The sequence below is a fragment of the Nocardiopsis sp. TSRI0078 genome, assembly GCF_001905145.1.
Taxonomy (GTDB): Bacteria; Actinomycetota; Actinomycetes; order Streptosporangiales; family Streptosporangiaceae; genus Nocardiopsis.
Window position 1 is genome coordinate 517361 of the sequence record NZ_LWLB01000012.1, and the last position, 57242, is coordinate 574602.

General features: G+C 71.2%; 51 protein-coding genes, 2 tRNA genes and 1 pseudogene (2 of these 54 running past the window's edge). 17 read left to right on the forward strand and 37 right to left on the reverse strand.

All coding sequences use genetic code 11. The features are described from left to right. The 11 genes from A6A08_RS12470 to A6A08_RS12520 all read right to left on the reverse strand — a co-directional run. On the reverse strand, positions 1 to 474 hold the 5' portion of the coding sequence (locus A6A08_RS12470; RefSeq protein ID WP_073702710.1) for an ATP/GTP-binding protein. Its footprint begins 84 nt before the window's first position; only the first 474 of its 558 coding nucleotides appear in the window; it begins with the start codon at positions 472 to 474; its stop codon lies beyond the left edge, outside the window. A gap of 22 nt (positions 475 to 496) precedes the next feature. Then, the gene (locus tag A6A08_RS12475) at positions 497 to 856 is read right to left on the reverse strand and encodes a DUF742 domain-containing protein (RefSeq protein WP_013151545.1); all 360 of its coding nucleotides are present in this window, start codon (positions 854 to 856) and stop codon (positions 497 to 499) included. A gap of 45 nt (positions 857 to 901) precedes the next feature. Further along, positions 902 to 1327 (reverse strand): roadblock/LC7 domain-containing protein, encoded by a 426-nt coding sequence (locus A6A08_RS12480; protein ID WP_073702711.1) that lies wholly within the window; start codon positions 1325 to 1327, stop codon positions 902 to 904. Positions 1328 to 1427: 100 nt separating this feature from the next. Beyond that, the gene (locus tag A6A08_RS29130; protein ID WP_274534034.1) at positions 1428 to 3977 is read right to left on the reverse strand and encodes a sensor histidine kinase KdpD; all 2550 of its coding nucleotides are present in this window, start codon (positions 3975 to 3977) and stop codon (positions 1428 to 1430) included. A gap of 617 nt (positions 3978 to 4594) precedes the next feature. After that, positions 4595 to 5839: a crotonyl-CoA carboxylase/reductase gene (ccrA, locus tag A6A08_RS12490; protein ID WP_073702713.1), complete on the reverse strand. Its 1245-nt coding sequence runs from the start codon at positions 5837 to 5839 to the stop codon at positions 4595 to 4597. A 390-nt stretch (positions 5840 to 6229) separates the two neighbouring features. Beyond that, the gene (locus A6A08_RS12495) at positions 6230 to 8035 is read right to left on the reverse strand and encodes an ABC transporter substrate-binding protein (RefSeq protein ID WP_073702714.1); all 1806 of its coding nucleotides are present in this window, start codon (positions 8033 to 8035) and stop codon (positions 6230 to 6232) included. Beyond that, on the reverse strand, positions 8032 to 8220 hold the full coding sequence (locus A6A08_RS12500; protein ID WP_073702715.1) for a hypothetical protein: 189 nt from the start codon (positions 8218 to 8220) through the stop codon (positions 8032 to 8034). Before A6A08_RS12500 ends, A6A08_RS12495 begins: the two co-directional genes overlap by 4 nt. Positions 8221 to 8223: 3 nt before the next feature. Then, positions 8224 to 9270: an ABC transporter ATP-binding protein gene (locus A6A08_RS12505; RefSeq protein WP_083609083.1), complete on the reverse strand. Its 1047-nt coding sequence runs from the start codon at positions 9268 to 9270 to the stop codon at positions 8224 to 8226. After that, positions 9263 to 10321 (reverse strand): ABC transporter ATP-binding protein, encoded by a 1059-nt coding sequence (locus tag A6A08_RS12510; RefSeq protein ID WP_073702717.1) that lies wholly within the window; start codon positions 10319 to 10321, stop codon positions 9263 to 9265. Before A6A08_RS12510 ends, A6A08_RS12505 begins: the two co-directional genes overlap by 8 nt. Positions 10322 to 10326: 5 nt before the next feature. Then, positions 10327 to 11205, reverse strand: coding sequence for an ABC transporter permease (locus A6A08_RS12515; protein ID WP_073702718.1), 879 nt, complete (start codon positions 11203 to 11205; stop codon positions 10327 to 10329). A 67-nt stretch (positions 11206 to 11272) separates the two neighbouring features. Further along, positions 11273 to 12364, reverse strand: a complete 1092-nt coding sequence (locus A6A08_RS12520) for an ABC transporter permease (RefSeq protein WP_073702719.1) — start codon at positions 12362 to 12364, stop codon at positions 11273 to 11275. Positions 12365 to 12689: 325 nt separating this feature from the next. Here A6A08_RS12520 and A6A08_RS12525 point away from each other — a divergent pair, with 325 nt between their 5' ends. Continuing rightward, entirely contained in the window at positions 12690 to 14294 is a 1605-nt protein-coding gene (locus A6A08_RS12525; protein ID WP_073702720.1) for an alpha/beta fold hydrolase, read from the forward strand. A 70-nt stretch (positions 14295 to 14364) separates the two neighbouring features. Here the strand turns inward: A6A08_RS12525 and A6A08_RS12530 are convergent, their stop codons facing one another. The 5 genes from A6A08_RS12530 to A6A08_RS12550 all read right to left on the reverse strand — a co-directional run bounded on the left by A6A08_RS12530 (position 14365) and on the right by A6A08_RS12550 (position 18330). Then, on the reverse strand, positions 14365 to 14958 hold the full coding sequence (locus tag A6A08_RS12530) for a septum formation family protein (RefSeq protein ID WP_073702721.1): 594 nt from the start codon (positions 14956 to 14958) through the stop codon (positions 14365 to 14367). A gap of 469 nt (positions 14959 to 15427) precedes the next feature. After that, positions 15428 to 15501: transfer RNA gene (locus A6A08_RS12535), tRNA-Lys, on the reverse strand. A gap of 204 nt (positions 15502 to 15705) precedes the next feature. Further along, a tRNA-Lys gene (locus A6A08_RS12540) sits at positions 15706 to 15779 on the reverse strand. Between the two features lie 158 nt (positions 15780 to 15937). Beyond that, positions 15938 to 16123: a hypothetical protein gene (locus tag A6A08_RS12545; protein WP_073702722.1), complete on the reverse strand. Its 186-nt coding sequence runs from the start codon at positions 16121 to 16123 to the stop codon at positions 15938 to 15940. A gap of 260 nt (positions 16124 to 16383) precedes the next feature. Continuing rightward, positions 16384 to 18330 (reverse strand): AfsR/SARP family transcriptional regulator, encoded by a 1947-nt coding sequence (locus A6A08_RS12550; protein ID WP_073702723.1) that lies wholly within the window; start codon positions 18328 to 18330, stop codon positions 16384 to 16386. A gap of 201 nt (positions 18331 to 18531) precedes the next feature. Here A6A08_RS12550 and A6A08_RS12555 point away from each other — a divergent pair, with 201 nt between their 5' ends. After that, positions 18532 to 19518: a MurR/RpiR family transcriptional regulator gene (locus A6A08_RS12555; protein ID WP_073702724.1), complete on the forward strand. Its 987-nt coding sequence runs from the start codon at positions 18532 to 18534 to the stop codon at positions 19516 to 19518. A gap of 86 nt (positions 19519 to 19604) precedes the next feature. Continuing rightward, the gene (locus tag A6A08_RS12560; RefSeq protein WP_073702725.1) at positions 19605 to 20630 is read left to right on the forward strand and encodes an N-acetylmuramic acid 6-phosphate etherase; all 1026 of its coding nucleotides are present in this window, start codon (positions 19605 to 19607) and stop codon (positions 20628 to 20630) included. 297 nt (positions 20631 to 20927) lie between these two features. Here the strand turns inward: A6A08_RS12560 and A6A08_RS12565 are convergent, their stop codons facing one another. Then, on the reverse strand, positions 20928 to 22496 hold the full coding sequence (locus A6A08_RS12565) for a DUF885 family protein (protein WP_073702726.1): 1569 nt from the start codon (positions 22494 to 22496) through the stop codon (positions 20928 to 20930). A 151-nt stretch (positions 22497 to 22647) separates the two neighbouring features. On the opposite strand from A6A08_RS12565, the gene A6A08_RS12570 reads away from it, so the two are divergent. Further along, entirely contained in the window at positions 22648 to 23385 is a 738-nt protein-coding gene (locus tag A6A08_RS12570) for a vancomycin high temperature exclusion protein (RefSeq protein WP_073702727.1), read from the forward strand. 325 nt (positions 23386 to 23710) lie between these two features. On the opposite strand, the gene A6A08_RS12575 is transcribed toward A6A08_RS12570, so the two are convergent. Then, positions 23711 to 25141, reverse strand: a complete 1431-nt coding sequence (locus A6A08_RS12575; protein ID WP_073702728.1) for a hypothetical protein — start codon at positions 25139 to 25141, stop codon at positions 23711 to 23713. Between the two features lie 46 nt (positions 25142 to 25187). Beyond that, positions 25188 to 25953 (reverse strand): annotated as a pseudogene (locus tag A6A08_RS27060) (IS5 family transposase). A gap of 256 nt (positions 25954 to 26209) precedes the next feature. On the opposite strand from A6A08_RS27060, the gene A6A08_RS12590 reads away from it, so the two are divergent. Beyond that, complete coding sequence (locus A6A08_RS12590; protein WP_073702730.1) at positions 26210 to 26860, forward strand: restriction endonuclease; 651 nt, start codon at positions 26210 to 26212, stop codon at positions 26858 to 26860. A 395-nt stretch (positions 26861 to 27255) separates the two neighbouring features. Here A6A08_RS12590 and A6A08_RS27065 read toward each other — a convergent pair. The 3 genes from A6A08_RS27065 to A6A08_RS12610 all read right to left on the reverse strand — a co-directional run bounded on the left by A6A08_RS27065 (position 27256) and on the right by A6A08_RS12610 (position 29616). Further along, positions 27256 to 28079 (reverse strand): IS5 family transposase gene (locus tag A6A08_RS27065; RefSeq protein ID WP_378698084.1). Its coding sequence is split into 2 segments (ribosomal slippage): positions 27256 to 27762 and positions 27765 to 28079, totalling 822 coding nucleotides; the frame shifts between segments, so codons are not numbered across the junction. A 111-nt stretch (positions 28080 to 28190) separates the two neighbouring features. Next, positions 28191 to 28796, reverse strand: coding sequence for a vancomycin high temperature exclusion protein (locus A6A08_RS12605; protein ID WP_073702732.1), 606 nt, complete (start codon positions 28794 to 28796; stop codon positions 28191 to 28193). 202 nt (positions 28797 to 28998) lie between these two features. Beyond that, positions 28999 to 29616, reverse strand: coding sequence for a DUF1707 domain-containing protein (locus A6A08_RS12610; RefSeq protein WP_073702823.1), 618 nt, complete (start codon positions 29614 to 29616; stop codon positions 28999 to 29001). Between the two features lie 831 nt (positions 29617 to 30447). On the opposite strand from A6A08_RS12610, the gene A6A08_RS12615 reads away from it, so the two are divergent. Next, complete coding sequence (locus tag A6A08_RS12615) at positions 30448 to 32274, forward strand: UvrD-helicase domain-containing protein (protein WP_073702733.1); 1827 nt, start codon at positions 30448 to 30450, stop codon at positions 32272 to 32274. A 74-nt stretch (positions 32275 to 32348) separates the two neighbouring features. Here A6A08_RS12615 and A6A08_RS12620 read toward each other — a convergent pair whose 3' ends face one another. Next, positions 32349 to 33887 carry a DUF6114 domain-containing protein gene (locus tag A6A08_RS12620; protein ID WP_073702734.1) on the reverse strand — a complete coding sequence of 513 codons (1539 nt, stop codon included), beginning with the start codon at positions 33885 to 33887 and terminating at the stop codon, positions 32349 to 32351. A 4-nt stretch (positions 33888 to 33891) separates the two neighbouring features. Further along, a complete protein-coding gene (locus A6A08_RS12625) occupies positions 33892 to 34539 on the reverse strand; it encodes a DUF6230 family protein (protein ID WP_073702735.1) in 648 nt (215 codons plus the stop codon). Between the two features lie 211 nt (positions 34540 to 34750). On the opposite strand from A6A08_RS12625, the gene A6A08_RS12630 reads away from it, so the two are divergent. Beyond that, positions 34751 to 36646, forward strand: coding sequence for a GMC oxidoreductase (locus A6A08_RS12630; protein WP_073702736.1), 1896 nt, complete (start codon positions 34751 to 34753; stop codon positions 36644 to 36646). 228 nt (positions 36647 to 36874) lie between these two features. Here the strand turns inward: A6A08_RS12630 and A6A08_RS12635 are convergent, their stop codons facing one another. Further along, positions 36875 to 37675, reverse strand: coding sequence for a MerR family transcriptional regulator (locus A6A08_RS12635; protein ID WP_073702737.1), 801 nt, complete (start codon positions 37673 to 37675; stop codon positions 36875 to 36877). 116 nt (positions 37676 to 37791) lie between these two features. Between A6A08_RS12635 and A6A08_RS12640 the strand changes: the two genes are divergently transcribed. The 5 genes from A6A08_RS12640 to A6A08_RS12660 all read left to right on the forward strand — a co-directional run bounded on the left by A6A08_RS12640 (position 37792) and on the right by A6A08_RS12660 (position 42739). Further along, positions 37792 to 38646: an SDR family oxidoreductase gene (locus A6A08_RS12640; protein ID WP_073702738.1), complete on the forward strand. Its 855-nt coding sequence runs from the start codon at positions 37792 to 37794 to the stop codon at positions 38644 to 38646. Positions 38647 to 38662: 16 nt separating this feature from the next. Continuing rightward, the gene (locus A6A08_RS12645) at positions 38663 to 39574 is read left to right on the forward strand and encodes a diiron oxygenase (RefSeq protein WP_073702739.1); all 912 of its coding nucleotides are present in this window, start codon (positions 38663 to 38665) and stop codon (positions 39572 to 39574) included. A 282-nt stretch (positions 39575 to 39856) separates the two neighbouring features. Then, a complete protein-coding gene (locus A6A08_RS12650) occupies positions 39857 to 41404 on the forward strand; it encodes an NAD(P)/FAD-dependent oxidoreductase (RefSeq protein WP_073702740.1) in 1548 nt (515 codons plus the stop codon). Further along, a complete protein-coding gene (locus A6A08_RS12655) occupies positions 41401 to 41751 on the forward strand; it encodes a DUF4873 domain-containing protein (RefSeq protein ID WP_073702741.1) in 351 nt (116 codons plus the stop codon). Before A6A08_RS12650 ends, A6A08_RS12655 begins: the two co-directional genes overlap by 4 nt. 88 nt (positions 41752 to 41839) lie before the next feature. Then, entirely contained in the window at positions 41840 to 42739 is a 900-nt protein-coding gene (locus A6A08_RS12660) for an alpha/beta fold hydrolase (RefSeq protein ID WP_073702742.1), read from the forward strand. A gap of 59 nt (positions 42740 to 42798) precedes the next feature. Here A6A08_RS12660 and A6A08_RS12665 read toward each other — a convergent pair whose 3' ends face one another. Beyond that, positions 42799 to 43230 carry a PPOX class F420-dependent oxidoreductase gene (locus A6A08_RS12665; RefSeq protein WP_073702743.1) on the reverse strand — a complete coding sequence of 144 codons (432 nt, stop codon included), beginning with the start codon at positions 43228 to 43230 and terminating at the stop codon, positions 42799 to 42801. An 86-nt stretch (positions 43231 to 43316) separates the two neighbouring features. Further along, a complete protein-coding gene (locus A6A08_RS12670; RefSeq protein WP_242422459.1) occupies positions 43317 to 44252 on the reverse strand; it encodes an NAD(P)-dependent oxidoreductase in 936 nt (311 codons plus the stop codon). Positions 44253 to 44302: 50 nt separating this feature from the next. Between A6A08_RS12670 and A6A08_RS12675 the strand changes: the two genes are divergently transcribed. Next, positions 44303 to 44716, forward strand: coding sequence for a MerR family transcriptional regulator (locus A6A08_RS12675; RefSeq protein WP_073702745.1), 414 nt, complete (start codon positions 44303 to 44305; stop codon positions 44714 to 44716). A 73-nt stretch (positions 44717 to 44789) separates the two neighbouring features. Here the strand turns inward: A6A08_RS12675 and A6A08_RS12680 are convergent, their stop codons facing one another. From A6A08_RS12680 to A6A08_RS12705, 7 genes are all read right to left on the reverse strand, one after another. Then, positions 44790 to 45077: a hypothetical protein gene (locus A6A08_RS12680; protein WP_073702746.1), complete on the reverse strand. Its 288-nt coding sequence runs from the start codon at positions 45075 to 45077 to the stop codon at positions 44790 to 44792. 416 nt (positions 45078 to 45493) lie between these two features. Further along, a complete protein-coding gene (locus A6A08_RS12685; RefSeq protein WP_083609084.1) occupies positions 45494 to 45865 on the reverse strand; it encodes a hypothetical protein in 372 nt (123 codons plus the stop codon). Between the two features lie 180 nt (positions 45866 to 46045). Beyond that, positions 46046 to 48073: an RHS repeat protein gene (locus A6A08_RS12690; RefSeq protein ID WP_073702747.1), complete on the reverse strand. Its 2028-nt coding sequence runs from the start codon at positions 48071 to 48073 to the stop codon at positions 46046 to 46048. Between the two features lie 57 nt (positions 48074 to 48130). Continuing rightward, positions 48131 to 48490, reverse strand: a complete 360-nt coding sequence (locus tag A6A08_RS28780; protein WP_073702748.1) for a DUF6531 domain-containing protein — start codon at positions 48488 to 48490, stop codon at positions 48131 to 48133. A 28-nt stretch (positions 48491 to 48518) separates the two neighbouring features. Next, complete coding sequence (locus tag A6A08_RS28785) at positions 48519 to 48725, reverse strand: hypothetical protein (protein ID WP_242422461.1); 207 nt, start codon at positions 48723 to 48725, stop codon at positions 48519 to 48521. Between the two features lie 657 nt (positions 48726 to 49382). Then, on the reverse strand, positions 49383 to 50765 hold the full coding sequence (locus A6A08_RS12700; protein WP_083609085.1) for an amidohydrolase family protein: 1383 nt from the start codon (positions 50763 to 50765) through the stop codon (positions 49383 to 49385). A gap of 51 nt (positions 50766 to 50816) precedes the next feature. Beyond that, positions 50817 to 51536: an Atu4866 domain-containing protein gene (locus tag A6A08_RS12705; protein ID WP_073702750.1), complete on the reverse strand. Its 720-nt coding sequence runs from the start codon at positions 51534 to 51536 to the stop codon at positions 50817 to 50819. A 136-nt stretch (positions 51537 to 51672) separates the two neighbouring features. On the opposite strand from A6A08_RS12705, the gene A6A08_RS12710 reads away from it, so the two are divergent. Further along, the gene (locus tag A6A08_RS12710; protein WP_073702751.1) at positions 51673 to 52515 is read left to right on the forward strand and encodes a helix-turn-helix domain-containing protein; all 843 of its coding nucleotides are present in this window, start codon (positions 51673 to 51675) and stop codon (positions 52513 to 52515) included. A gap of 379 nt (positions 52516 to 52894) precedes the next feature. Here A6A08_RS12710 and A6A08_RS12715 read toward each other — a convergent pair whose 3' ends face one another. Both A6A08_RS12715 and A6A08_RS12720 read right to left on the reverse strand, forming a co-directional pair. Continuing rightward, positions 52895 to 53242: a hypothetical protein gene (locus tag A6A08_RS12715; protein WP_073702752.1), complete on the reverse strand. Its 348-nt coding sequence runs from the start codon at positions 53240 to 53242 to the stop codon at positions 52895 to 52897. Positions 53243 to 53351: 109 nt separating this feature from the next. Continuing rightward, the gene (locus A6A08_RS12720; protein WP_073702753.1) at positions 53352 to 53924 is read right to left on the reverse strand and encodes an ATP-binding protein; all 573 of its coding nucleotides are present in this window, start codon (positions 53922 to 53924) and stop codon (positions 53352 to 53354) included. Between the two features lie 227 nt (positions 53925 to 54151). Between A6A08_RS12720 and A6A08_RS12725 the strand changes: the two genes are divergently transcribed. The 3 genes from A6A08_RS12725 (at position 54152) to A6A08_RS12735 (ending at position 55913) form a co-directional block, all read left to right on the forward strand. After that, entirely contained in the window at positions 54152 to 55003 is an 852-nt protein-coding gene (locus A6A08_RS12725; RefSeq protein WP_073702754.1) for a helix-turn-helix transcriptional regulator, read from the forward strand. Between the two features lies 1 nt (position 55004). Next, positions 55005 to 55253 carry a DUF397 domain-containing protein gene (locus tag A6A08_RS12730; protein WP_073702755.1) on the forward strand — a complete coding sequence of 83 codons (249 nt, stop codon included), beginning with the start codon at positions 55005 to 55007 and terminating at the stop codon, positions 55251 to 55253. A 390-nt stretch (positions 55254 to 55643) separates the two neighbouring features. Further along, entirely contained in the window at positions 55644 to 55913 is a 270-nt protein-coding gene (locus A6A08_RS12735; RefSeq protein WP_073702825.1) for an AbrB/MazE/SpoVT family DNA-binding domain-containing protein, read from the forward strand. A 438-nt stretch (positions 55914 to 56351) separates the two neighbouring features. Here A6A08_RS12735 and A6A08_RS12745 read toward each other — a convergent pair whose 3' ends face one another. After that, positions 56352 to 57242, reverse strand: partial view of a four-carbon acid sugar kinase family protein gene (locus tag A6A08_RS12745; protein WP_073702757.1) — the 3' portion only. 471 nt of this gene lie beyond the right edge of the window; the window shows 891 of its 1362 coding nt (coding positions 472-1362); its start codon lies off the right edge, out of view; the stop codon is at positions 56352 to 56354.

Sequence of the window (57242 nt, forward strand, 5' to 3'; positions counted from 1 at the left end):
CCGTGCGTCGAAGTCGATGATCGGTACCTCCGGGCTGACCTCCAGTGCCTCGCGGACCTGCTCGGAGGTGTAGTCGAGGTGGCCCTCGAACTTGTTGAGCGCCACGATGTAGGGGATGCGCTTGTTCGTCTCGAAGTAGTCGACGGCGTCGAAGGAGTCCGCGAGCCTTCGGCAGTCGACCACCACGACGGCGCCCACGGCGCCGCGGACCAGATCGTCCCACATGAACCAGAAGCGCGCCTGGCCCGGTGTGCCGAACATGTACATGACCAGCTCGTCGTCGATGGTGATGCGACCGAAGTCCATCGCGACGGTGGTGGTCGTCTTGTCGGGTGTGATCGAGGTGTCGTCATGGCCGATGCTGGCCTCGGTCATGATCGCCTCGGTCGTGACAGGGGGAATCTCCGACACCGAGCTCACCAAGGTCGTCTTGCCGGCACCGAAGCCGCCGGCGATGACGATCTTGCTCGACATCTTCTTGCGATTCGACCGCTTGTCACTGGAAAAGTCGTTCGAGACCACGAAGAGCCCTCTCCAGAACCTGGTTTTCCGATGGACTGCTGCCGGTGATGGTCGGGTGGATGTACACCAGGTCCTGTTCAGCCAGGTCACTGACCAGGACCTGGGTGACGCCCAGGGGGATGTTCAACTCGGCCGAGACCTCGGCCAGCGACCGGGTCTCCCGGCACAGCTTGTAGATACTGATCGACTCCGGCATGAGGGTGCCAGGAGGCTCCTGCCCGGGCTCGGACGTCGAGACCAGGGTCTGCACCATCAGCGGATGCCGTGACCGTGTCCGCCCACCCGTGAAGGTGAACGGGCGGACACGGTTACTCCTTCGCCTGCGGAAGCTCATAGCCGAGGCAACCTCATTCCTCCCGAACGGTTACGTTCACCGTCGTCAGTTCTGGATGACCTCGCGCAGCTGCGAGCGCAGCTGCGGCGTGAGCACGTGGGCGACGTTCTCGACGAGCTTGGTCATCTGGAAGCCGACGATCTTGAGCTCGGTGCCGGGGGCCGTGAGGACCGCCATGCAGGAGCCGTCGCTGATCGCCATGATGAACAGGTGCCCGTGGTTGAAGCGGACGAGGAGCTGCTCGCACTCGCCCCGCTGGAAGAGGCTGGCGCCGCCGACGGCCAGGCTGTGCAGGCCGCTGGCGATGGCCGCGAGCTGTTCGGCGTGCTCCTCGGGGAAGTCGCTGGAGTGGGTCAGGACCAGACCGTCGGAGGAGACCACGACGGCGTGCTCGACACCGCGCACGTCCCGGACGAACCGGTCGATGAGCCAGGAGAAGTTCTCAACACTGTCGTTCACGGATTCAGTCATCGCTGTGCCTTACCTGCCTGGGCCGGGTGTGGTGTTCGCTGAGATGGGGGATGCGGGCACGCACCGGGAGGGGCGCCCGCGAACGGGGTCGGAAGAACCGTCACTTCTGGTCGTCCTCCGGCTTCTCGGCGCCCTCGCGCGCCTCGCGCTCGCCGTCGAAGAAGTCGCCGAGCTCGTCGCGGATCTGCTCGGCTCTGGCCTCGCCGCTCAACTTGGGCGGGGTGTTGTCGCGGGCCTTGGGCTGGTCGTCCGGCATCGGTCCCGGACGCGGCATCATCCGCAGGGGGGAGCCGTGCGGAGTGGCGCTGCGCCGGGGCAGACCGGCGGAGGTGACCGCCGAGTTGCCGCCCGCGGGCGGCTTGGCCGCGCCGTTGACGGAGTTGGCCGAACCGTTGACGGAGGGCCGGGCGGGCGCGGGGACGGCCGGGGCGGCCGGAGTGCTCGTCGGAACGGTCGACGTGCGGGCCTGTCCGGGGGTTCGCGGAGTGGCCACGCGCAGCAGCTCCTTGGGGATGATCGTGTAGGCGCTCACCCCTCGGAACGAGCGGGACTCGAGCCTGGTCCTCAGCCCGTGCTTGCGGGCGATCCGGCTGGCGACGTAGAGGCCCATGTGGCGGGGCACGTCGTCGTCCAGGACGGGATCGCCGCCCAAGCGCTCGTTGAGCTCGGCGAGCTGGGCCTCGGGGATGCCCACGCCCTCGTCCTCGACGACGATCATCAGGCGCCCGTCGTCCATCTCCTGGGCGCTGATCACGACCTGGGAGTGCTCGGGCGAGTTGGCGGTGGCGTTGTCCAGGAGCTCGGCGAGCAGGTGGCTGATGTCGTCGGCCGCCATACCCGTGATGGAGGCCTGGGGGATCTTGCCCATCCGGACCCTGGGATAGTCCTTGATCTCGGAGGTGGCGGCACGGGCCACGTCGAGCAGGGGGACGATCTCGTCGTGGGCGTCGGACTCGCCGCCGTCATGTCCTGTGAGCACCAGGAAGTTTTCCCCGTTGCGCCGCATACGGGTCGCGAAGTTGTCGATCTGGAAGAGCTTGTCGAGCAGGTCGGGGTCCTGGGCGTCGGTCTCCAGGTCCTCGACCATCTCCAGCAGTGCGTCCACGAGCGACAGGTCGCGCATGGCCAGGCCCGCGAGGGCCTCGTTGAGGAGGGTGTGGTCTCCACCGGAGACAGCCTCCTGGAGACCGCCCTTGGCCTCGGCGAGCGCGTCCGCCTGCTTCTCGGCGGCGGGCCCGGACCCGGCCTTGTCCGCGGCGGACTCGGCCTCGGCGGGCTCCTCCTCGGGCTCGGGCCGGGGGTCGGCGGCCTTCTCGAGTTCCCGCTTCCCGTCGGTGTCGGCCTCGTCCGGCTCGGCCCGGGTCAGGGCCCGGTCCCCGTGCGCGTCCTCCGAGCCGGCCGACTCGGCGTGCTCGGCGAACAGCGTGCTGGCCGACTCGGCGCTGATCACCTTCGGCTGCTGTCCCGCGGTGAGCACGATGACGTGCTGGACGGGCTGGCCGTAGGGGTTGTACTGGCCCGGGTAGAAGACCGGCTGGCCCTGGAAGACGTAGCCGGGGGGCTGGAAGGGCGCGGGATAGGCGCTCTGGTAGGTGACCAGGGGCTGGGGCGGGTACGGCGCCGGGTAGGGGCCGGGCTGGGCCTGCGGGTAGGGGGCGGGCTGCTGGTGGGGGTAGGGAGCGGGCTGGCCCTGCGGGTAGTGGGCGTAGCCGCCGTACTGCGGCGGCGCGGGCGGGTACCCCTCCGGCCGGGGCGCCTGCGCGTGGGGAGCCGGGTGGGGGTGGTGCTGGTCCTGCCAGCGCTGCTCGTGGGGGTTGCCGTACTGCGCGCCCGGGGCCTGCTGGTAGGGGCCGCCGTACGCCGCGTAGGGGTCGGGGCCCGCATGGCCGGCGCCCTGCTGCGGTGCGGCGTACCCGTGCTGCCCCTGGACCGGCGGGGGCGCGGGAGCGGCGGGCCGCTCCCCAGGCGCCTGGTGGGGCTGGGGAGCGTACTCGTACCCGCCCCACGCGGCCGCCTGCGGAGGCTGCTGGGGCGCCTCCCCCTCCTGGGGCGCTCCTCCCGGTGCCTGGTGGGCACCGGGAGGCTGGGCGGCGGGCGCCTCGGAACCCTGGGGCTGCTGGGCTTGGGGCTGCTGCCCTTGGCCCTGGGGCGGCTGGGGCTGCCCCTGAGGCTGGTGGGCCTGCTCCTGGGCCTGCTGGGCCTGGGGCTGCTGGCCCCGGGCCTGCGGGGGCTCCGGGGCGGGAGCCGCCGCGAACGGTTGCGTGTGCGCCGCGGGGGCCTCGTGCCGCTCCGCGCGCTCCGGCTGGGAAGGAGTGTCAGTCATGGCGTCCGTGGTGGCGGGAATGTGCGGGGGGCGTGGTTCGGGCTCGTCGAGGCCAACACCGCGCCACTGGCCGACCGGGGTGGCCCCGGTGTCGACGTCGTCGACGTTCACCCGCCGGGTGGTGTAGGGGTTGGGAACGCTCACCCTCGTGGAGGGGCGGTACCCGTTCTCGGCGGAGCCGGAGAAGGGCCCGGTGGCAGGCGGGACGGGATCTGTACCGCGTTCGGCGGCACTGGACTCGGGAGCGTCCCCGGCCGTGTGCTGGCCGCCTTCCCGGTCCGAGTCACGGCCGGGGTCCTGAGAGTGCGGATGCACGGGATGATGCACGGGATTTCCTTGCTCGGTCTCCGGGGAGAGGTGTTCCTGGGCCCTGATCATGCGGGAGATGGCCCGGCGGAACCTGCCCTCTCGTCTGGCTCCTTGCCCGTCCTCCGCCGGTGGTCTCGGCCCGTCCCCGCGAGGGCGGGGAGCGGAGCTGTCTCGCGGCGACGGCGCCTCTGCCACAATCTCGTCTCCTCGTGTGCGGGTGGGGCGGATCGGCGGTGGTCCCGCACCACCGCCCTGACCTGGGAGATGGCCGTCTCGGGGACCGCGGCGGGGCCCGTGGCAGCCGGGAGCCCCGTACGCCGGGGGAACGCCTCTGCGGGGACTGCGCGCCCCCGCTCGGGCGGGGACCAGAGGGACATGACACCCCATCCGGCGACAAGCATCCTTGTCCCGCACAATTCCTGTACTTCCACCGAGAACCGTCGTTCGGTTCGTCAGACTAACAAAGGACGGCGGACTTGGCAGACGAATCGGGGAAGCAGCGGAAAAGCACCCGGGCAGACCCTCCTGACGTGCGCGAACACCCTGGAGGGAGTGCCCTGACACCGGTTGCTTTTGTGAGATTTATGGAGTCATGTCTGTTTACGGTCTGGTGTCAGCAACCTGCGCCGCCAGCCCTACGGACCGAACCCGGTCTGCCCGGCACGTGCGTTGACCAGCGCGGACATGTTTCCCGGGGGTTGTGCGTTGTCCCGAATCATCTGGTGTGCCTCTCCGATCTCATCGAATTCCACGATTCTTGTCACACACGGGTCGAGCAGGCCGCCCCCGACGAGGTCGATCACCCTCCGGCACTGCGCCGGGGAGGCGAAGTGCGATCCCTGCAGGCGCTTGAGGCGCATCCACAGGAACCGCAGGTCCACGTCGGCCTGGAAGCCCGAGGTCGCCCCGCAGATGACCACCATCCCCGCGCTGTCGCACAGGTAGAGCGAGGTGGGCAGGGTGTCGGCTCCGGTGTGCTCGAAGACGATCCGGGGCGCGCGCCGCTCCCCCAACTCCTCCCAGAAGCGCTTGCCGAAGGCCCGGACGCCGCGCGTCCAGGCCGCGTAGGCCTGCGTGTCCTGCTCGTCGGGGACACGGCCCCAGTGGTCGAAGTCGGTGCGCAGGATCGTGCCGACCGCGCCCAGCTCGCGGCACGTCCGCGCCTTGGCCTCGGTGGAGACCACCGCGACCGGTCTGCCGCCCACCTGGCGCGCCAACTGGATGGCCGAGGTGCCCAGGCCGCCGGCCCCGCCCCAGACCAGCACGGGGTCGCCCGGGCGGACCACGTTGGGCTCCCAGCCGAAGAGCTGGCGGTAGGAGGTGGCCGCGCTGACCAGGAAGCCGCCCGCCACGTCCCAGGGCAGGTTCTCGGGTTTGGGGTGGCACTGGAAGTCCCGTACGAGGGCGAACTGGCCGAAGGAGCCGAAGTTGCTCTCGTAGCCCCACACCCGCATGCTCCGCGAGGCGATGGGATCGCGGCCCAGCCGGATGTCCTCGTCGCTCTCGTCCCACTGGCCGGGGGAGATGATGACGTGGTCGCCGACCTCGACGCCGCGCACCCCCTCCCCCACCGCCCAGACCACGCCGGAGCCGTCGGACCCGCCGATGTGGTAGTCCTCGGCGGCCCCGGCCTTCTCGCGCATGGCGATGACGTCGACCGGGTGGCCCATGGCCGCCCAGACGTTGTTGTAGTTGATGCCCGCGGCCATCGTGTAGACGAGGACGTGTCCGGGCCGGAGCCCGGGCACCGGGACGACCTCGTGGGCGAAGGCGTCGCGGGGTTCGCCGTAGCGCTCCCGCCGGAGGGTGAAGGCGTGCATGCGGGCGGGCACGTGGCCCCGAGGGGGTGTCTCTCCGAGGTCGTACAGGTCCTTGTGCATGAGGGGCGGTTCCTCTCGGCTGCCGGGCGGGGAAGGGAACTGGGGGCGCCGCGGGGAGAAGTCCTTTGGTCGCCAGCTCTGAGCTGGGAATTCGGCGCATTCTCCGGACTTTTCCCTTGGGCACAGACATCCGGCCGCACCACCGGGGCGGCGCTGACCAGCAGTTTCGGCACCACCGGGGCGGAGTCGGGAGTCCCGGGGAATCGATTCCGGCGATGACGGGCAGCGCTCCACCGCCACCCGTCACGCGGCAGAAAGTACCTTCCCACCCTCCGCTCTGACATAAACGACCATTTCCCGACAAAAAGAAAATTCGCGCACGAAGAAGGGGCGGAACCGTCCGGTCCCGCCCCCGTGTCCCGGCGGCCCGGGAGCCGGGCCGCCTCCGTCCTACTGCCCGGCCGGCTTCAGCTCGCCCTGGACCAGTGCCAGCATGATGTGGTTGTCCATGTAGATCTGGTTCTCGTCGGCGGGGTGCTCCTCGGGGAAGGACTCCACCCGGACGCCCTCCAGAGCCGGTGCCAGGTACTTGTACGTCCAGATCGGGATACGCGGCAGCAGCTCGTTGAAGACGATCGCCATCGTCTTCAGGGCCTTGGTCTGCTCCTCCTCGCTCTCCGCCGTCTTGGCGGTCTCGACGAGCTCGGCCAGGTCCACCTCGCCCTGGCTGGGGCTCTCCACCCGCAGGTCGAAGGACTGGCCCGGGGAGTCGCCGGTGCCCGCGTTCTCCACGAGGTAGTTCATCTGGAAGGCGCCCCAGTAGCTGGGGATCTCCGGGTTGCCCCAGTGGCGTACGGCCACCTCGAAGTCACCGGCCGCCCAGATGCCCCACGGGTTGTCCGCGGGCACGTTGCGGGCGGTGGTCTTGATGCCGAAGCCGTTCCAGGCCTCCTCGACCTGGGTGGCGGTCAGCTCGAAGTCGCCCCAGCCCGCGACGCCGATGATCTCGTAACCGGCCTCCTCCCCCTCCGGGGTGTGCCAGATCCCGTCCTCCTTGGTCCAGCCCGCCTCCTCCAGCAGCTCGGCGGCCCGGTCCAGGTCCTGGTCGTAGGTCTCGAACCCCGCGAGCTCGTCGGCGGTGAAGATCTGCTCGGCCTGGAGGTCGACCAGCCCGGCGTAGTAGTCGACCCGGCTGTAGGCCTCGCCGCGCGCCACCTGGCCGATCTGGTCGCTGTCGAGGATGTGCTTGAGCGCCTTGCGCACCCGCACGTCCTTCAGCTCGGGCTTGGCCGCGTAGTTGAACATCAGCCCGCAGCCGTCGTAGCCCGGGTGCTCGATCCAGCGGAACCCCTCCACGCCCCGGAAGGCCTGCTGGTCGGCGGCGGAGGTGGCCAGGGTCGAGTAGTCGACCTCGCCCTGCTGGACCAGCAGGGAGGCCTGGCGGTTGTCGCCCTTGTGGATGACCACCTCGTCGAAGCCGACCTGGGCGCCCTGGTAGCCGGTCTCGTCGCGCACCAGCGTGATCCGGGCGTCGGACATCTGGGCCCGGTCGAACTTGTAGGGGCCGCTGGTGATGATCTCCTCGGGCTTGAACTCGATGAACTCGGCGTTGAACTCGGTGTGCTCGTCGTCGCCCTGGCGGACCCCGTCGGCCACCATGGCGATCGCGCGCTCCCCGAAGTCCCCGTAGGTGGACTTGGAGAAGATGCGGTGCTTGACGACCTGGATCTCGATACCCGGGAACGGGTTGTCGAAGCGCGCGCGGACACTGAGGTCGTCCAGCTGCTCCAGCTCGGTGACCTGGGGGAAGCCCACCGACCACGCGGGCGCCTCCAGGACCCGGATGGCGTAGTTCTGGTGCAGGTCCTCCGCCGTCAGGTCGGTGCCGTCGCTCCACTTCAGGCCCGGGCGCAGGGTCACGATGAGGTCGTCGCCCTCCCAGACGCTGTTCTCCAGGAGCAGGTAGTCCCACTCGTGGGTCTCCCAGTTGTAGAACGCGCCGGAGGGCAGGAAGAGGTCGGCGTAGACGGAGTTCATCAGCAGCGCCCCGTCCTCCACGGCCACGTTGCGCGTCTGGGCGTCCAGGTCGAAGTCGAAGACGCCGGTGAACCGGCGGGTGTCGTCGGAGCCCGTGTCGCCGCCCGCGCAGGACGACAGCAGGCCGGCCCCGGCCGCGCCCGCCGCGCCGAAGCCGACCGCTCGGAGCAGGCGCCGGCGGCTCAGGTCGCTGGTCAGGGGGTTGGGGGTGGAGGTCATTGACGCTTCCTTTCCAGTAGGACGGCGAGCAGACCGAGGGAGAGCACGACCAGGCCGATCACGACGGTGAGGGCGCTGATGACGGACTCGGCTGTGCCGGGGGGCGTGAGGAATGCGGTGAGGGCACTGGTCAGGGTGAGGAAGGCTCCGGCGATGAGCCCGAAGCGGCCGACGACGAGGAGCACCCCTCACCCCCCGCCGACGACGTGGCAGGCGAGCAGCCGGCCGTGGCCGGGCTCCAGCGGGGGCCGGACGGTGTCGCAGTCACCCTGTTCGTAGAGCGGGCAGCGCGGGTGGAAGTCGCACCCGGGCGGCAGGTCGGTCAGGTCGGGGATGTCGGCGCCGCGCAGCCGGAAGCGGTCCCGGTTCCGGGCGAGGTCGGGGTCGGGTTCGCACACCGCGGAGACGAGCGCGCGGGTGTAGGGGTGCCGGGGGTCGTTGACCACGCGCGGGGTGGGCCCCTGCTCGACGACCCTGCCCAGGTACATGACGGCGATCTCGCCGTCCCAGGCGAAGTACTTGGCCACGGCCAGGTCGTGGGTGATGAACAGGAAGCCGACGCCGAGTTCGTCGCGCAGCCCGCCGAGGGTGTTGAGCAGGCTGACCCGGATGGACACGTCCAGCATCGAGGTGGACTCGTCGGCGATGATCACCTCGGGCCGCATCGCCAGGGCCCGGGCGACGGCGACGCGCTGGCGCTGCCCGCCGGACATCTGGTGCGGGTACCTGTCGAGGTAGTCCCCGGCCGGGGTGAGGTCGACCCGCTCCAGCAGTTCGGCGGTGGCGCGCCGGGCCTCGCTGCGGTCCCCGACCAGCCTGTGGCGGCGCAGCCCGGCCGAGACGGTCGAGTAGACGGTGCGCACGGGGTTGAGGGAGGCGTAGGGGTCCTGGTGGATGTACTGGACCGAGCGGCGGAAGCGTGCGCGCTCGCTCCTGTCCATCGCGGCGACGTCCCTGCCCCGGAAGGACACCGAGCCGCGGGTGGGGGCGGCCAGCCCCGCGGCCACGCGGGCGCTGGTGGTCTTGCCGCAGCCGGACTCCCCCACCAGGCACAGCACCCGGCCGGGGCGCACGTCCAGGTCGATCCCGGCGACGGCGGGCACGTCGCCGCGCGGGGTGGGGAACACCTGGTGCACGCCCCGGAGGCTGAGCACGGCGTCCCCGGCGTCCTGGCCGGGTGCGTGGGGGGTTTGGGGAGCGGTCCGGGGGTCGGCTGGGACGGTCCGGTCAATCACGGGTGACCCCCTCGGCGAAGAGTTCGTGGGAACGCAGGCATGCGGCGGCGTGGCTCATGCCCCCGGTGCGGGTCCTGAGCACGTCGAGCGTCGGCCGGGTGGAGGCGCACCGCTCGGCGGCGTGCGCGCAGCGCGGCGCGAAGGAGCATCCGGGGGGCAGGGCGTCGATGCCGGGCGGGCCTCCGGGCAGGGACTCGGGGATCCTCAGGTCGCCCGTGACCGGGGGCACCGAGTTGATCAGCGCCGAGGTGTAGGGGTGCCGGGCGCGGTGGAAGATGTCGCGGGTGGTGCCGGTCTCGACCATCCGGCCCGCGTACATGGTGCCGACCCGGTCGGCGAGTTCGGCGGCCAGTCCCAGGTCGTGGGTGATGAAGACCATCGCGAAGCGCAGTTCCTCGCGCAGTTCGGCCAGGCGCTCGACGATGGAGCGCTGGGTGAGGATGTCCAGCGCGGTGGTGGGCTCGTCCAGGATGAGCAGCTGCGGCTCCAGGGCCAGGGCGAGCGCGATGAGGGTGCGCTGGCGCATGCCGCCGGAGAGTTCGTGCGGGAAGCTGTCCAGTACACGGGCGGGGTCGAGCCGGACCGCCCGGAGCAGCTCGGCGGAGTGTTCGAGGATCCGCGCGCGCGGGCGGCGGCGGCCGTCGTGGGCGCGGAAGGTGTCCAGGAAGTGGTCGCGCACCCTGAGCACGGGGTTGAAGGCGTTCATGGCGCCCTGGAAGACCATGGCGGCCTCGTTCCAGCGGAAGCGGCGCAGGTCCTCGCGGGCGAGGGCGCGCACGTCGGCGAGGCGGCCGTCCTTGCGGCGGAAGAGGATCTCCCCGGCGGAGACGACGCCGTTGCGCGGCAGCAGCCGGAGCAGGCCGAGGCCCAGGGTCGTCTTGCCGCAGCCGGACTCCCCCACCAGGGCCATGGACTGTCCGGGGTAGAGGTCGAAGGAGACGTCGCGGACCGCGGTGACCTGGCTCCTGCGGCCGGTGCGGTAGCCGACGTCGACGCCGCGCACGGAGAGCAGGGCCCCCTCGGCGGGCGGTGCGGCGGGCTGGTCGGTCACGTGGCTCACCTGTCCCGGAGTCGTGGGTTGAGGGCCTGCTCCAGGGACCGGGTCATGGTGACCAGGCCGATCTGGAAGAGCATGATCATCACCATCGGGGCGACGAGGAAGGGCGCGGCCCGGGGCAGCAGGAAGGCGTTGTTGTCCCAGGCCTGCTGGATCATCAGGCCCCAGTTGTCGGCGGTGCTGGGCAGCAGGCCGAGCAGGTACATGCCGACCACCGCGTAGATCGCGTTGGTGACGGCGATGATGAAGTTGACGAAGATGTAGCCCGCCATGTTGGGCAGCACCTCGACGAAGAGGATGCGCGCGGTACCCAGGTCCTGGAGGCGGGCGGCCTCGACGAACTCGCGTTCCTTGAGGGTGAGCACCTGGGCGCGGATGGAGCGCATGAGGTAGGGCCAGGTGACCAGGCCGATGATGAGCGAGACCGTCAGCGGCGAGGCGGTGCGGTAGAACGACGCGATGACCAGCATCAGCACGATGAAGGGGATGGTCATCGTGATGTCGGTGAGCTGGAGCAGGAAGTGGTCGACGCGCCCGCGGACGTACCCGGCGACGCCGCCGAGGACGACGGCGATGGCCACGGTGATCAGGGCCGCGACGAAGCCGACCCAGATGGGCTCGCGTCCGCCCAGCACGAGCTGGACGAAGGTGTCCTTGCCCTCGTGGTTGGTGCCGAGCCAGTGGTCGGCGCTGACCGGTCCCCAGATGCTGGTGACGTCCGTGGGGTTGTGGGTGTCGACGAACAGCGGCCCGACGAAGGAGAAGGCCAGGACTCCGAGGACGAGGCACAGGCCGACGAACCCGCTCGTGCTGCGGGTGACGCCCTGCCAGATGGCTCCCCAGACCCCGGCTGCGGGGGCGGTGGTGGTGGCTGTCATGTGAGGGGCTCCTCGGGGTGCGTTCCGCGGGCGCCGCCCGGCGGGGCCGGTGTCCGCGGAACGGGGCCTAGTTCCGGATGCGCGGGTCGAGGCGGCTGTAGAGCAGGTCGGCGGCGAGGTTGGCGATCACCACGCAGGAGGTGATGATCACGAGCAGTCCCTGCAGGAGCGGGTAGTCGCGGTAGTTGACCGCGTCCAGGAGCAGTCCGCCGACACCCTTGTAGACCAGGACCTGTTCGACGAAGATCGCGCCGCCGACGAGGGTGCCGAAGGAGATCGCGATCTGGGCGACCAGGGGCAGGACCGCGTTGCGCCCGACGTAGGAGAGGGCGATGCGGCGGTCGTACAGGCCCCGGGCGTGCGCGACGGTGACGTAGTCCTCGCTGAGCACCTCGGTGGTGGAGGCCTTCATGATGAGCATCCACGTGCCGATGATGGCGAGCACGTAGGTGAGGATCGGCAGGGCCGCGTGGTAGAGGGCGTCGCCGACGAACTCCGCCGTGAGGCCGGGGGCGACGCCCGGGCTGATCGTGCCGCGCAGGCCGATGGGGTCGAACCACTCCAGGTACATGCCGCCGCCCACGACCAGGACCATCGCGATGAGGTAGTTGGGGACGGCGCCCAGGACCGAGGCGAGGACGCTGAGCACGTGGTCCAGGAGGCGGTTGCGCCGGTAGGCCATCACCATGCCCAGTGCCAGGCCGAGGACGATGGCGATGACGGTGCCGACGCCGATGCTGAACAGCGTCCAGGGCAGGTAGGCGCCGATGGCCTCCATGACGCTCTGACCCGGCCGGTTGATGGTCATGCCCATGTCGAGGGTGACCAGGCCGACGAGGAAGTCCCACCACTGCTGGTACAGGGGGGCGTCGGGGTCGTAGGCCAGCGAGCCCGCCGCGATGGCGCGGGCCTCCTCGATCGTCATGCCGCCCTGCGTGAGGCGTCCGGCCATCACGTCGATCGGGTCGCCCGGCATGGCCCGGCCGAGGAAGAAGGTCACGTTGGCGACGACGAACACCACGACGACGGCCTTGCGGACCTTGACGAGTGCGTGGTGGCGCCAGATCCGCCGAGGGAGGGGGTCGCGGGCGTCGGCGCGGGCCGACGGGGCGTTCCCGGCTTCCTGCGGCGGTGGGGAGGCCGCGATTTCTGTGGCCACGGGGCTCCTTCGGGAGGTACGTCTGGGGGAACCACGTTTCTATTAGGAAAGTTTCCTAATAGAAGAGCACGGTAGCCCGTCCCGTGTGGCCCACGCCACCTCCGTGACCAAACGGCGTCCTGCGCGCGACAGGATCGGCATCACAAAAAGAACAAAAATCGATAAACCGTCACATAAAGATGTCCGACGGTTGGCCGCATCCGGCCACTCACGCACACATATGACTTTTGTTGGTGTTGCGCACGTACGGGTGGTTCGTACGTTTGCTTCCCCGATGCACACGACCCCGTTCCCCCGAACGGGCCGAGATCGCGGAGGCACCCCCGTGCGCGGAACACGCGCGAACACCATGACCGCAGGCGTCCTCGTGACCGTCCTGGCCGCGTCCCTCGCGGCGGCCGCCCCGGCCGCCGCCGACCCCCTGGACTCCCCCGCCGACGACTCCGCGCTCGCCGAGTTCCACGACCAGGAACTCGCGTGGGCGCCCTGTACCGAGGAGGTGCTCCAGGGACTGGAGTGCACCGACGTCGAGGTCCCGCTCGACTACTCCGACCCCGATGGTGAACGCATCACCGTGGCCGTCAGCCGTGCCCGCGCGAGCGACCCCGACCGGCGGCGCGGCATCCTGCTCACCAACCCCGGAGGGCCGGGCGGACCCGGCCGCGTCCTCGGCGGCTACTACGAGGGCACCCGGGTGGGCGGGGTGTACGACGTCATCGGCATGGACCCGCGCGGCACCGGCGCCTCCTCCCCCCGGATGGACTGCGGGAACGACCCCGTGCCGGTCTACCCGCGCCCGACCGACGCCGAGATCTCCGAGGCGACGCGGGAGGCGATCCGCTACCAGCGCGAGTGCCAGCGGGCCCAGGGCGGCCTTCGCCCGCACATGACCACGGCCAACACCGCCCGGGACATGGACGTCATCCGGGCCGCTCTGGGCGAGGAGAAGACCAACTACCTGGGCTACTCCTACGGCACCTATCTGGGCGCGGTGTACGGGAGCCTGTTCCCCGAGCGCCTGGACCGCAGCGTCCTGGACTCGCCGGTGCACCCCGACGGCGTCTGGCGGGAGATGTTCCTCATGCAGGCCCCGGCCTACAGCGCGAACATGGACCGGTACACCGCGTGGGCCGCGCGGCACGACGACGTCCTCGGGTTCGGCTCGACGCAGGAGGAGGTCCACGCGACCTTCGACGCGACCTCCGCGCGGCTGCGGGAGGAACCGCGCGACGACCTCCCCGGCCCGGCCTACGACAGCCACGCCTTCGACTTCGAGGTCGGTCAGATCTCCCGGTACCAGCAGTTCTGGGACCTGAACTCGGACTATCTCGGCTACCTCGTCCGCGGCGAGCCCTTCCCCACGGCGCTCGTGTCCGAGCTGGAGGCCCTCGCCGAGGAGGAAGAGGAGGACGTCACCCTCACGAACCTGGACCTGCAGACGGCCGTCCTGTGTGAGGCCGAGTGGCCGGGACGGGTCAGCAGGTACCACGCGGACGCGCGCGAGTACCGGGAGGAGCACCCGTACGGGGTCGGCGCCTACTGGTCCGTTCCCCATCCGTGCACCTTCAACACCCTCGACCGCCCCGAGCCCCCGGTGGAGCTGGAACGCGACGGCTACCCCGAGCCGCTGCTCATCGCCGGCGAGTTCGACGCCAACACCCCCTACGAGGCCGGGGTGGCCATGGCCAAGAGGCTGGAGGGCCCGCTGGTCACCGTCGCGGGCGACGGCGGACACGGGTTCTACCTGCCGGGGGGACTGGAGTGCGTGGCCGACCCGGTGGAGGCCTACCTGGTCGACGGCGTGGTCCCCGAGGACCTCACCTGCCAGGGTCTGCCCCCGGCGGAGATGGGCACGGAGCCGGCGGCGGAGCCGGACGCCGAGCAGCTGGCGCCGCTGAGGGAGGAGCCCGTCCTCGGCCCGGTCGCCTGACCCCGTGAACACAGGCGGCCCGCACCACCGGAGAACCGGTCGGTGCGGGCCGCCCCCGTGGGCGAGGGGTCTAGAGACCGGAGCCCGCCAGCGTGCCGGTGGTCTGGCCCGCCGGGTCGTAGACCAGGCAGAGGACCTCGCGGTCGCCCTGCACGTTCCAGCCCTCCTCGGTCGGGAACCAGGGGGTGGACCGGAGGTCGGAGGTCTCGGGGGCGGTACCGACGAAGCCCTCGAACGCGGCGTGGCACACGTCACCGGCCATCGAGGAGACCAGGTCGAAGCCCGGGTAGGCGCCGCTCTCCTGGAGGTCCTCCGAGTGGTAGATCTCGTAGTCGTGCGGCTCCGAGCAGTCGATCTTGGGAGCCTCCGAGAACGCGCCCTCGTCCGTGACCTCGTTGGTGCAGTCGCCGACGAAGAGCGAGAAGACGTCGGTGTCCTCGGGGCCGGACGGCTCGGTGGTCTCGGTCTCCACGGGCTCGGTGGTCTCAGTGGTCTCGGTCGGCGACGCGGTGTCCACGGGTTCCGGCGAGAGCGTCTCCCCGTCGTCGGTGAAGGCGGGGGGCAGCAGGGGCAGGCCGCAGGCCGTGGCCGCCAGGGTGGCTCCGGCGGCCAGGGTCCCGAGCATGACGCGGCCGAGCAGTGGACGGCGCGTTTCGGACAACATGGAGACTCCACTGGGTCGTTGAGGTACTCGCGCCGCCTCGGGGGACAAGGCCGGCGACACCTGTTCCAGATGCACGGGACGCGGGGAAGGTTCCATCCCGGGCCCGGACGGATCAGGTCTTCCTGTGCGCTCCGGGCGCGACGCGTCGCGCGTCACCGCAGGTGTCGGGCACGGGGGACAGGGAGACGAAGGCGGGTCAGGGCCTGTCGTCGGGCCGGAGGTACCGGGGTCAGCGGTTGGTGCCCTCGAGGGTTGCCGGTGACCGGCTCGCCGCTCCCGCCGGGCTCGACGGTACTGACGTGGCGGAGGATCTCGCGGTCGTTCGTCTCGGCCCGGGTCTGCGGGTCGGAAGAAGCCGGGCGCCAGGGCTGGGAACGGGGCGGGACAAAGGCCCCCAGGGGTCTTCGGAAGGATCCGTCCGGACGGCGCGAGGGCCCCGGTCGGAATCGACCGGGGCCCTCGCCTCGTGTGCGTCATCAGGGACTCGAACCCCGGACCCGCTGATTAAGAGTCAGCTGCTCTGACCAACTGAGCTAATGACGCCTGTTGTTCACCGCCCGGCTGCTCGCCCGCGGCAACGGTGTTCACTCTACCCGAACCGCGGAGTCCCCGATGCCGGAAAGCACCCGGTGTGGGGCCGATGTGGGGCACGCCACCTGGACGTCTCCCCACGACGGGAGGGGGCGGTGGAGCGGACACGAAGAAGGCCCCGGGGAGAACGGTGTCCTCACCCGGGGCCCTGTGCTGTGCGCCATCAGGGACTCGAACCCCGGACCCGCTGATTAAGAGTCAGCTGCTCTGACCAACTGAGCTAATGGCGCCTGCCGCTCACCGGCGCCGGCCCCGTGGGCCGCGCCTTGGCGACGTCGTTAACTCTAGCAGGACCACGAGGTGGTCGCGAACCGTTTCGGGACCGGACGAGGAACCGGTCCCGTGCCGCACGTCCTCTCCCCGGGGAGAAGGACTCCCGGGAGGAGGGTCAGGCGAAGGCCAGGACCAGCGCGATGATCACGGCGATGACCAGGACCACGCCGACGGCGGCGAGCAGGATCGGCAGGATCGGGCGGCGCGCGGGCTCCTCGGGCTCCGGGTTCTCGTCGACGAAACGACGGAAGTGCTGGGTGTTCCCCGCGGGGTCCATGTTGGGATCGTTGTTCTGTGTCATGGGGTTGACACTAGCGACTCGTGTGGGTGATGAGCACCCCCGTAGGCAGATCCGACCGATTTCATGACCTTGGGGTGATGATGCGCGGGCGCCCGTACCTGTGAGGATCCGCATGCTCCGTACGCGGAGGTGTTCGCAAGCCCGCACGAGAGCCCCTGGAATCCTCCCCCACCGGCACCGCGCGAAGCGGCGGCTTGGAGGGCACGTGCGACGGACGGGACGGAGCCCCGGCTGCCCGTCCACGGACATGCCACCACTCCTCACCCAGGTGAAAGCCGAACGTAAGACCCCTGTCCGACACTCGTCTCGGGAGGGTGGGATCCGGCCGGTACTTCCCCGCGGCCGTGTCGGCCCTCCTCGGGCCCGGCACGCAGCACGGCGGCCATCCGGGCCGTGGGAGTGACCCCGCGTGCCGGGTCCACCCCCTCCAGGAGACGCACCAGCTCGGCCGCGGACCGGTGCGGGTGGGTGTCGAGCCAGACCGCCGCCATCCGCAGCGGCAGTGGCAGGAACCCCGCCTGTCGGGCGAGGCGGCGCAGCACCGGCTCCGTGCAACGGCCCGGGCCCGCGTGCGCGCGCAGCAGCTCCACCGCGGCGTCCGGGGTCAGCGGCCCCACCGGCACGGCCCGCAGGCCGTCGCGCACCAGCAGCTCGGTCAGCCAGTACCGGCTGGTGACCACCGCCGCGCAGCCGGTCCCACCGGGCAGCAGGGGGCGCACCTGGCGGGAGGAGGAGGCGTTGTCCAGGACGAGCAGGACGCGCCGGTGCGCCAGAAGTGTGCGCGTCCGCGCCGCCGCCTCCTCGACGTCCATGGTGGGGGCGTCGCGTGCGCCGGAGGCCAGGGAGCGCACCAGGCGGCGCAGCACCTCGGCGGGGGCGCGCGGTGTGCCGTCGCCGCCGCGCAGGTCGACGTAGAGCTGCCCGTCGGGAAAGTGCGGAGCGGCGGCGTGCGCCCAGCTCAGGGCGAGGGCGCTGGCGCCCGCGCCGGCGGGTCCGCGCACCAGGACGCCTCCGGGTGCGGCGCCGCGCGGATCGACCAGCCGGTCCAGCTCGGCCACGGCCTCCTCGCGCCCCACCAGGGCGGCGGGCGCGGCGGGCAGTTCGGCCGGGGAGAGCGCGGCGGGTGTCCGCACGGGTGCGTGGACCCGTCCGGAAGCCCTGGGGGCCGGGAGGGGCGCGTCGGCCTCGCCGCTTCGCCGCTGTCCGCCCTCCTCCGTACCCGTGCCCGGGGCCGGGGTGTCCGGGGTGGAGGTGCCCGGGACTGGGGTGGCCTCGCGGCCCTCCCCGGCGAAGGCGTCCGGAACGAAGGCGCTCGCACCGGCTCCCCACACGGAGGCGTTCGCACCGCGTACCTCCGCCGGGGTCCGCTGGCGCGGGACGCGGGCGCGGTCGGGGTCGAGGTCTCCGCGCAGGATGCCGTGGAAGGTCTCCTGGAGCTCGCGCCCCGGGTCCGCTCCGAGGCGTTCGGCCAGGATGTCGCGGGTGCGGGCGTACACGCGCAGCGCGTCGCTGGAGCGGCCGCTGCGGTAGAGGGCGACCATCTGGACGCGGATGAGGGGTTCGCGCTCGGGGTGGGCGGTGGCGATGGGGCCGATCCGGTCGGCCACCCGCTCGTGCTCGCCGTGGGCCAGGGCCGCGCCGAATCCCTCCTCGGCGGCCCGGAGGAGTTCCTCGTTCAGCGGCGCGACGTCGCGCTCGTGCAGGACGGGGCTGACGACGTCGGCCAGGACCGGTCCCCGCCACAGCTCCAAGGCGCGGACGAACAGCTCGGCGCGGGCACCCGTGTCCCCCCGGGAGGCGGCGTCGGCGGCTCGGCGGACCAGGGAGCGAAACCGCAGCAGGTCGGACTGCTCCTCGGTGAGGTCGACCCTGTAGCCGCCGTCCCCGCCCGTGATCAGGGGGGTGCCGCAGTGGTGGTCCAGGAGGGCGCGGACGCGGGCCACATGGACCTGCAGGGCGCTGCGCGCGGCCGGGGAGGGCGGGGTCCCCCAGACGCGTTCGATGAGGTGGGCGGTGGTGACGGTGCGCCCGGAGTTGAGCAGCAGGGAGGCGAGCATCGCGCGGCGCTTGTCCCCGCGCAGGCGCAGCGGGACGCCGTCCACCTCGGCACCGAACTGTCCGAGCAACCGGACGCGGAGCCCGCGGGCGGTGTGTCCGGCCCCGGCGGTCGCGTCGCGCCGCCGCTTTGCCGGGTCGCTCAGCGGCACGGCACCATCCCCCCTGCGAGGCGGACGCGTGTGATGCGGGTGAACCACGGCGCCTCCTGGGTCCAGAGTGCCCCCTGAGCAGGGATATCGCAATCGGGCTCAGGTACTTGCCGCTGCGGCCTTCCCTTGGAATCCTGGATTCTCCCGATTTCTCCCCCTGCCTCGTTGACTCTGCACCACGACCGAAAGAAACTTTCCTCCATGGCGGAAATCCCGAAGGACTCGGACGGCCGACCGGAGACCCGGGACGTCTCCGCGCCACCCGTTCCCACGACCGTCCTACGCATACGGTCGCTCCTGCCCTCCCTCGCGCCCGCCGAACGGCGGGTCGCCCAGCACGTCGTCGACGATCCCGAACGGGCCGCCGCCTCCTCCATCACCCAGCTCGCCAAGGACTGCGCCACCTCCGAGGCCACGGTGATCCGGTTCTGCCGCACCATCGACTTCGGCGGCTACCGGGAGCTGCGCCTGGCGTTGGCCACCGAGGCCGGCCAGGCACGCGGCGCCCGTGCCGTTTCGCCGGAGCTGTCCAGCGACATCAACCCCGACGACACCCTCGTCACGGTGGTCCAGAAGATCGCCTACACCGACGCGCGCGCGGTGGAGGAGACCGGCGCCTCCCTGGACGTGGAGGTGCTGCGCACGGTCATCGACACGATGGCGGGCGCCCGGCGCATCGACGTGTACGGGGTGGGCGCGAGCGCGTTCGTCGGCGCCGACCTCCAGCAGAAGCTGCACCGGATCGGGTTGACCTCGTTCGCGTGGTCGGACGCGCACGTGATGCTCACCAGCGCGGCGCTGCTGGACGAGCGCGACGTGGCCATCGGCATCTCCCACAGCGGCACCACCATAGACACCGTGCAGGCGCTGACCGAGGCAGGGCGGCGCGGCGCGCGGACCGTGGCCATCACGAACTTCCCCCGCTCGGCGATCGGGTTCGCCGACCACGTGCTGACCACCGCGGCGCGCGAGACCACGTTCCGGTCGGGGGCCACGGCGAGCAGGCTGGCACAGCTGACCGTGGTGGACTGCCTGTTCGTGGGTCTGGCGCAGAGCCGCTACACCGACAGCCGCACCGCGCTGGAGACCACCTTCGAGGCGGTGCGGGGGCTGCGGATCAACGACGACCGCAGACGCCGCAGGGGCGAGGGCCCCGGCGGCAGGAGCACGGACGGAAACGACGGCTGACCCGGTACGCGTCGGCCCCGTCGCCCGGATCCGCCCGACCGCGGGTCCGGACGCGTCCGACGGATGGGCGGAAAGGAACGGCACGGGTGCGGATCGAACAGGAGAGCGCTGTGCACGACAGCCGGAGGGACACCCCGCCGGACGGCGGCGACGCCCCGGAGGAGGACCGCGCTCCGGGGGAGGTCGCCGCCCCGGAGGAGGACGGCGGGGCCGTGATCGTGCGCGCGCCCACCGAGGCCCGCAACTCCGGTACCCACGACATCGACCTGCTTCCGGCGCTGGACGTGCTGCGCCAGATCAACGCCGAGGACGTGACGGTCCCCGCGGCGGTGGGAGCGGCCCTGCCGGAGCTGGCGCGGGCCGTGGAGCTGGGGGTGGCCGCCCTGGAGGCGGGGGCGGCCATCCACTACTTCGGCGCGGGCACGTCGGGGCGGATCGCCGCCCAGGACGCCGCCGAACTGCCGCCGACCTACGGTGTTCCCGCCGACTGGGTGGTGGCCCACCACGCGGGCGGCGGTGAGGCGCTGGCGCGGGCCGTGGAGGGGATCGAGGACGACTGGGAGGCGGGGCGCGCCGACGCGGCCGGGATCGCTCCGGGCTCACTGGCGGTGGGGCTGGCCGCCAGTGGCCGGACCCCGTACGTGGGCGGTGCCCTGGAGGCCGCCCGGGAGCGCTCGGCGTCGACGGTGCTGATCAGCGCGAACCCGCGGGCGCCGCTGGCGGGGGGCGTGGACGTCCACGTGGGCATGTCCACGGGTGCCGAGGTGATCGCCGGATCCACCCGGATGAAGGCGGGCACCGCGCAGAAGCTGGCGCTGAACGCGTTCTCCACCGCGGTGATGGTGCGGATGGGGCGCACGTACTCGAACCTGATGGTGGGGGTGGACGCCACCAACCGCAAGCTGCGCGGCCGCGTGGTGACCATCCTGACGCAGGCCACGGGCATGGACGAGCGGCTGTGCGCGGAGGCGCTGAACGCGGCCGGGGGCGACACCCGGGCGGCGCTGGTGTCGCTGCTGGCCGGGGTGGACGCGACCACGGCCTCGCGTGCGCTGGGTACGGCGCGGGGCCGGGTACGCGCCGCGCTCGCCGAGCTGGGCGTGGCGGAATAGGGGGTCCGGCCGCGCCGGAGTGAAGTCCGGGCCGGCCCGGAGCGGGGCCGGGGCGTCCTGGAGCCGCGCCGGGGCAGGGACCCGGCACCCTGGAACAGGCGAAGGCGGGTCCTCCACAGGCGCGAAGAGCACCTGGCACGGTGTGTGGAGTGCGGCGTAGGCTCGGCCCGGGGGCGCCGCACGCCGCCGTTGGCGGAGCTCGGCACCCCCGTATTCGAGTCTCCCGTGCCGCCCGCCCGCGCCGCCACCGCCGGCGCATGGCTGTGGACGGCCCCGGGCGGCCCCGGCCCGCCCGGATCAGCCGTTGTCGAGCACGGCGTCGATGAGTCCCAGCGGCGGGGAGCCCAGGTCGAGCAGCGCCCGGTGGAATCGGGCGAGGGTGAAACCGTCCCCCCAGCGCTCACGCGCCTGTTCCCTCAGCCGCAGGATCTCCAGCTTTCCCCAGGTGTAACGGCCGTAGGTGGGGTCGAAGGTGGCGCGGCGCGCCTCCGACAGGGCCGCGGGCCCCTGCAGCGGTGTGTCCTCGGCGAAGCGGGCGGCCGCCTCCTCCACGGTCATGGTGCCGCTGTGCACCCCGATGGCCACGGACAGGCGGGTGACCCGGATGAGCGCCTCCACCCACACGCCGATCTCGTAGTGGTCGGCGGTCCACGCGGCGTCGCCCAGGCGTTCGGCGGCGTAGGCTCCGAAGCCCTCCTCCGCGCACATCTCCTCCACGTAGTGCGCCCAGCCCTCGGCGAAGGTCATGGAGTGCAGCGCACGGCGCACCGGCCCGGGCGCCCGGCGCAGGGCGCGGCCGTGGGAGAAGTGGCCCGGGGCGACCTCGTGCACGCTCACGGCGGGCAGGGTTGTGTGGCTGAACATCTCCAGCCACTCGTCGGCCTCCTCCTTGGTCCAGGAGGCGTCGGGCGGGGTGATGAAGTAGAACGAGGGCGTGTCGGCCTCCCACGGGCCGGACCACGCCATCATCGCGGTGGCCCAGCGCTGGGAGGGCGGGGAGACGTCCACGCGGCACTCGCCGTCGCCGTGGGGCACCAGGTCGCGTTCGGCGGTGAACTCCAGCGCCAGTTCCGTCCAGCGGCGGGCGGCGTCCAGGACGCCGTCGGTGTCGGGGTGCCGGCGGGTGAGCTCGCGGACGAACTCCATGGGGCCGCGGCCGGGGGCGAGGCGTCCGGCGGCCTCGGCGAGGCGGGTCCGCAGGCGGTCGCGTTCGGCGTCGGCGCGCGCGGCCAGGTCGGCGAGGTCCACCTCGACGGCCTCGCCGCTGCCCATCAGGCGGCCGAGCGCCTCGGCGCCGAGCCCGGCGCTCCCGGGTCCCTCCTGCGCGGCCCGCTCCATGTGGGAGACCAGCCGGGCGTGCGCGGCGAGGGCGGCCTCGCGGACGTCGGCGGGCAGGTCGTCGGGAAGTCCGTCGGCGACTCCCCGGACGGCGCCGAGGAGGGCCTCGGCGACGGGCGCGGGCACGCGGTCCAGCGCCTCGATCGCGTTGTCGACCACGCGCGGCCACTCGGCCAGGTGGGCGATGCGTGCGGCGTCGCGATCGGCCTGCGGGGCGTACTCGCGGTCGTAGCCGGAGAGGTCGAGTTCGTTCAGGTGGTAGAGGGGGTTGGCGCGGTGGAGCCGGAGCTCGCCCAGCTCGTAGCGGAGCGCGTTCTCGAAGGCGGCCAGGTGGGCCTCGTCGTGAGGGTCGTCGAGGGGGTCGCCGCCGAGGCGGGACAGCGCGTCCCGGACCCCGTCCGGCGACATGTCGGCGACCTTCCCGTCGTACTCGTGCATACCGGAGCCCTCGCGCATGTTCCCCGGCATGAGGTCGGCGAGGGCTCTGAGCCGTGCGGGCAGGTCGTCGTGCTGTGACTGGAAAGGCATGCGGCGACTCTAACCGCGCCGCGCGCCGGGAGGACAGCCGGTTTCGCGGACACGGGATTCCACGGTGGGCGAAGGGCTCCGGGGGACGGTGGTTCTCCCCCTCCCGGTGCCGTGCCGGAACTCCGGAGCGGGCCCGGACGTCTTCCCGGGCGTGACGACCTCAGACTCCGGCGCTTCCCGGGCCCCCGTTCCCGACGACGGTTCCGGCGGTTTCGGCGGCTCCCGCAGGCGACGGCTGCGGCTGCGGCACCTCGCCCTGTTGGCCGTGTTCGCGATGGTGGCGGGGTGCGCGCCGTTCCTGTGGGTGCTCTCCTCCACCTCCGACCACCGCCACACCGCGCAGACCGTGCCGGAGCGCCCGGTCGCGCTGGTGCTGGGCGCGGGGGTGCGCCCCGACGGCCAGCCGAGCCTGCTGCTGGCACGGCGTCTGGACACCGCCGCCGGACTGTACTTCGACGGGAGGGTGGACGCCGTCCTGGTGACCGGGGACAACAGCGTCGAGCACTACAACGAGACCGACACGATGAGCGAGTACCTGGTGGAGGCCGGGGTTCCGCGGGAGCGGATCGTGGGCGACTACGCCGGGTTCTCCACCTGGGACTCGTGCGCGCGGGCCCATGAGGTGTTCGGGGTGGAGGAGGCCACGGTGGTCACCCAGGACTTCCACCTGCCCCGGGCGGTGCGGCTGTGCCGGGCGGCGGGGATCGACGCGGTGGGCGTGGCCGACTCCAGCCTGCGGGAGCGTACCTTCGCCACCGTGTACGGGTGGCTCCGGGAGGTCCCGGCGGCGGTGGCGGCGCTGGGCACGGTGGTGCTGCGGCCGGATCCGACGTTCCTGGGCGACTACGAGACGGGGGTGGACGACGCCCTGGCCCTGGAGCGCGAGTGAGCTCGCGGGGAGTGTGAGGGCAGCACGAGGCCGACGGCTCCTGGGGCCCCCGTATCCAGGAAACCGCAGCCCGGAGGTCGGCGGTAGGGGCCGTGGACGGTTGTGGACGACCGGCCCGTCGGAACGCCCCGCCGGAGTGCCCGTCACGGCGTCCGCGCCCCGATCCGGTGCTCCGGTCCCGACGACGCGGTCACGGTGGCACGGGCGCCCTCGGCGGACCGCCGCCGCTCGGCGGTCCGCCACCGCGACGGGCGCCCCGCGGCTCCGGAAGCCCCGGGGCCTGCCGGAGCCCGTGCGCCCCGAGGGTCGGCGTGCGCCCCGGAGGCTAGCGGCCGCCACCGAAGAGGCGTCCGAGCAGCCCGCCGGGCTGGGGCGCGGAGGGCGCCTGCGGCCGCGGGTCCGGCGCCTGCTGCGGCTCGGGGTCGGGTTCCACGCCCACCAGCTCGCAGAACTCCTCGGCGTTGTCCGGCAGCGCCCACGCGGCCAGGGTCCGGGTGAACTCCTCGTCCTCCCACGCCGGTGCGGGCAGCTCGGCGATCGCCCACAGGACCTTGAGGGTCTCCTCGTCGTAGTCGGCGTTGGCGTGCTCCTCGGCGGTGTGGCCCTTGCTGCGGGGACCGAGCACCATCTCCAGCCCCGCACCGGTCACCAGGGCGCGTGATTCGTCCTCGCCCTTGATCAGGCCGGGGAGGATGTCCAGGCGCAGGCGTCGGGCGCGGTCACCGGCGCGGCCCAGCGCCAGGAAGCCCAGGACCTGCGGGGAGCGGCCGCCGCAGTGCGGCCAGGACTCGTTGAACAGCCCCTCGTAGCCGATGGAGGTGCCGCCGCCGCGGCCGATGCGGCGCAGCGCCTCGCGCGGGGTGTTCTCGCCGTGGATGAGCACCATCGCCACCGAGGCGGCGAAGGAGTTGTACAGGTTCCCGCCCGCCATCTGGTGGGTGAGGCCGACGGAGGTGTCGACGTCCGAGGGGTCGGCCAGCCGGCCCAGGGCGAACAGCTCGGCGGGCAGCGGCTCGCCGCTGTCCATCCCGTTCATCACGTCGCGCAGGTTCGTGGGCGTCTGCGGGGTCGGGCGCAGGTCCTTGGCGAGCAGGATCTGGGAGGCGCCGGTGATCTCGGCCGCGATCCGCTCGGCGTCGGCGGTCAGGAAGCCCAGCAGGTAGCTCACCCACTCCCCCGCGCGGTCCATGCCGCCCCGGTTGGCGCCGCCCCTGAGCAGCGTGACCAGGTCGGGAATGCGGGCGCGGACGGCCTCATAGGTGTCCAGCTCGGCCCGCAGGAGCTCGGCGCCGCCGGGCTGCTCCATGACGGCGAGCCGGTTGCGCATGCGGTGGTGGTGCTGCTCGTCCGGGGCCTCCTCGGCCCAGGACCGGTACTGCTCGCGGACCTTCTCCGCGTCGTTGGAGGTCGCCCAGGCGACCTCGTCCTGCCACTGGTCGAGGCCGAGGGGCTCGGGGAAGCGGTCCTCGGCGTGCCCGGCCACCAGTTCCAGCAGCAGGCTCAGGGGGCGCCAGCGGTCGGGGGCCGGGGTGGACTCGGCGCAGGCGATGTCGACCAGGAAGTCGACCGCCTTGGGCGCGGCGAGGTGGCCTGGGGCGGGGAAGTGGATGATGTCGTGGAGGTCGGAGAGTGCGCCGTCGCTTCCGGCCAGCTGTGCGAGCAGTTCGGGGATGCGCGCACCGCCTTCGGGGGCCAGGGCCGCCCAGTCCACGTTCTCCGCGCCGCCGTGTGGGTCGTTTTCCGTGGTCGCGTTCATGGTGCCGATTATCCCGGTCCGGGGACCGCGGCCGTACCGCCCGGGCCTAGGCACTGTTTTGTGAACGGATGAGGTCACGGAGCCAGATCCGGATCGAAGCCACCAACACAGTCCCGTCGAAGATCACGGCCCGCTTGTCATAGCGGGTCGCGACCGCCCGGTTCTGCTTGAGCAGGTTGATACACCGCTCCACGGTGTTTCGACGGCGGTGCTCACACTGGTCCTTGGGTTGGGTGATAGTCGCCTTGATCTTGCGGCGGCGCAGGTGGCCCCGGTTGGCCCGGCTGGAGTAGGCCTTGTCGCCCAGCACCCGTTCCGGACGGGCCCGGGGCCGGCCCACACGGCGGGGCAGCCGCAACGCGGCGATCAACGGCTCGAACATCAGACTGTCCCCGTGCTGGCCCGGGCTGGAGAGCATGACCAGGGGCCGTTGGCGGGAGTCGGCGAGCAGGTGGAGCTTGGTGGTCGGCCCGCCCGGAAGCGGCCCAGGGCCTCGTCCCCGTCCGGTTCCTCCCACTCTATTTCCCCTTTTTCGCCGCTCCGGCGGCGTGCTGATGGGACCGCACGGTAGTGGAGTCGATCCCTACGATCAGCTCCTCGCCGGTAGCGGCGTCGATGCGAAGCCGGTCGGCGATCCGCTGCCAGGTGCCGTCGATGCACCAGCGTCGGTGACGGCCCGCGACGGCCTCCCAGGGGCCGCAGCACTCAGGCAGGTCCCGCCAGGGAATGTCGGCGGGGGCACGGAACAGGATGCCGTTGACGATGCGGCGGTGGTCGGCCCACTTCCTGCCCTTGCGCGGGTTCGGGGGCATGAGCAGGGCGAGCAAGGGTCGGTCGCCCTATGTCGAGCCCGGCAGTGGCCGCGTCCGGGCGCGGTCAAGATATGTCCTATATGCTCAATTTTTCCTTATTTGATCTCTTCTTGGTTTGCTGCAAAGAGTCGGCATCCTCGGAAGCAGAGGACACAGAGTGACTCCAGAACCATCCCCCTCACCCTCATCCCCCGCGTCGTCTTCGGATGGCGAGGCGAACTCGCCCGCGATCCGGACCGGGCCAGAACGATCCACGGTGGTCTTCGTCCTGGTCTCGGTGGCGTTCTCCGCCGCCCTGTTCGTGGAATACCGCTCCGAGGAGCCCGCTCTCATCGACGCTCTCGGGCCGTCGGCCGTGGGCGGCCTGCTGTTGTACTGGGCGCTCGCCGCTCTGCGCAGGCGCAGGCGGGCGAAAAAGGGCCAGGACACGGCGGCGGCCAGGCCCAAGGGCTGGCTGGCGCGTGTGATGGACGAGGAGGCCGCAGCCGAGCGGAAGAGGAAGCAGGAGGCGCGGGAGCGCGCACGGACGCGGATCCACACGCCCACGGAGGCCGAGACATTCGTGGCGAAGTGGCTGCGGAGCCAGGGTTTCCGGGGTGCCCGGGCCACGCCTCCGTCGGGTGACGCGGGGATCGATGTTACCGCCTCGGGTATCTCCGTGCAGGTCAAACGTTACGACTCCAAAGGCGTTGGGCGCCCTGAGGTGCAGCAGCTGGTCGGCGCGGCCCGGGTCGGTGACGTGGCCGTGTTCTTCACCTCCTCGCGTTACACGGACGCCGCCGTCGAGTACGCCGACCAACGCGGTGTCGCCCTGTTCGCGTTCGACTTCACGGGGGGTTACCCGGTGCGCGTGGTGAACAGAACCGCGGAGCAGCTGCTCCGCGACCGCGGTCGCGGGCACGAGTAGGACCGGTCCGGTCGTCCCGGTCGGCCCCGGTCCTACCCGCTGACCCGGGTGAATGGACTCCCGTGTAGCGCTTCAGCGCCGCGACGGCGTGATCGCGCGCGGCCGCACTTCGGCCTCTGGGGCCCGGGGGCGTCGTGGTCACGGGAGTGGTCCAGCGCCCCGCTCCACGCGGTGGCGAGGCGTCCCCGCCACCCGACCCGTCCTCGGCAAGGACGGCAAGACGGCGGTGGTCACCCTGGTGGACCGCCAGACCCGGTTCTACGCGATCCTGGCGCAGCACCAGCCGTATCCGACCGCGATCGCGGAGAAGCCAAACAACCGGCAGCGGGCGTGCCTGGGGTTTTTCACACCGCGGGAGAAGAGCGGCAGTCGCTGTTGGACGCTCAGGGCCACGACTAGGCGCTGTTTTTTGAACGGGTGAGGTCTCGAAGCCAGATCCGGATCGAGGCGACCTGCACGGTCCCGTCGAAGATCGCGGCCCGCTTGTCATAGCGGGTCGCGACCGCCCTGTTCTGCTTGAGCAGGTTGATCGCCCGCTCCACGGTGTTGCGGTCGCGGTAGGCCACCTGGTCGAAGACCGGGGGCCTACCGCCCGCCGACCCCTTGCGCCGGTGGTGTTCGCGCTGGTCGCGGGGTTGGGCGATGGTCGCTTTGATCCCGCGGCGGCGCAGGTGGGCCCGGTTGGCGCGGCTGGAGTAGGCCTTGTCGCCCAGCACCCGGTCCGGGCGGGTGCGCGGCCGGCCCGTACTGCGCGGCAGCCGGAGATCGCCCATCAAGGGCTCGAACATGGGGCTGTCCCCGCGCTGGCCCGGGGTGGTGGCCAGCACCAACGGGCGCCGATGCTGGTCTGCGAGCAGGTGGATCTTGGTGGTCAGCCCGCCCCGGGAGCGCCCCAGTGCTTCGGCCCTGTCCGGTTCGTCCCGGACCCGGTCCCCTTTTTCGCTGCCCCGGCAGCGTGCTGATGGGCCCGCACCGTGGTCGAGTCCACGCCCGCGATGAGCTCTTCGCCGCTGGCCGCGTCGATCCGCAGCCGGTCGGCGATCCTTTGCCAGGTGCCGTCGATGCACCAGCGGCGGTGGCGTCCGGCGGCGGTCTCCCAGGGTCCGTAGCGTTCGGGCAGGTCTCGCCAGGGGATGCCGGTGCGGGTGCGGAACAGGATCGCGTTGATGACCTTGCGGTGGTCGGCCCACTTCTTGCCCTTGTGAGGGTCGGTGGGCATGAGCGGGGCGAGCAGGGCCCGCTCGGCATCGGTGAGTTCATGGCGTCCGGGCACGTTCACCCACCCTGCCAGAGCAGACCCTGCTCCGCTCTCACTTCCAAAAAACAGTGCCTAGAGCCCGGCGTGGGCGGGTGCGGGGCGCAGGAGTGCGTCGCGCAGGGCCTTGACGGCGGCGCCGACCTCGCGGGCGTAGCCGATCACCGTGGAGCGGCGCCGTGCGCCCATGCTGGAGTCCCCCACCCCGACGGCGTCGATCCCGGCGGCCCGCGCGAGGGCGACCGTGCGGGGGAGGTGGAAGGACTGGGTGACCATGGTGGCCGCGCGCACGTCGAACAGGCCGCGCACCCGCACGCAGGTGTCCCAGGTGCGGTAGCCGTAGCGGTCGGCGTCGATCCTGTCGGCGGGCACGCCCTGCCTGACCAGGTACTCGGTCATGGTGTCGGTCTCGCGGCGGGACACCTCGCGGTTGTCGCCGGAGACGATGATCCGCTCGATCCTGCCGTTCTCGAACAGGCGCACGGCCAGGTCCAGGCGGCGGGCGAGCAGCGGCGAGGGCCCCTCGTCCCACGCGGCGGCCCCCAGGACGACGGCCACGGGCCGGTGGGGGACGGTGTCGACTCCCCTGCGGCGTCCGGCGCTGGCCGCGTAGGTCCAGGCGTAGGGGGCCAGTGCCAGGGCGCACGCGCCCGCTCCGACCGCCGCGATCCACAAGCCCACTCTGCCGCCTCTCCTGCTGTCCGGTGCGGACGCGTGGCCGCCGTGCCGGTCGCGCGGGGCCGCGTGTCGCACCCCATCATGGCGCACCTGTGGAAGTGGTGGTATCCGGACGAAGGAGCGCAGACCGCCGCGCGTGTACGGGGGGCGGGCGCCCGGGCGGCGGCGCACGGCTGCTCCGGCCCCGCCGTGCGGGATGCCGGGCTCAGCCGCCGATGGCCCTCAGGCCGGCCCAGGAGAAGGAGCGCTTGTGCCGGACCTGGAGGGAACCGCCCTGGCAGGTGCCGGTGATGACGAAGTGCGGGTGGGACGGCCCGCGGAGCGAGTCCACCCTGGAGCGCAGGACGCCGAACCAGGAGGAGTCCACGTCCACCTCGGCGGTGGAGCCCTCGGGCAGGATCAGGTCCGCCATGCCCCAGGAGGCGTCGACGTGGACCTCGGTGACGGGGGAGGTGAGGGAGGCCTCGCGAAAGTCCAGGCGGGTGACACCGTGCTTGTTGTGCGCCTCGACGCGGTGCGGCACCCGCCACCGGCCCTTGCGGACGGTGACGCTGCCCTGGGAGTGGATGACGAGGGCGTCGCCGCCGTCGCCGTGCTCCGGGGAGCGGCCGCCCGCCGCCGCGGGGGTCCGGCCGACGGGCGCCCCGGCGCCCGTGGGCAGGTCCGCGACGACCGGTTCGAAGTCGGCGTAGGTCTTGGCCGCGTAGGCCGCGCCGAGCCGCTCGTCGAGCTCGTCGAGGGTGATCCGCCCCTCCGCGGCCGCCTCCCGCAGGACCTCGGCCACCTGGTCCCTCTCCGCGTCGGAGACACGCATCCGGCTCATGTCGTTGGAGACCACTGTGCTCGCCCCGGTCCTCTCCGCCTTTTGTCACACCCACGGTAGAACATGGCATGGAAGGAATACAGAGCCGGCGGGACCGGCCACCGCTCCGGCGCTCCCAAGGTCGGTGCCCCCGCGCGCTTTGGAGAGGTCGGGGACTGGGTACCGCTTCTCTAGGGTGGTTGAGGACTCTGCCGGGGTAGGACGGACCCCGGCAGAGTCCTGAACCACACACGGTTCCCCTCCCCGGGGTCCCCTGGAGTACACGATCCCGCACCGGGACGCGTTCTGCACAGAGCGTGTCCGGAACCGGCCACCGGGTGAACCCGGATCCGTCGAGCGACTCGCGCTCCGGGATGTCGTGTGCCTCCCTTCGACCCGTGCTTTTCGGTCCCTCTTGTCGCCGTGCGCGTGGCCCGCTCCCACACCCCCCACGAACACCACCCGGAACAGGCAGTCCCTCCGTCGGCGACCCCTGGGGAATCTGTTTTCGGACAAGCCATAACAAGGCTTACGGACATCGAAGCTCGACGAAGAACCCCAGGTCGCCGCCCCCCTTCGGCACGCCCCCGAAAAACCTCCGCGGAACACTCGAACGCACTTGCGCAAAGACCCTCCTGACCTGCGTGAACACAAGCCCCTCAGAACACCCGGAGCCTGACGGGAATCGCCCCCGGAGCGGCGTTTGCCCAAATTCGGCGGCGAGCATCCTCTCAATAGGCGCGGAGCCGCTCCGATCGGCTCCGCGGCACCATCCGCTCAGCGACACCCATCCGCTCCGACCGCCCCGAGCACACAGACACCACCTGGTCGAAGACCGGAGGAAACCACGACGTGTCCGCCCTCGCGATCGCCCCGACGTTTCTCAGCGACTTCACCCGCCTCACGCCCGACGTCCAGCTCAACACCCTGGCCGTGATGCGCGCCTACCAGGCGGGCGAACGGCCCGACCTGGAGTCCGTCGCGGACGCCGCCGACCCGCGCGTCCGGGTCCTCGACATCGCCCCCGACTGGTCCGGCGTCGTCGTCCCCGCCCCCGACACGGGCGAGGACGAGCGCCCCGGGGACGAACGTCCCGACGGCCACCCGAACGGCACGCGCTACCGCCTGCTCACCGTGCGCCCGCGCGACGAGGCCCTGCGCTTCGCACGCGGCCTGCGCCCCGACACCCCGGTCGGGGCCGCCCCCGGCGGAGCCGACCCCACGCCCACCGGGCCGCCCGAGCTCGCCGGCGCGCTCCAGGCGCCCTTCGACCAGTGGCAGCTCACGCTCCACCCCGACCAGCACCGGATCACCGAGACCCACTACAACGGTTCCGTGCAGGTCACCGGCGGGCCGGGGACCGGCAAGACCGTGATCGCGCTGCACCGGGCCGCGCACCTGGCCCGGCGCGACGCGGCCCTGCACCCCGACGACATCCGCGAGTCGGTGCTCCTGACCACCTACAACCGCGCGCTGGCCCAGTCCCTGGCCGAGCGGCTGGACCAGCTCCTGCCCGATCCCGGCGTCCGCGCCCGGGTGCGCGTGGCCACCATCGACAGCCTCGCCCGCTCGGTCGTACAGGCCCACACCAGCGTGGCGCCCCGCCTGGTCGGCAAGGACGAGCTGGCCCGGCGCTGGCGCGCGGTGGCCCTGGCCGACGGCCTGCCCTTCTCCGGCCGCTTCCTGGTGGACGAGTGGGAACAGGTCATCCTCGCCAAGGGACTGGAGATGCTGCCCCAGTACATCCGCTGCGAGCGCAGCGGCCGGGTGCAGCACCTGGCTCCCGAGCACCGGCGCCAGGTGTGGGAGACCGTGCGGCGCTACGTCGGCGCGATGCGGGTGGAGGGGCTGTGGTCCTACCCGCAGCTGGCCGCCGAGGCCGCCCGGCTCCTGGACCGCGGCGAACCCCTGTTCCGTCACGCGGTGGTCGACGAGGCCCAGGACCTGCACCCGGCCCAGTGGCGGATGCTGCGCGCCGCCGTTCCCGAGGGCCCGGACGACCTGTTCATCGTCGGCGACCCGCACCAGCGGGTGTCCGACAACCGGGTGTCGCTGGCCTCGCTCGGCATCAACGTGCGCGGACGCGGCCACCGGCTGCGGGTCAGCTACCGGGTGACGCAGGAGATCCTGGACTGGAGCATGCCGATCCTGGACCGCCGGGCGGCCCTGGGCATGGACGACAACGCCGACACCCTGGCCGGCTACCGCTCGCTGCTGCACGGCCCGGCGCCGGTGGTGCGCGGCTGCGACGACCGCGCCGAGGAGCTCGCCGCGCTGGGCGACTGGGTGCGGGTGTGGCTGGAGGCTGGGGTCAACCCCGCGGAGATCGCGGTGGCCGGGCGCAACCAGTGGGTGGTGCGCGGCATCGCCAAGGAGCTGGAGGCCCGCGGCGTCCGCACGGCCCCGCTGGAGGGCGGCGGCACCGCCGAGGCGGTGCGCGTGGGGACGATGCACCGGCTCAAGGGCCAGGAGTTCCGCTGCGTGGCGCTGGTCGGGGTCGGTGACCACCTGCTGCCGCCCAAGGCCGCGGTCGAGGCCGCCGACGGCGACCAGGTGGCACTGGAGCACGCCTTCCAGCAGGAGCGGACGCTGTTGTTCGTGGCCTGCACCCGGGCGCGCGACGCGCTGTACGTGTCGCACGTGGGCCGGCCCAGCCGCCTGATCACCGGTACCTGGTAGGACGCGGGCAGAGGACGGGGGCGCCGCGGTGGCGGCGCCCCCGTCGCCGTGTCCGGCGCCGTGCCCGGTGGGGATCAGGTTCCGGCGAACTGCCCGTTGAGGTCCGTGATGTTCATGAGGTCGGTACCGGCCATGGGGTTGTCCACCTCCACGTCCGTGACGACCATGTACGGGAGCAGCAGCGGGGGCGGGAAGTCCGGGGTGAAGGTGAGCGGGATACCCAGGATGCTCACGCGCATGCGGGTGATGTGCATCTCGACGGTCCCGTCCATGACCATGGTGGGCAGGCCGAGGCTCATCCGGGTACCGGCGTCCTCGAACCACAGCTCGGCGCCGCTGAAGTCGGCCCGGCTCATGGTCAGCCGGATGTACTTCCGGGGGCCGTTCATGGTGGGGCACTCCACCACGCCCTCGTAGCGCGCGCCGCTCATCGTCAGTCGGCCGGAGGTCAGCCCGGACGTGCTGATCGCACCCTGGAAGCAGTCGTACTCCTGCTCCAGCGGGACCTCGGGGAGCCGCCCCTCGTCCTGGGCCGCCTGGCAGTCGCGGACGGCGTCCAGGAACTCCTCCTCGGACTCGGTCAGGGCGGTCTCGTCGGTGCGCAGCTCGCACTCCTCCGGGCTGCCCTCCCCGCCCTCCTCCTGCGGCTCCTCCGGCTCTCCGTCCTCCGTCGCCTCCTCGCCGTCCCCACCGCCCTCGCCGCTTCCGTCGCCGCCCGGTTCGGTGGGCCCCGCACTGGGACCGGCGCTCGGGTCGGCGCTCGGAGGCGGGGAGGGCTCGGTGGAGGGGGACGGGGAGGGCTCGTCGGCGGGCTGCTCCTCCTCGTCGCCCGGAGGGGTGAACCAGTCCCAGGGCCAGTCCAGGGCGGGCGCGCTCGCCAGGACCAGGGCCGCCGCCAGGGGCAGGGCGAGGGCGGCCAGCGGCCGGGGCCCCCGCCGGGGGTCGGAGACGGTCTCGTCGGGGGCGGTCCCCCCGACGGCGTCGGTGGCTCCGTCCGGGGCGCCGACGGCCTCCGCGGGAGCGGGGGCGCCGACCGGTCCGGCGACGACGGCCCGGTCGTGAGCGGTGTCCGGTCCGCTCCCGGCTCCCACCCCGTCCACCCGGGTTTCGGTCATGGTTTCGGCGTTGGTGTCGGTACCGTCTCCGGCCGTGGATCCCTCGTCCTCGCCCCCGTCGCGGCCCTGGGGTGCCTCGTGCGCCCCCCTCCGGCGCCGCCGCGGGCGCCGCCGGACGAGGGGCGCCCACGCGAACACGAGCGAGCCGCCGACGATACCGAGCAGCATCCCGATGGCGAACCCGCCGAAGTTGGAGGTCACGAAGGACACCAGGGCGAGGAGGAGCCCGACGATCCCGAAGAAGACGTGCTGTGCGGGCTGCAGCCAGCTCAGCACGCCCAGGGTGATCATCAGCAGCGCGATGAGGGTCCCGGACACGCCGGCGATGCCGGCGTAGATGATCAGGTCGATCGGCAGGACCAGGCTCTGCGCGGCCGGGGCGACCAGCAGCTCGATTCCGGCCGCGACGAGGAGGAGTCCGCCCCAGAACGGCCGGCCGCGCCGCCAGTCCCGGAAGTGTCCCCGTCCCGCTCGCAGCAGGGTCAGTGCGTGGGCCATGGGATCAGAAGCACTCGTGGTCGCCGGGCTTGACGGCCAGGCTCAGACCACTCAGGCGCAGGGATCCGGAGGTGACCGCCCACGTGGTCAGCTCCATGTCGGAGACGGTGATGGAGTCGGCCTGCAGACCGAAGCCGCCCGCGGGTCCCTGACCGCCCTCGGCCTTGTCCAGCGTGCTGGCGTCGCGGCCGATCTCGATGGAGTCGAACGCGGCGTTGCCCCGGAGCTGTTCGATGTCGAGGACGAGGTCGGTGCCCTCGACGGGCTCGGCCTTGCCCGCCTCGATGACCAGGGTGGCCTCGCCGATGGAGAGGTCCCAGAGGGAGGACATGCACAGGTTGGTCAGCTCGGCGGTGCTCACCGAGGACAGGCCGACCGCCCGGGAGGAGCCGTCCACGGACTGGGCGGGGGCGCCGTACTGCGTGAAGCCGTGGCCGACGAGTTCGTCGGCCGACATCTTGAAGTTGTCGCCGGAGACGGCGAACGATGCGGCGAGCAGCCCCTGCGTGGTCATTCCGCCGAGGACGGCGGCGGCCACGAAGCCCGGGACGGCCACGAGGGCGAATCTGCGCCAGAGGGTGCCACCACCGCCTTCGTGCTGCTCAGGCGTTTCCTGGGACGCCTCTGGCGCCTCGCCGGAAGCCTTGGGCATGAGTACCTCCTGTATTCCGCCGCGGGGGGCGGCGAGGGAGAGCGAAACTTGCGCCGGAGCGCGCCACGCGTGTTACATGGAACACAACCTACTCGGCGGTAGTGACGAACATTACAATAGTTGTTGTCACATTTCTAGATGGCGCATTCAACGTTGCGGACTCGTATCCGGCGCATTACGGACCCGCAACTGACCTGGAGAGAGACCAGCCGTGCCCTCAGAGCGCAAGAAAGACCCCACCGCCAACTCCCCCGACCAGGCCGACGACCGCTTCGACTACGACGTCCTCGTCGTGGGCTCCGGGTTCGGCGGTTCCGTGAGCGCCCTGCGCCTCACCGAGAAGGGCTACCGCGTCGGCGTCCTGGAGGCGGGACGCCGTTTCACGCCCGAGACCCTGCCGTCCTCGTCCTGGGACGTGAAGAACTTCCTGTGGGCACCCCGCCTCGGCATGTACGGCATCCAGCGCATCCACCTGCTGCGCGACGTGATGATCCTGGCCGGCGCCGGTGTGGGCGGGGGCTCCCTCAACTACGCCAACACCCTGTACCACCCGATGGACCCGTTCTTCGAGGACCCGCAGTGGCGGCACATCACCGACTGGAAGTCGGAGCTGGCGCCGTTCTACGACCAGGCCCGCCGCATGCTCGGCGTGCGCACCAACCCCACCGTCACCCCCTCCGACGTGCACATGCGGGCGATCGCCGAGGACATGGGCGTGGGGCACACCTTCCGCCTCACCCCGGTGGGCGTGTGCTTCGGCGACGGCCAGGACGGCGAGGGCAACCGGGCCGCTCCGGGCGAGCCGGTGGGCGACCCCTACTTCGGCGGTGCGGGCCCCGGGCGCAGGGCCTGCCGTGAGTGCGGCGAGTGCATGACCGGGTGCCGCCACGGCGCCAAGAACACCCTCACCGAGAACTACCTGTACTTCGCCGAGCGCGGCGGCGCCGAGGTGCACCCCCTGACCACCGTCGAACGCCTGCGCGAGCTGCCCGGAGGCGGATTCGCCGCCGACACCCTCCGGACCGACGCTCCCCGGCGCCGGTCGAAGGCCCGCACGTTCACCGCCCGCCAGGTCGTGGTGGCCGCCGGAACCTACAACACCCAGACCCTGCTGCACCGGATGCGCGACTCCGGGGCGCTGCCGCGCCTGTCGGCCAGGCTCGGCACGCTCACCCGCACCAACTCCGAGGCGCTCGTCGGCGCGATGAGCCGCCAGGTCCCGCCGCCGGAGGACCTGACCCGGGGCGTGGCCATCACGTCCTCGATCCACCCGAACGAGAACACCCACATCGAGCCGGTCCGCTACGGCAAGGGCTCCAACGCGATGGGACTGCTCACCGCCATACAGGTGCCCGGCGGCGGAAGGATCCCGCGCTGGCTGCGCTTCCTCGGCCTGGCGGCGCGCCACCCGGCCGTGTTCGCCCGCAGCTTCTCCAACCGACGCTGGTCGGAGCGGACCATCATCGGCCTGGTGATGCAGTCCCTGGACAACTCGCTGACCACGTCGGTCCGGCGGGGATTGTTGGGAGGGAGGAAGAAGCTGACCTCCCGGCAGGGCCACGGCGAGCCGAACCCGACGTGGATCCCGGAGGGGCAGGAGGCGGCCGGCAGGCTGGCCGAGCGCATCGACGGCTTCCCGGGCGGCACGTGGGGGGACGTGTTCAACATCCCGATGACCGCGCACTTCCTGGGCGGCTGCCCCATCGGCGACAGCCCCGACAGCGGCGTCATCGACCCCTACCACCGGCTGTACGGGCACCCGGGCATCCACGTGGTGGACGGTTCGGCGGTCACCGCGAACCTGGGCGTGAACCCGTCGCTGACCATCACCGCCCAGGCCGAGCGCGCGATGTCGATGTGGCCGAACAAGGGCGAGGAGGACCCCAGGCCGGAGCAGGGCTCCGGGTACCGGCGGGTCAGGCCGGTGTTCCCCGTGTCCCCGGCCGTCCCGGCGGGCGCCTTCGCCGAACTGCGGTTCACCGCGTCGCTGCCGCTGTCGGTGGCCGACTCCACGGCGCGTTCCGAGGGGGCCGGGGATCAGGTGGCCGGAGGGGCCGAACCCCCCGCGGCGACCACGGCGACAGCAGGAGACGACGCCGGGGCGTGAGGGCCTGGCCCGGGCCCGGGCGTCCACAGGGCCGGGGAGGGTCTGGTGGGGCCGGAAGAGCGGTCCTAGGCTGGATTCCGGGGGCGCCGCGCCCGTCACCGGGCGAGGGTGGCGCCCCCGAATCCAGGGTCCTCCGTCCCCTCCTGCGCCCGCAAGACCCTCCACGCGCCTGTGGACACGCTCCGGGTCCGGTCCGCCCACGGGCCGCGGAGCCGGCCGGGGACGGTCTCAGACCGGTCCGGCCAAGCCCTCGGCCTCGGCCGGTCCGCCCCGCTCCTCGTCCGGGCCCTCCTTCTCCAGGTACTCCATCGCCAGGGCGAAGTGCTCCCCCATGACGTTGGTGAGGTTCTCCGCCATCGCCTGCGCCAGGACCGCGTCCACGGCCTGCTGCGCGAGGGGGCGCACGCGGCGGATCAGTTCGGCCATCTCGGCGGTCTCCTCGCTCCTGACCACCGTGCCGGGGGCGTACTCGGCGAGTATGTGGTCGGCGACCAGGCGGACCATGTGCTCGGCGACGCCGCCCACCTTGTCGCGCAGGTTCTCCGCTATGTCGAGTACCGAGTCCACGCTCATGCCCAGCTTGACCAGCTCCACACCGGCGTGCAGCAGCCGGGGGCTGGGCACCCGGAAGCGCAGCCCGTCGCGTTCGAGCACGCGCAGGTCCAGGGCGCGCTTCACGGTCCGCGGCGTCACCCCCCTCCCGAAGAGCTCCCTCAGGTCCCCGAGGGTGAGGTAGTCGGCGATCTCGTCGCTCCAGGCGTCCCCTATGGCCGACTCGAAGCCGAGGATGTCGGACAGGTCGCCGCCGCGCTCCCAGACCCGGAACATCTCGCCGATGTTGGCGAAGGTGTACCCGCGCCGCAGCAGCTGACCGATGAGCCGCAGACGCGCCAGGTGCGCCTCGGAGTAGATGCCGACGCGCCCCTCTCTTCGGGGAGGGGCGAGCAGACCCCGGTCCTGGTACACCCGGACGTTGCGCACCGTGGTGTCGGCGAGCCGGGCGAGTTCGTCAATGCGGTATTCGGCCATGGGTCAAGCCTAGGGACACCCGCGAACCCTACTCGTCAGTAAATTTCCGGCCACACCCCATTGCATTGTGACAATGCTCGTTGTAACGTTCCGGCAATGACTGTGGAGGAGATCACATGACGACCCCCTTGCCGCGCCACCTGCGCCGGCTGCCCGGCCAGAACGCCATCGTCACCGGCGCCTCCGGAGCGTTCGGCAGCGCCACCGTGGCCGTCCTCCGTCACCTCGGTGTGAACGTCGTCGGCATCGACCGCAAGCCCGCCCCCGGCGTCATCGGCTGCGACATCACCGACGACGAACAGGTCCGCCAGGGCGTCGCGGAGGCCGTCGACCAGCTGGACGGCCGCCTGGACCTGCTGATCCACTACGCCGGCGTGGGACCGGCCGTGGACATCGGCCTGGCCCCCGACGCGAACGTCCACCAGGCGCTGGAGGTCAACCTGCTGGGCACCTGGCGGGTCACCGCCGCCGCGATGCCAGCACTGCTCCGGAGCAGGGGCCGCGTCGTCGTCACCGCCTCGCTGCTGTCGAACCTGCAGCTGCCCTTCGCCGGCGCCTACACGGTGTCCAAACGGGCGCTCACCGCCTACGCCGACTGCCTGCGCGCCGAGTACGGCACCCACGTCGGGGTCACCACCGTCTACCCCGGCTACGTCGACACCCCCATCCACGACAGCTCGCGGGCCACGGGCGTCGCGCTCGACGGCCTCGTCCCGGCCGAACGCGAGCGCGACACCGTCATGGCGGTGGTCCGCGCGGCCGGGGCCAGGCGGGCCCCCCGCGACGTGGCCTCCACCGCGATCGGCACCGCCGGACTGCACCTGTTCCGGCACTTCCCCGGCACCACCGAACAGATCGCGTCGCTCCAGGTCGGCCTGCTCCTGTCGGACGGCGCCTTCGGCGACGCGGAGATCGCCCGGGGACTCCACACGCGTCACAACGGCCAGCCGGCCCTGACGGACGCGTCCTGAGGAGGAGGAAGAGAAGATGACCGCAGAGATCACCGCCAAACCCAAACTCACCGACCGCGAGGACATCGCCAAGCGGCTGCTCCGCGGCTCGGCGAAGGCCTCCTTCGACCCGCTCGTCGAGATCGACTGGGACGCCCCCGTCGACAAGGACATGTGGGCGATCCGCCCCGAGCGCGTCTCGCTGTACGGCACCTACCTGTGGGAGCGGCTCACCGAGGAGCAGCGCAAGGAGCTCTCCCGGCTGGAGATCGCCAGCGTCGCCACCATCGGCATCTGGTTCGAGACCATCCTCATGCAGATGCTGGTCCGCCACGCCTACCACAACGACCCGAGCAGCAACCACGTCCAGTACGCCTACACCGAGATCGCCGACGAGTGCCGCCACACGGTGATGTTCGCCAAGATGGTGGACAAGCTCGGCTGGAAGACGCACAAGCTCGACCCCGTCGCCTTCCACCTCGGCAACCTCTTCAAGACGATCGCGCACGGCCCGCTGATCTTCGCCGGGGCGCTGTTCGTCGAGGAGGTCCTCGACCAGCTCCAGCGCGAGGCGGTGCCCGACGAGCAGATCCTGCCCCTGGTGCGCTCGGTCTCCCGCATCCACGTGGTGGAGGAGGCGCGGCACATGCGCTACGCCCGCGAGGAGTTCCAGCGCGACTGGGCCGGACGCGGACCGCTCAACAAGGCCTACAGCCGGGTCATGCTCGGCCTGGTCACCTACTACTCGGCCACCCGGCTGATCAACCCCAAGGTGTACGCGCAGGTCGGGCTGGACCCGCGCGAGGCCTACCGGGTCGCCCGGAGCAACCCCCACTGGATCGGCACCAAGACCTGGGCCGCCCGCAAGGTCGTGAGCACCCTGGAGACCGCCGGCGCCATCTCCGGCCTGGGCCGCTACTTCTGGAGGAAGGCCGGGCTGCTCGGCTGAGCCCCGCCCCGGCGGGACACGGCACCGCCCCGTGCCCGCTCCGCACCACCTCCCCAGACCCCATCGCCGGAGGGCGAAACGCGCCACGTCCTCCGGCGGTGGCCCCACCTCCCGGGGGCGAAACGCGCCACGTCCCCGGGAGCCCTCTCCCCGGAAGGCGTACGCGCCGCGCCTTCCGGGGCGGCAACTCCCCCGGGGGCGCAACGCGCCACGCCCCCGGGGGTCACACTCCCCGACCCGAGCGGCAGTACTCCGGGCCGGTTCGCACGAAGGGACCAGAACGTGACCGAAGCACCACCCCATTTCCGGGTGGCCATCATCGGGTCCGGCTTCGCCGGGATCGGGATGGCCGTCCGCCTCAAGCAGGCCGGTCTGAAGGACTTCGTGGTTCTGGAGCGCGCCGACGAGGTCGGCGGCACCTGGCGTGACAACTCCTACCCGGGCGCCGCCTGCGACGTCCCCTCGCACCTGTACTCGTTCTCGTTCGCGCTCAACCCGAACTGGAGCCGCAGCTTCTCACCGCAGCCCGAGATCTTCGACTACATGAAGCGGGTCGCCGGGGAGCACGGCGTCGACAGGCACGTCCGCTACGGACACGACGTGAGGTCCGCGCACTGGGAGCCGGAGGGCAACCGGTGGCGGATCGAGACCGACCGGGGCACCGTCACCGCCCAGTTCCTGGTCAGCGGGGCCGGACCGCTCGCGGACCCCTCCTACCCCGACATCAAGGGTCTGGAGACGTTCGAGGGGACGATGTTCCACTCGGCGGACTGGGACCACGACCACGACCTGACCGGCCGCAGGATCGCCGTGATCGGCACCGGTGCGTCCGCGATCCAGTTCGTGCCCAGGATCCAGCCCAAGGCCGGGAAGCTGACGCTGTTCCAGCGGACCGCGCCGTGGGTGATGTTCCGGCACGACCGCGACATCACCAGGCTGGAGCACTGGCTGTACCGGAACATCCCGTTCGCCCAGCAGATCGCCCGCAAGAGCATCTACTGGGGCCGGGAGAGCTACGTCCTCGGCTTCGCCAAGAACCCGAAGCTGCTCTCGGTCGTGGAGGCCCTGGGCCGGGCCAACATCAACCGCAGCGTGAAGGACCCCGAACTGCGGGCCAAGCTCACCCCGAACTTCCGGGCGGGCTGCAAGCGCATCCTGATGTCCAACGACTACTACCCGGCGCTGGCCCAGCCCAACGCGGACGTGGTCACCGACGGCATCGTGGAGATCCGCCCGAACGCCGTGGTCACCCGCGACGCCTCGGGCCGGGAGACCGAGCACGAGGTCGACACGATCATCCTCGGCACCGGCTTCCACGTGACCGACCCGCCCGTGGCCCGGCGGATCTTCAACGCCGAGGGCCAGTCGATGGCCGATCACTGGGGCGAGGACGTGCAGGCCTTCCGCGGCACCACCGTCGCCGGGTTCCCGAACGCGTTCGTGCTGGCCGGGCCGAACACCGGGCTGGGGCACACCTCGCAGGTGTTCATGATCGAGGCCCAGATCCGGTACACCATGCAGGCGCTCAAGTACCTGTGCAGGAACGGGCTCGACCGCATGGACGTGCGCCCCCGGGCTCAGGAGGCCTACAACGAGATGCTCGCCAGGTCCATGGAGGGCACCGTGTGGGTGACCGGTGGATGCGACAGCTGGTACCTGAACGAGAACGGCCGCAACACCACGCTGTGGCCGACCTTCACGTGGAACTTCGCCCTGCGCACGCGCTGGTTCGACCCCCACAACTACGACCTGCGGGTCGACCGCTCCCGGGCGCGCGGCTCCCGCCGCTCCGACCGCGTGCCGGCCGTCTCCGGAGGGCGGGCGCGGTGAGCGGGTTCGGTGACGACGAGGAGGAGTACAAGGGCACGGTGACGGTCGTGCTGACCGGCACTGGCGAGGAGGGGGAGGAGAGGACCGTGGAGGTGCACGCCCACCTGGCGGGCCACTTCTCCCCGCTGACCGGCGACTACCGCTGGCGCGGGCGGCTGTCCCCCAGCCCCGAGGTGACCGAGGCCTTCCGCGACGGGACACGGACCGTCGTGGTGCGCACCCCCGACGGCTTCGAGGGCGCCGGCGTCCTGGACGAACCCAACCTGTGGGGCGGGCACCCGGTCAACGGGGCCGGCAGCCCACCCTTCGCGGTCCCCAGCATCGAGATCGACGAACTCGACGGCTGAGCCGGACCGCGCCCCCGGACACCCCCTCGGGCACGCGCCGACCCGAGGGGGCACCCCCGTCAGCTCCCCCGAGTGAGAGGTATCCCCGATGGCAACCCGACACCTGGGCCAGGCCCGAGAACTCCAGGTACGCTCCGCCGACGGCACACTGCTGCACGCCGAGGTGCGCGGCCCCGAGGACGGGCCGACCGTGGTCCTCGCCCACTGCTGGGCGACGTCGCTGGCCTCGTGGGGGCCGGTGGTGCGCGAACTCGACCCGTCCCTGCGGGTGGTGCTCTACGACCAGCGCGGCCACGGCCGCACCCAGACGCCGATCACCCGCGCGGGGTACGGCGCGGAGAAGCTGGCCGAGGACCTGTGCGCGGTCCTGGAGGCGACCGTCCCCGAGGGGCGAAAGGCCGTCGTGGCCGGGCACAGCATGGGCGGGATGACCGTCATGGCGGCCGGTGCGCACCCGGTGTTCCAGGACAGGGCCGCCGCGGTGCTGCTCACCAACACCGGGTGCACGCAGCTGCCCAAGCGCTCGACCGCGATCCCGCTGCCCGGCCCGCTGGGCACGCTCGGCGCGCAGGTCTTCCTGAAGGCGCCCCTGCCCCTGGGGCCGCGCAACGCCCTCACCACCGCGGTGCTGAAGTCCATGGTGATGGGGAGGAAGTCCGACCCGCGCATGGTGCGGCTGTGCATGAGGATGGTGCACGCGTGCGCCCCCGTGTCGCGGGGCGCGTGGGGCCGGGTGATCAGCGAGCTGGAGGCCGAGGAGACAGCCCGGCAGATCTCGGTGCCCACCGCCGTGCTGGTGGGGACCGACGACAAGCTGACCCCGCCCTGGCACGCGCACCACATCGCCTCGCTGCTGAAGGACTGCCGCGAGGTGCGGGAGATCCCCGGCGCCGGGCACATGGGGCCGCTGGAGTACCCGGAGACCCTGGCCGGCCTGCTGGAGGACCTCGCCGCCGAGCACGTGGACGTCCTCCCGGCCGCCGCCTGATCCGCTCCGCGGACGCCCCCGGCTCCTCGCCGGGGGCGTCCGCGTCCTTCGCAGCGCCGTCAGCGGATCCTGTCGCCGTACACGTGGTCCACCGTCATCGTCATGAGCACCCTGCGGTCGGACACCATCACCGACCGGTACTCGTCCCAGTCCGGGTGCTCCCCCGAGGCGAGGCGGTAGTAGCGCACCAGAGCCTCGACCTCGGGGCCGTGGGGATCGGTTCCCGGACCGGTGAGCACCGCCGTGCCCTCGGCGGTGGCCCACGACCAGCCGTCGGAGCTGGTGACCTCCAGCGCGGCCCGCGGGTCCCGGCGCAGGTTGGCCGTCTTGGCCCGCCCCTCGGTCATCGACACGTAGAGGACCCCGGCCTCCTGGTCGTAGAAGGGCATGACGGGGGAGAGCTGGGGGCGGCCGTCCGACTTGATCGTCGCGAGGACGCCGAGCCGGCTCTGCGCGAGCAGCGCGCGCGGGTTGAACGGTGTGGCGGTCATGTCCGGATTCACCTCTCGACCGAGTAATGACTGTTCGTGGCGGTGCGAGTACTGACTGCTCGTGGCGGTGCGGGACCGAAGACCGGTCATGGCCGCGCCCCCGAGGGCTTGCGGAACTGCTCGACCATCGCCGCGTAGCCGCTGCCGCCGTGTCCATCATCCACGGCCCGCTCGGCCAGGGCCCTGACGAACCGCGGAAGCTCGGCGCTGACACCGAGTGACTCGCTCTCGTGGACGAGGTGCTCCATCGCGGACAGGTGGGTGTGGAGGGTGGAGTCGAGGGCCGGATAGGACCCCTCGTCGACCTGCCGTGCGTAGGCGGCCAGCCAGTCGGTCACGGTCGCGGTCCCCCTGCCCGCGAGGGGCGCGAACGCCGCGGCGTCCACGCCCGCCGCGCCGAGCAGCGCCACACCCTGCAGGAAGCCGTTCAGAACGCTCCACATCAGGCCCAGCACGGCCACGTCGTGCAGCGACGACAGGCCGTGGTCCTCACCGAGGTAGGTCGTCCCTCCCCCGCCGAGGCTCCGCAGGGCCGACGCGTGCAGGTCGAAGGCCGACCGCGGTCCGCTGTGGAGGATGACGGCCTCCTCGGTACCGATGGCCTGGGGGACCGCCAGGATCGCGCCGTCGAGGTAGGCGCCGCCCCACCGCTCCGCCCACCCGGCGGTCTCGCGGGCCTGCGCCGACGTGCCCGAGGTCAGGTTCACCAGGGTCCGCCCGGCGAGGTCCTCGCCCAGCGGGTCGAGGAGTTCGTGCACGGCGCCGTAGTCCGAGACGCAGACGATGACGAGCGGACTGGCCGCCACGGCGGCGCCGACCGAGTCGGCGAGCCCCGCGCCCTGGGAGACCACCTGTTCGGCCTTCTCCGCCGTGCGGTTCCACACGGTCGTGGGGTGTCCGCCGCGCAGGAAGGCGCCGGCCAGCGCCTGGCCCATCAGGCCGAGGCCGATGACCGTCACGGGGGTGGGGTCGGCATCGCGGTTCTGCATCATGTGCTCCTCTGGAGACGGCGTGGTGACCATGGCAGAATCATCGACGTTCACACCGATATGAAGGTCAAGGGAGAGCGTGCGTGCTGATCGGGGAGCTGAGCAGACGGACCGGGGTCCACACGCACCAGCTGCGTTACTACGAGGCCCAAGGCCTGCTCGAACCCGCCCGCGGCGCCAACGGCTACCGCGAGTACACCGACGACGCCGTCCTGACGGTGATGCAGATCAGGAGGCTGCTCGAAGCCGGGCTGTCGACCCAGGAGATCGGGGTCCTGATGCCCTGCGCCGACGGCGCCACCCCCGACTTCGAGCCCTGCCCCGAGCTCCTGGACGTCCTGCGGGCACGCATGCACGGGCTGGACGAGCACATCGACACGCTCGTCCGTTCCCGCCGCGTCCTTCGCGACTACATCGACACCACCGAACGGCGTGTGTCACGGCAACGGCGGTACCCCGGGTGCGGCTCCACCGCGCTGGAGCCGTCACCGGTGTGACCGTGCCCAGGCACGGGCGTCGACGCCGGTCCGGCGCTCCCGTCCCCGGAGTCCGCCGGCGCATCCCGAGGGCCTAGGAGCGGATGTCCTCGGCCTGTTCCCGGGTGGTGGCGGGCTCGGTCAGGGTGTGGCACTCGGCGCCTTCCTGGGGGCGCAGGTTCAGGCGCAGGTAGGGGCGCCCCTCGTAGACCGGTCCCGAGGGCCATGTGACGGTCATCTGGTCGGTTCTGGCCGTGGTGAGCACGTGCAGATCGGCGTAGTCGGCGCCGTGGGCGGCGGCGAGGGCGCGCACGGGCATGTCGTCGGACAGCCCGTCCAGGGCCCGGCGTAGATCTCCAACGGTCAGCGGCTGGTTGTTCATGGTTCTTCCTTGAGGGTGGGATCGGGGTGTCGGCGCCGTGGAGACGACGGTTCAGGCGTGTCGGTCAATCCTTGTCGGGGACGAGTTTCCTTGCCGCCGGAGTGATCGCAGCGCCGGGAAGCCGGTGGGACCGGTGCCGTGGGACGGGCCGCGAGCCGCGTAGGCGCGGTCGTCCGACGCCCGCCGGGAGGGATCCGGCCGGGTGGAGTCCAGGGTGCTGGCGCCGTGGAACCGGTGGTCCACGCGCACCGCCCCACCATGGAGCCGGCGGACCCCGGTGAACCCGAACGACCTCGAGTCGCAAGAAGAGCCGAGACCATCACCAGGCTTCCCGAACAGGCCCTTCCCTCCGACCATCCGAGGAAGGCCGATAGCGTCCTGCGCCGACGTTCCTCCGAAAGCGCGGGGGTACATGATCAGCTCCTCAGTCCGCTTCTTCGCCTGCCTCCACCCGGACGAGCGCGCTCCTTCCTCCGCTGGAGCCGGATGAGGCGGGGAAGCATGGAGAAAAGGAAGACGAGGGCAGCGAGTCCCAGGAAGACGATGAGACCGGTAAGGTCCTCCTCCCACCATCTCCACGCGGCCAGGGCCAGGCACAGGAGGAGGCCCACCATCCTGAGGCCGAGGAGGGTGCGCAGCTCCTTCGTGGTCGGGTCCTCCGGGAACTTTCCGTACATGTTCCGCCCCTTCCCCAAAACCTGGCTTCCATGGCCCTGCTTCCCCTCCTCCTGGAGGAGATGGGGAAGCCACCGGACCGCAAGGCCGCCTGCCTGCGTGAACACCTCCATGACGGCCTCTCGGCATATCGGATCAGCTGCCTGTGGTCAGGGGCACCGCGCTTCCCATTGTTCGCGTGGGGGCCGAGGGGCGCTCCGATCGCACGGGAGGCGACCGCGGCCATGCGCCCCGCTCCGCAGAGCGCACCGGCGGCAGCGCCGACAAGCCCCGTCCCGCCCCGGCAACGGTTCTCAGGCCGAGCGGATCAGTGTTGTCGACCGGATCTCCCATGGCGCAGACGCAGAGGTTCTCTTCCTGCCGGGACGGGACCGGCTGGGTGAAATTGAGGGTGGTGGTGCCATGGAAGCGGTGGTTGAAGTGCACCGTTCCGTCCTGGAACTGGTAGGCACCGGTGAACCGAGCGGGCTCAACGATGCAGTTTCGGTCCCTTCCAGGCTCTCAGCTGCGCGCTCGCCGTAGGGGCTGTAGTCGTAGACCACATCCGGCTCCTCGGCCTCAGAGTCCTCGGCCGTCAGGGCGAGCACCGTGTTCTGGTGGTCGGTGGTGTAGTGGAAGCGCTCGTTGCCGTCCCAGGCCACCATGGAGACCAGCTTGCCATCGGGGTCACGCACGAAACTGGTGCGCTCACCTCCGGAGGCGATGTTGGTGACCCCCAGGGCGGTGTTGGACAGCTGCCGCTCGATGCGCTCGCCCTGGTGCACCTCGGTGACACCGCGCATCTGGGTCTGGTCGGTGGTGTCGTAGCTCAGCCACATGGCCAGGTCGCTGTTCTCATCGTCCTGGAGGAACTGGTTGGTGGCGCTGTACTCGAAGCTGCGGTCCCCGCGCGAGGTCATGTTCCCCGCCGCGTCGTGGCCCACATCGGCCCCGCGGGCTGTGGTGACCTGGTCGGCGTCGTTGTAGGTGAACTCCTCGGTCCCGGCGGTGAGCAGGTTGCCGACGTCGTCGTAGGTGTAGTCGGTGGTGCCGTCGCTGGTGAGGCGGTCCAGACCGTCGTAGGTGAAGGTCTCCGTCTGGCCGTTGACGGTGCGTGACTGGAGCTGGTCGCTGTCGGACCCGTCGTTGTCGTAGGCGTAGGTGGTGGTCTCTCTTCCGCTGCTGTCGGAGCGCACGGTTTCGAGCAGGTCGCCGCGGCCGTTGTAGGAGTGCTTGATGCTGGCCTGGTCGGTGTGGGTGGCGATCTGGCGGCCGTTGCCGTCGTAGGCGATCGACTGGAGCAGGTCACCGTCGTGGGAGATGCTGACCACGCGGTCCAGACGGTCGTAGCCGTACTCCAGCGTGGTGCCGTTGCCGTCGGTCACCGAGGTGACCCGCGACAGGGCGTCGTAGCCGAACTCCATGGTGCCCACCGGCCCCGGCTCCGACATCAGCGTCATGTTTCCGGCCCGGTCGTAGGAGTAGGTGGTGGCGTTTCCGCCTGCGTCGGTGACCTGCTCCACCAGACCGTTGGGGTAGTACCAGATGTCGGCGACCTCGATGTCCATCTCCTCCTGCATGGCGGAGGTGAGGTTGCCGCGTGAGTCGTAGGACATCTCCAGTGTGTCGCCGTCCGGGGTGGTCACGCTGGTGGGTTTGGCGGGGTTGGCGGTGTCGGTATAGCCGACCGAGGTGGCCGCCCCCGTGGGCAGTTCGGTGCCGATGAGGTTGTTGAACGCGTCGTAGTCATAGGTCACCGACGGCTCCACCGCGTCGGTGGTGGTGGCCACGTCCGAGTTCGCGGTCCAGGTCTGGGAGCGGGTGTTGCCCACCTGGTCGGTGGACGAGGTCTGCCGACCCTGGTCATCGAACTCCAACGTGGACTCGCCACCTTCGGGGTCGGTGACCGTGGTCTGGGTGTTGAACAGGGCGCTGTCGGCGTAGGAACAGGTGGTGGTGGCCCCTTCTTCCGACCCGTCGGGGACGGTCAGACTGGTCACCTGGTCCTCGTCGTTGTAGGCCACCCGCCACACCGCGCCGGTGGCGCCGGTGATCGAGGTCAGCCGGTTGTCGTCGTTGTAGCCGAACTCGATGTCCTGGCCTGCCCGGTCGGTCAGGGTGGAGGTGTCGCGCCCCTCGCGCCAGGTGTGAGAGGTGGCCGTTTCACCGGTGGGGTCGGTGACGGTCGGGTTCGGTCCTCCCTCCCAGTCGAAGGTGGTGACCCGGTCCTGGGTGTCCACGATCGAGACCAGTTCCCCGTCGGTGTCGTAGCGCATCCGGTGGGTGTTGCCGTTGCGGTCGGCCTGGGAGTACAGCCACCCGTTGGCGGTGAAGGTCCACACCTGGTCCTCGTACTCGCCGCGATGGAAGCGCAGGTCGAAGGAGCCGTCGGAGTTCTCCTACAGTTCGGCGTTGACCCCGGAGGGCGCGGTGAAGGAGCCGTCCTCCTCCTCGTCGAAGACCTCGCAGTACCCGGAGGGGCCTTCGAAGATGACGATGTCATCGAAGGAGGTGTCCAGGCCCACGTCCTGGCCGTGGGAGAGGGTCCACCCGCCGTAGAGAGGTTCGGAGTTGTAGAAGCTGGAGATGGACAGGTCCAGTCCGGTTCCGGCCACGGTCAGGTCCCGGTGGCGCAGGACGAGGTTGCCGTTCTGGGTGTTGACCGCCAGCTCCATGCGGTCGCTGATCTGGTGGCGCTCCAACGGATACCAGTGCTGGATACCGCGGTCGGCGCCGTTGGCACAGGAGAGCCTGCGCACTTCGGGGCCTTCAGCGAAGGTCTGGGCTTCAGGGTCGGCCGTGGGTGGGGGTCCAGGGCTCTGCGGGCGGTTCGCCGCCGACGGGTTCGGTGTCGGCCTTGCCCGGCTCCCAGGTGTCAGGGGCAGGGACGGTGCGGTCGGCGGGTGAGTGGGGGTCGGCCTCGGCCAGGGCCGGGGGTGCGTACAGCAGCCCCAGAACGAGGGTGGACGCGGCTGCGCAAGCCGCCGCTGACAAGGGGACATGCCCTCTCACGAGGGGGATCGTTCCCAGAGTCGTGGTGTACACGGGTGCACCCGGGGTTGGCGGCCTCGGTCTCCGCAAGGTCGCCCCCGGGTGGCTCAGGCACGGCCACGCTACGATTCGCTACTCCATGATCACCATGGGCCCAGGGTGAAGGCCGTGACCCAAGGTGAGAAGGATTCCTGGGAAGTTTGGATGCGCCGCGAGTGGTTATTCGGCGTGGAGAAAACGACGACCTGGCATTTCCACTCAGCGCGTCTGGCTCAGGAAACGCCGGAGCCGAACCGTGTGTCGGTGTCAGGCGGGCTTGGCCGGAAGCGGTCACCCGCGACAACAGTTGCCCGAAGACAAGCGTCTGCCCTGAGTTGGCATGATCACGGACTGTTCCCAGGACAGGAGAAAGCCGCTGACAAGGGATCCGGGCTGAGGAACAGACTCGTTTGAACGGTGATCTCCCCCAGCCCGAAAGCGCTTCGGGCGCCCCGAGCCCTTGCGAGGCTGCCCACCCTCGACTCCAGCAGGACGCAGTCCTCTGGCTGCGTGCTCCCCACCCCCGCGTGGACGGGGAGCACGCACGTCGAGAGACGTGACGGCGGGCGCGCTGGGGACCGTCCCCGCGTGCGCGGCAAGCGTCCGGGCAACTCGCAAGGATCAGTGGTCCGTCCGGGACCGTTCTCTTGCGCGGGAGGAGCGCTGTCCCAGGGAGGCGACGATGCGGTCCCGCGAGGCGGTGACCTCCTCGCGCAGGTCGTCGAGGTCCACCCCGACCAGGCGCCCGTGCGCCTTGCGGATCCGACCGGCCACCATGACCGTCTCGATGTTGCGGGCGTCGGCGCCGAGCACGAGCGTGCCCACCGGGTCATTCAGCGGCATGGTGTTGACGTCACCGGCGTCGACCACGATCAGGTCCGCCTGCCTTCCGGGGGAGAGCATCCCGGTCGACTCGCCCAACCCGACGGTCCGCGCGCCCTGACGGGTGGCGAAGTCGAGCACGTCCCGGGTGGTGATCCGGTCCGGCACCGGTTCACCGCTCCCGTACACTCCCCGCACCGCGCGCATGCGCTGGATGGCGAGCAGCGTCCGCATCTGCGTGAACATGTCGCTGGACAGCGCCACCTCCACGTCGATGCTCAGACCTGGGCGAATACCGACCGCGAGCGCCTCGTCGACCGCCGGAACCGCGCTCTCCAACCCGATCTGGGCGTCCGAGGAGGGCGCCAGTGAGACGGTGGTCCCGGTCTCACCCATGGCCCGCCACGCGTCCGGGGACAGCCCGGTGGCATGGATCAGGCACAGGCCGGGGCCGAGCAGGTCCGTGTCGGCCCAGCTCAGGATCGCCTCGGAGGAAGGGGCGCCGAACACCGCGTCGACGCTCACCCCGAGGCCGAGGACGCGCGCCACCGCCGCCAGCTCCTTGCCGTAGGCGAGGGAGGGGCCCGCGATCTCGTCGGTGGCCAGGGCCGCCAGACGGATCGTGACCAGGCCCTCGCCCGCCCCCTGGTGGTCGGCGCACAGGCGTTCCAGGTCCCCGGGCCACTGGCGGTCCCAGTCGCCGAAGTGCGGACCCATGGAGGCGTGCACGCCCCGGATGCCGGTGTCGGCGAGCGCGCGGATCGCGGCGTCGGAGTGGGCGGCCGTGCGCGAGTTGTGCGAGAAGTCCAGCATCGTGGTGATCCCGGCGTCCAGGGCGGTGAGTGCCGCGAGCCGGGTGCCCACGTACATGTCGTGGGGCGTGTACCGGGGCGCGACCTCGCCGAGGGTGGACGCCACGTACGCGCCCAGGTCGGACACGTCGGGGATGCTGCGGCGCATCTGCGCCTGCCAGGCGTGGCGGTGGGTGTCGACGAACCCGGGGGCGACGACGCGCCCGGCCGTGTCGACCACGGTCGCCCCGACCGCGTCCGGGTGCGTCGTCAGGTCCGCGCCGACGGCGACGATCCGGTCCGCGCGGACCAGGACGTCCCCGCGTTCGAGGTCGCCTGTCCGCGGGTCCATCGTGACGACGGCCCCACCGGTGAACAGCGTGCCGCTCACGGTTGTCCTCCTGTTCTTCTGTCGGATGTGGTCAGCCTCTGCCGGGTGCCGTCAGCGGCGGTGGAAGACGTAGCCCGCGTGGTGGAGCACGTCGTCGGCGAAACGGCCGTAGGCCCAGAACCCCAGGTCGTCCCGGTAGACGATGCGGTCCCCCTCGATCCAGAACGATCCCTGGTAGGCGTGGGGGCTCCCGCCGCGCGCCTCGTCGTAGCGGCCGTCCGCGGTCAGCTCCTGGTGGATGAAGCCCGTCTCGTCGACCCACATGCCCAGGTACGGGCTGTCGGCCGGGCTCTGCCTCGTGCCCGGCTCATCGCGGGGTCCGGTGAGGCGGCGGCCGTTGAACAGGGCGATCTCGCCGTCGATGACGATCGCGGCGGCCTGCTCCGGACGCCAGACCACCCGTTCCAGGGCCGAGGCCCCGGAGGAGTACCCCGAGATCACGGCGAAGGTCGCCGGGTTTCCGGGAGCCAGCGTGCCGACCCGGTCGGAGGGACGCCGGCGCAGCCCGGCGACGGTGTCGTCCTCCACGACGCCCGGAACAATGGTCAGGCCCGTGCAGTCCACGACGACCGCGCCGTCGTCCTCGGCAGCCGTGTGCAGACCGGTACCGACACCGACGACCTCTTCACCGCCCAGCAGCAGGTCGGCACCGGTCAGGTCGCCGATCACCGGGTCGAGCGTGTACACGGTGGCGTTGACGAACATCAGCGGGCGCTCGGGCTCGGCGGCGATGGTCTTCAGCAGGCCCTCGTCGAACAGCGTGGTGCTCATGGTTCACTTCCCGAAGGTGTGTGGGTGTCAGGGACGCTCTCCACCCTCGGCTCCGGGCGCCCCCGGAACCAGGCCGGGCTCTACCTGGGTGCGGCCCACCCTGGCTGACGGGACCCCTTCTCCTTAGGCTGGCGGCATGCCCCACACGGAACTCGGAGCCTTCCTGACCGCCCGCCGCGCCCGCCTCGGCCCGGACGACGTCGGCCTCGCCTCCAGCGGTACGCGCCGGGTGTCCGGGCTGCGCCGCGAGGAGGTCGCCGTCCTGGCCGGGGTGAGCGCCGACTACTACACGCGGTTGGAACAGGGCAGGGAACGCCACCCCTCCGCCTCGGTCCTCAACGCCGTCGCCCGGGCCCTCGGTCTGGAACCCGACGCCCGCGACCACCTGTTCCGCCTGGCCGGGATCTCACCCGAGCACCTTCCGGCTCCCGCCCGACCGCGTGTCGACGCGCACCTGCGCATGCTGCTCGACGCATGGCCGGACACTCCGGCGATGGTCATCGACCGGCGTCTGGACCTCCTGGCGACCAACGCGCTGGCGGACGCGCTGTACGCCGATTTCGCGGAGGCCGACAACCTGGCGCGGATGGCCTTCCTGGACCCGGTGGGCGAGGTCTTCTTCGTCGACTGGCAGCGAACCGCCCGGGCGTGCGTGGCCGGCCTGCGCCTGGCGCTGGGGCATGATCCACACGACCGCCGGGTGCTGGAACTCGTGGAGGAGGCGGGCCGGGACAGTTCCCGGTTCCGAGAGCTGTGGGAGGAGCACGAGGTGCGCGGCAAGTCCCACGAGGGCAAGGAGTTCCGGCACAGCGCGGTGGGTGGGCTGACCCTGTCCTCACACGTGTTCGACGTGCGGGGGCAGGACGGACTCCAGCTGGTCGTGTACCGGGCCGAGCCGGACAGCCCTGATTTCCGGGCGCTGCGGCTGCTGGGCTCCCTGGCCGCCGATCCAGCCCGGCCGCTGCACCGTACGCGCTGAGCCGCTGAGTGCTGCTTCCAGGGACCATCCCCGCGTGTGCGGGGAGCACGGACCTGGACGCCGGGTACCTGGATGGCTCCGGGGACCATCCCCACGTGCGCGGGGAACACCGCGGCCGCTGGTACCTGTACGCGGTCGACCAGGGACCATCCCCGCGTGCGCGGGGAGCACGGCACGTCGGTGAAGCGGGGGTCGGCGAGCCAGGGACCATCCTCGCGTGCGCGGGGAGCACAGTAACTGACCTGGGAACTTACCAGCGACAAGCGATCGTTTTTCCAACTTCTCGAAAAACAGACAAACGGACAGCGCCCGCGGCCCTCGAGAAACCATGCCAGCAGAGTACCGGCAGGGGCATCAACCACACCCCCGCCGATACACGTCAGGCGTACATGGGCGCCGGGTCCAGGAGAAGCAGCAGCTCACCCGGATCACGGGCCTCTGTCAGACCGGCGGATGAAGCGACCCAATAGGACAGCGTGCTCTCGCCGAACCAGATGAGCAGATGCGGGTTGTGCCGCTGCAAGGCAGCAGCGCGGGCGTGCTCGCGGGCGAACTCGGAGCGCTGGCCGCCCAGGCGGGGCAGGCGTGCCGCGCGGCGCCTGCGGCAGGAGGGGTGCTCGCAGGAGGGGCAGAACGGACCGATCAGCGGGCCGCGCCGGGGCAGCGGTGGGAGCGGGCGGTACAGCGGGTCACTGGAGGGCCGGGGCACGGGGATAGGATGCGTCACTGATCCTGCTTTCTGAACATGTGAGAGTGAGCGGAATTCGGGATTGCCGGGGCCCGGGAAGCGTTGCCGCGCTTTCCTGGGCCCTTCTACGTGCAGCGGTGTCGAACGTCTAGGGCCGACTGTTCCAGAGGCTGTCGGCCAGGTCGTAGGCCAGGAAGAACCACACCTGCCGGTAGTCGCAGATGCCGTTGTCGCCCCAGGAGGTGGCGAAGGCGTCGATCATGGCCAGCCCACGCCCGGACTCGGCAGCCAGGTCCAGCCCGCCCGGCGAGGGCCGCAGGTGTGAGCGCTGGTCGAGGGCGCCCGGCTTGCCGTCCCGTGCTCCCTGGTCGCGGCAGGTGAGGTGCAGGCCGGTGCGAGTGCGCTGGCAGGTGAGGGTGTAGACCCCGAAGGGCCGGCCCGAACGCGAGTGGTTCAGGGCGTTGTTGGCCAACTCGGACCCGAGCAGGGTGAACAGGTAGCGGTAGTCGTCGTCGCGTTCGGCGGCGCAGGTGTCCAGGAACGCCCTCACCAGCGGCATGTACTGGGCTGAGCCGACGAAGTCATAGCGACGGGTCCGGTAGTGGGCACGGTCGGCCCGACCGGAGAAGTAGTGGCGGCACCTGGGCGGAACCAACTCCGCGAGGGAGACGGTCACCTCGGGCAGCGGAGGCATCGGGGACTTGGGGGCGGTTGCGAGCATGACGAACAGACTCCTTCGCACAGGAGGGTTGAGCGGGTGGTTCGACGTGCCCGCAGGGATGAGACCTTCGCGTTTCCCGCGCAGCGAGAAGGGGCACGGCGCAGCCTGACCAGCAGCGACTCTGCGTGAGACGCTGATCACTGGCTACACCTTCATCATGATCTGCGATATACATCTTGTCAACGCCAAAGCTCGATATACGAGAATATCCTGAGTAGGCTGCCCCCATGAACCATCCGATCAGCCCCACCGTGCGCCGCCGCAGGCTTGCCCGTGAGCTTCGCCGGTTGCGAGAGGACCGCGGATTCAAGCTCTCTGTGGCTGCCAAGGAAGCCTCTGTCCCACAATCCACACTCAGCAACATCGAGTCCGCCGAAGCCCGTCGTATCAAGCCGCGAGACATCGACGCACTCGCTGATCTCTATGAGGCCTCGGCCGACGTGCGAGCGGCCCTTCACGAGCTGGCTCAGGAGTCGAAGGAGAAGGGCTGGTGGTCGAAGTACAGGGACGTATTCGGCGGCAATGCCCTACCGGACTTCGAGGTCGAAGCTTCGATGATGCGCATGTACCAATGCCAGGTCATCCCCGGGCTGCTTCAGACACCGGCCTACGCCGAAGCAGTCTTCCGTGGAGGAGGGACTCTCTCCGATGAGGAGGTACAGCGCAACGTCGATGCACGCATAAAGCGGCAGCATGTACTGACCCGACACAGCCCTCTGCATCTCTGGGCAGTGATCGACGAGGCCGCCCTTCACCGATTGCCAGGCAGTGCAGAGGTCATGCGTGATCAGCTTCAACACCTGCTCAACATGGCGATGCATCACAATGTGGACATTCAGGTGCTGCCTTTCGATGTTGGCATGCACGCTGCCCTGTCAGGCTCCTTCGTCATGTTGGACTTCCCCAACGAGCTTGATCCGAGCATCGTCTACACCGAAACGTCGACAGATATCCTCTTTGTCCAGGAGAGTGCGTCTGTACAACGCTATGTAGCTGACTTCGCACACCTGAACGCGGCCGCGCTTCGGCCAGCGGAAAGCATCCGGTTCCTACAGCAGAACATGGAGTCCCACGAATAGCATGTCCACACATGAAGGACTGAACTTCTTCAAGTCCAGCTACAGCGGTAACCGTGCCGAGTGTGTCGAGGTCGCTCACATCCCCACCGGCTTCTGGAAGAGCAGCCACAGCGGCGTCAACGGTGACTGCGTAGAGGTCGCCGAGCTGCCCTGCGGCGCGGCCGTCCGGGACTCCAAGAACCCGGCCAGAGGCCATCTCCCCTTCCCCTCCGCCGAGTGGGACGCCTTCCTCACCATCGCGCGCCGCTGACCCCGCGCCCGCCACCCCACCCGCCGCCCTGGAACCCTCCGGTCCCCCTCGCAGTGACGACGCCGGCAGCAACACCACCACGAACAACATCGGGGCCCTGGTGAGGACCACTTCCGTCACCAGGGCCCCGCTGTATGTCTGGAAACCCACCTGTCCCGACTTCTCACAGGCGCTGATAGCTGAAGCACCCTGCGACCTGGACCCTCCCGGGCCCGACTCGGGACATCTGACCACAGGAGCAAGGTAAAGTTCCAGTCGGAAAGTTGAACTATCCGACCGTTGGAGGCACTCTGAAACTGTGCCACCGGGGACGGGAAACCCTGGAACACCCCCAGCCGAGGAAGGCCACCAGCCATGAGTGAGACGAGGGCGAGACGTCGACGCGCGGTGATGCGTCGTAAGAACCAGGTCACCTTGCCTCGCGAGGTCGCGGAAGCTCTTCACATCCATGAAGGCGACGAGGTCGAGTTCGACATCGGGGAGAGCGGTCAGGTCACGCTCAGGGGCATGACTTCTGTACCTGCCGACCAGGCGTGGTTCTGGGACCGCGGCTGGCAGCAGGGCGAACGCGAGGCCAGTGAGCAGATCGCCGCAGGCCAGACCGAGGAGTTCGAGGACGCGGAATCCATGTTCGACGCTCTGGAAGACGAGGAGCGCTGAGAGCACTGGCCACGTTCGCCACCACCCCCCGTTTCAGGGCCGACTTCAAGAAGCTGCCCCGGCAGCAGGCAGAGCGCTTCCGCGCGGTGGTCACCACCGAGTTCGCACCCGATGTGGAGAAAGGACGGTTCCGCCCCGGGCTACGGGTCAAGGGCGTGCAAGGCGCACCAGGGGTCTACGAGATGACCTGGGCACCCGACGGGCGTGCCACCTGGGAGTACGGCGATGAGCGCTTTCCAGGCAAGCCGCACGTGATCTGGCGTCGGGTGGGTACCCACTCCGTCTTCAATCCCGGACCACCCTGATCCCGGCAGTTGCGACACCACGAACAACAGCGGGGCCCTGCTGACGACCACTTCCGTCACCAAGGCCCCGCTGTTCACTGGAAAACCCCGGGCCAGGACTATCCCGCTACCGCCCTGGCTCCTGCTCCCGGGCTCAGACCGTGTCGCGCAACGGCATCGGCACCACGTGCTCGGACACCTCCGAGTGCACCTGGTGCAACCGCGTCTGCACCGCCCTGCGCAGCTTGGCCAGGCACTCCACCAGGGTGATCTCGTCCCCCACCAGGCCGCCCTTGGCCACGACCGGCGTCCCGTCCAGCGGGCCCCCGCTGAGGTGCCCGTGCACCGCCAGCGGCACGATCTCCCCGCCCACGTCGAAGGCGTGCACGTCCAGCTCGTCCAGCAGGCTCGCCACCAGGTCCCCGCCGCACAGGTACAGGCCGCTGGGCAGCGCGTGGGCACCCGTGGTGTCGGCCACCCCCTCGACCACCTCCGCGACCAGCCGCGCGATCCGGACCGGCAGCTCCACCCTCGCCTGGGCGGGCAGCTCGCGCACCTGGTCGGAGGTGTTCACCACCCGCAGCACGCACAGCTCCGGAAAACCCGACGAGGTCAGCTGCTCGGCCAACTCGTCGGCGACCTCGTCCGCGTGGTCGCCGCCGGGGTCGGAGAGCGCCACCGCGTCCACGTCCACGAACCGCACCGCGCCGGTGCGCGCCACGGTGGCCAGCTGCCGCCGGGTCAGCTCGGTGGTACTGCCCACCACCCCCAGCAGCGGCCCGCGCGAGCCCGCCTGGCCGCGCAGGCGCAGCGCGTAGGCCAGCAGCGCCCCCGTGGGCCCGGGGTCGGCCGCCACCCACACGGTCCCGTCGGTGCGGTGCGCGGCCGCCGCGGCCTCGGCGATGTCGGTCAGGTGCTGCTCGGTACTCGCGTCGCACACCACGACGGGCTCGTCGCCGGCGAGCAGCTCGGCGGTGAGCATCGTCTGGGTCACCTGGCGGACGGGCACGTGCCGCACCGGCAGGTCGGTCTGGGCGGCGAGGAT

Bases quoted from the DNA above. Each gene is read 5' to 3' on its own strand.
- A6A08_RS12710 (WP_073702751.1), top strand. From the start codon at position 51,673: ATGCCCCACACGGAACTCGGAGCCTTCCTGACCGCCCGCCGCGCCCGC.
- A6A08_RS12660 (WP_073702742.1), top strand. From the start codon at position 41,840: ATGGCAACCCGACACCTGGGCCAGGCCCGAGAACTCCAGGTACGCTCC.
- A6A08_RS12530 (WP_073702721.1), bottom strand. From the start codon at position 14,958: ATGTTGTCCGAAACGCGCCGTCCACTGCTCGGCCGCGTCATGCTCGGG.
- ccrA (WP_073702713.1), bottom strand. From the start codon at position 5,839: ATGCACAAGGACCTGTACGACCTCGGAGAGACACCCCCTCGGGGCCAC.
- A6A08_RS12735 (WP_073702825.1), top strand. From the start codon at position 55,644: ATGCGTCGTAAGAACCAGGTCACCTTGCCTCGCGAGGTCGCGGAAGCT.
- A6A08_RS12670 (WP_242422459.1), bottom strand. From the start codon at position 44,252: ATGGTCACCACGCCGTCTCCAGAGGAGCACATGATGCAGAACCGCGAT.
- A6A08_RS12720 (WP_073702753.1), bottom strand. From the start codon at position 53,924: ATGCTCGCAACCGCCCCCAAGTCCCCGATGCCTCCGCTGCCCGAGGTG.
- A6A08_RS12665 (WP_073702743.1), bottom strand. From the start codon at position 43,230: ATGACCGCCACACCGTTCAACCCGCGCGCGCTGCTCGCGCAGAGCCGG.
- A6A08_RS12545 (WP_073702722.1), bottom strand. From the start codon at position 16,123: ATGACACAGAACAACGATCCCAACATGGACCCCGCGGGGAACACCCAG.
- A6A08_RS12555 (WP_073702724.1), top strand. From the start codon at position 18,532: ATGGCGGAAATCCCGAAGGACTCGGACGGCCGACCGGAGACCCGGGAC.
- A6A08_RS12480 (WP_073702711.1), bottom strand. From the start codon at position 1,327: ATGACTGAATCCGTGAACGACAGTGTTGAGAACTTCTCCTGGCTCATC.
- A6A08_RS12620 (WP_073702734.1), bottom strand. From the start codon at position 33,887: ATGGCCCACGCACTGACCCTGCTGCGAGCGGGACGGGGACACTTCCGG.
- A6A08_RS12575 (WP_073702728.1), bottom strand. From the start codon at position 25,141: ATGAACGCGACCACGGAAAACGACCCACACGGCGGCGCGGAGAACGTG.
- A6A08_RS12680 (WP_073702746.1), bottom strand. From the start codon at position 45,077: ATGAACAACCAGCCGCTGACCGTTGGAGATCTACGCCGGGCCCTGGAC.
- A6A08_RS12705 (WP_073702750.1), bottom strand. From the start codon at position 51,536: ATGAGCACCACGCTGTTCGACGAGGGCCTGCTGAAGACCATCGCCGCC.
- A6A08_RS12565 (WP_073702726.1), bottom strand. From the start codon at position 22,496: ATGCCTTTCCAGTCACAGCACGACGACCTGCCCGCACGGCTCAGAGCC.
- A6A08_RS12475 (WP_013151545.1), bottom strand. From the start codon at position 856: ATGAGCTTCCGCAGGCGAAGGAGTAACCGTGTCCGCCCGTTCACCTTC.
- A6A08_RS12610 (WP_073702823.1), bottom strand. From the start codon at position 29,616: ATGAGCCGGATGCGTGTCTCCGACGCGGAGAGGGACCAGGTGGCCGAG.
- A6A08_RS12725 (WP_073702754.1), top strand. From the start codon at position 54,152: ATGAACCATCCGATCAGCCCCACCGTGCGCCGCCGCAGGCTTGCCCGT.
- A6A08_RS12685 (WP_083609084.1), bottom strand. From the start codon at position 45,865: ATGGAGGTGTTCACGCAGGCAGGCGGCCTTGCGGTCCGGTGGCTTCCC.
- A6A08_RS12640 (WP_073702738.1), top strand. From the start codon at position 37,792: ATGACGACCCCCTTGCCGCGCCACCTGCGCCGGCTGCCCGGCCAGAAC.
- A6A08_RS12730 (WP_073702755.1), top strand. From the start codon at position 55,005: ATGTCCACACATGAAGGACTGAACTTCTTCAAGTCCAGCTACAGCGGT.
- A6A08_RS12515 (WP_073702718.1), bottom strand. From the start codon at position 11,205: ATGACAGCCACCACCACCGCCCCCGCAGCCGGGGTCTGGGGAGCCATC.
- A6A08_RS12635 (WP_073702737.1), bottom strand. From the start codon at position 37,675: ATGGCCGAATACCGCATTGACGAACTCGCCCGGCTCGCCGACACCACG.
- A6A08_RS12645 (WP_073702739.1), top strand. From the start codon at position 38,663: ATGACCGCAGAGATCACCGCCAAACCCAAACTCACCGACCGCGAGGAC.
- A6A08_RS12625 (WP_073702735.1), bottom strand. From the start codon at position 34,539: ATGCCCAAGGCTTCCGGCGAGGCGCCAGAGGCGTCCCAGGAAACGCCT.
- A6A08_RS12495 (WP_073702714.1), bottom strand. From the start codon at position 8,035: ATGACCTCCACCCCCAACCCCCTGACCAGCGACCTGAGCCGCCGGCGC.